Origin of the sequence: Pseudomonas gingeri (assembly GCF_013385635.1) — a bacterium.
Taxonomy (GTDB): domain Bacteria; phylum Pseudomonadota; class Gammaproteobacteria; order Pseudomonadales; family Pseudomonadaceae; genus Aquipseudomonas; species Aquipseudomonas gingeri_A.
Map to the genome: position 1 here is coordinate 1 of NZ_JACAPR010000027.1, position 57,671 is coordinate 57,671.

General features: G+C 64.7%; 49 protein-coding genes (1 of these 49 running past the window's edge). 21 read left to right on the forward strand and 28 right to left on the reverse strand.

Annotated features, from left to right (window positions below; translation table 11 throughout):
* Positions 1-87: 87 nt before the first annotated feature.
* The 3 genes from HX851_RS28090 to phoB form a co-directional block, all read right to left on the reverse strand.
* Positions 88-1,431: a hemolysin family protein gene (locus tag HX851_RS28090; protein WP_177058417.1), complete on the reverse strand. Its 1,344-nt coding sequence runs from the start codon at positions 1,429-1,431 to the stop codon at positions 88-90.
* A 123-nt stretch (positions 1,432-1,554) separates the two neighbouring features.
* On the reverse strand, positions 1,555-2,877 hold the full coding sequence (gene phoR / locus HX851_RS28095; RefSeq protein ID WP_177058415.1) for a phosphate regulon sensor histidine kinase PhoR: 1,323 nt from the start codon (positions 2,875-2,877) through the stop codon (positions 1,555-1,557).
* A 43-nt stretch (positions 2,878-2,920) separates the two neighbouring features.
* Positions 2,921-3,610, reverse strand: a complete 690-nt coding sequence (phoB, locus tag HX851_RS28100; RefSeq protein ID WP_003176964.1) for a phosphate regulon transcriptional regulator PhoB — start codon at positions 3,608-3,610, stop codon at positions 2,921-2,923.
* 153 nt (positions 3,611-3,763) lie between these two features.
* Here phoB and HX851_RS28105 point away from each other — a divergent pair, with 153 nt between their 5' ends.
* Positions 3,764-4,141: a COG4315 family predicted lipoprotein gene (locus HX851_RS28105; protein WP_177058413.1), complete on the forward strand. Its 378-nt coding sequence runs from the start codon at positions 3,764-3,766 to the stop codon at positions 4,139-4,141.
* A gap of 98 nt (positions 4,142-4,239) precedes the next feature.
* Here HX851_RS28105 and ubiA read toward each other — a convergent pair whose 3' ends face one another.
* Complete coding sequence (ubiA, locus tag HX851_RS28110) at positions 4,240-5,130, reverse strand: 4-hydroxybenzoate octaprenyltransferase (RefSeq protein WP_177066313.1); 891 nt, start codon at positions 5,128-5,130, stop codon at positions 4,240-4,242.
* Positions 5,130-5,693, reverse strand: coding sequence for a chorismate--pyruvate lyase family protein (locus HX851_RS28115; RefSeq protein ID WP_177058409.1), 564 nt, complete (start codon positions 5,691-5,693; stop codon positions 5,130-5,132). Before HX851_RS28115 ends, ubiA begins: the two co-directional genes overlap by 1 nt.
* A 203-nt stretch (positions 5,694-5,896) precedes the next feature.
* Between HX851_RS28115 and HX851_RS28120 the strand changes: the two genes are divergently transcribed.
* From HX851_RS28120 to HX851_RS28145, 6 genes are all read left to right on the forward strand, one after another.
* Positions 5,897-6,064, forward strand: coding sequence for a rubredoxin (locus tag HX851_RS28120; protein WP_027616797.1), 168 nt, complete (start codon positions 5,897-5,899; stop codon positions 6,062-6,064).
* A 43-nt stretch (positions 6,065-6,107) separates the two neighbouring features.
* Positions 6,108-7,256, forward strand: a complete 1,149-nt coding sequence (locus HX851_RS28125; protein ID WP_177058407.1) for an NAD(P)/FAD-dependent oxidoreductase — start codon at positions 6,108-6,110, stop codon at positions 7,254-7,256.
* A 188-nt stretch (positions 7,257-7,444) separates the two neighbouring features.
* Complete coding sequence (locus HX851_RS28130) at positions 7,445-7,720, forward strand: HU family DNA-binding protein (RefSeq protein WP_003213368.1); 276 nt, start codon at positions 7,445-7,447, stop codon at positions 7,718-7,720.
* 226 nt (positions 7,721-7,946) lie between these two features.
* Positions 7,947-8,381: a DcrB-related protein gene (locus tag HX851_RS28135; protein WP_177066314.1), complete on the forward strand. Its 435-nt coding sequence runs from the start codon at positions 7,947-7,949 to the stop codon at positions 8,379-8,381.
* A gap of 27 nt (positions 8,382-8,408) precedes the next feature.
* On the forward strand, positions 8,409-9,704 hold the full coding sequence (locus HX851_RS28140; RefSeq protein WP_177058403.1) for a PAAR domain-containing protein: 1,296 nt from the start codon (positions 8,409-8,411) through the stop codon (positions 9,702-9,704).
* Positions 9,701-10,234 carry a hypothetical protein gene (locus HX851_RS28145; RefSeq protein ID WP_177058401.1) on the forward strand — a complete coding sequence of 178 codons (534 nt, stop codon included), beginning with the start codon at positions 9,701-9,703 and terminating at the stop codon, positions 10,232-10,234. Before HX851_RS28140 ends, HX851_RS28145 begins: the two co-directional genes overlap by 4 nt.
* 7 nt (positions 10,235-10,241) lie before the next feature.
* On the opposite strand, the gene HX851_RS28150 is transcribed toward HX851_RS28145, so the two are convergent.
* The 14 genes from HX851_RS28150 to tssA all read right to left on the reverse strand — a co-directional run bounded on the left by HX851_RS28150 (position 10,242) and on the right by tssA (position 28,545).
* On the reverse strand, positions 10,242-10,562 hold the full coding sequence (locus HX851_RS28150) for a hypothetical protein (RefSeq protein ID WP_256262432.1): 321 nt from the start codon (positions 10,560-10,562) through the stop codon (positions 10,242-10,244).
* Between the two features lie 122 nt (positions 10,563-10,684).
* Entirely contained in the window at positions 10,685-10,969 is a 285-nt protein-coding gene (locus HX851_RS28155; protein ID WP_438362365.1) for a hypothetical protein, read from the reverse strand.
* 82 nt (positions 10,970-11,051) lie between these two features.
* Positions 11,052-11,456, reverse strand: coding sequence for an immunity 22 family protein (locus HX851_RS28160; protein WP_177066315.1), 405 nt, complete (start codon positions 11,454-11,456; stop codon positions 11,052-11,054).
* Positions 11,457-15,905: an RHS repeat-associated core domain-containing protein gene (locus HX851_RS28165; RefSeq protein WP_256262830.1), complete on the reverse strand. Its 4,449-nt coding sequence runs from the start codon at positions 15,903-15,905 to the stop codon at positions 11,457-11,459.
* A 3-nt stretch (positions 15,906-15,908) separates the two neighbouring features.
* Complete coding sequence (locus tag HX851_RS28170) at positions 15,909-16,334, reverse strand: DcrB-related protein (protein ID WP_177058397.1); 426 nt, start codon at positions 16,332-16,334, stop codon at positions 15,909-15,911.
* A 15-nt stretch (positions 16,335-16,349) separates the two neighbouring features.
* Positions 16,350-18,281: a type VI secretion system Vgr family protein gene (locus HX851_RS28175; protein ID WP_177066316.1), complete on the reverse strand. Its 1,932-nt coding sequence runs from the start codon at positions 18,279-18,281 to the stop codon at positions 16,350-16,352.
* Between the two features lie 199 nt (positions 18,282-18,480).
* Positions 18,481-21,162 carry a type VI secretion system ATPase TssH gene (tssH, locus tag HX851_RS28180; RefSeq protein WP_177066318.1) on the reverse strand — a complete coding sequence of 894 codons (2,682 nt, stop codon included), beginning with the start codon at positions 21,160-21,162 and terminating at the stop codon, positions 18,481-18,483.
* On the reverse strand, positions 21,155-22,207 hold the full coding sequence (gene tssG, locus HX851_RS28185; protein WP_177058391.1) for a type VI secretion system baseplate subunit TssG: 1,053 nt from the start codon (positions 22,205-22,207) through the stop codon (positions 21,155-21,157). The genes tssH and tssG overlap by 8 nt, the downstream gene beginning before the upstream one ends.
* A complete protein-coding gene (gene tssF / locus HX851_RS28190; protein ID WP_177066320.1) occupies positions 22,171-24,030 on the reverse strand; it encodes a type VI secretion system baseplate subunit TssF in 1,860 nt (619 codons plus the stop codon). The genes tssG and tssF overlap by 37 nt, the downstream gene beginning before the upstream one ends.
* A complete protein-coding gene (gene tssE / locus HX851_RS28195) occupies positions 24,027-24,551 on the reverse strand; it encodes a type VI secretion system baseplate subunit TssE (RefSeq protein ID WP_439899239.1) in 525 nt (174 codons plus the stop codon). Before tssE ends, tssF begins: the two co-directional genes overlap by 4 nt.
* A 159-nt stretch (positions 24,552-24,710) precedes the next feature.
* A complete protein-coding gene (locus HX851_RS28200) occupies positions 24,711-25,199 on the reverse strand; it encodes an Hcp family type VI secretion system effector (RefSeq protein WP_017125578.1) in 489 nt (162 codons plus the stop codon).
* A gap of 211 nt (positions 25,200-25,410) precedes the next feature.
* Positions 25,411-26,904 carry a type VI secretion system contractile sheath large subunit gene (gene tssC / locus HX851_RS28205; RefSeq protein WP_177058372.1) on the reverse strand — a complete coding sequence of 498 codons (1,494 nt, stop codon included), beginning with the start codon at positions 26,902-26,904 and terminating at the stop codon, positions 25,411-25,413.
* 15 nt (positions 26,905-26,919) lie between these two features.
* Positions 26,920-27,435, reverse strand: coding sequence for a type VI secretion system contractile sheath small subunit (gene tssB, locus HX851_RS28210; protein WP_177058371.1), 516 nt, complete (start codon positions 27,433-27,435; stop codon positions 26,920-26,922).
* Positions 27,436-27,516: 81 nt separating this feature from the next.
* Complete coding sequence (gene tssA / locus HX851_RS28215) at positions 27,517-28,545, reverse strand: type VI secretion system protein TssA (RefSeq protein ID WP_177066341.1); 1,029 nt, start codon at positions 28,543-28,545, stop codon at positions 27,517-27,519.
* A 392-nt stretch (positions 28,546-28,937) separates the two neighbouring features.
* Between tssA and tagH the strand changes: the two genes are divergently transcribed.
* The 13 genes from tagH (at position 28,938) to HX851_RS28280 (ending at position 47,007) form a co-directional block, all read left to right on the forward strand.
* Positions 28,938-30,332 carry a type VI secretion system-associated FHA domain protein TagH gene (gene tagH, locus HX851_RS28220; protein WP_177058370.1) on the forward strand — a complete coding sequence of 465 codons (1,395 nt, stop codon included), beginning with the start codon at positions 28,938-28,940 and terminating at the stop codon, positions 30,330-30,332.
* Between the two features lie 258 nt (positions 30,333-30,590).
* Complete coding sequence (gene tssJ / locus HX851_RS28225; protein WP_177058369.1) at positions 30,591-31,088, forward strand: type VI secretion system lipoprotein TssJ; 498 nt, start codon at positions 30,591-30,593, stop codon at positions 31,086-31,088.
* 15 nt (positions 31,089-31,103) lie between these two features.
* Entirely contained in the window at positions 31,104-32,438 is a 1,335-nt protein-coding gene (tssK, locus tag HX851_RS28230) for a type VI secretion system baseplate subunit TssK (protein WP_177058368.1), read from the forward strand.
* Positions 32,439-32,444: 6 nt separating this feature from the next.
* On the forward strand, positions 32,445-33,770 hold the full coding sequence (locus HX851_RS28235) for a DotU family type VI secretion system protein (RefSeq protein ID WP_177066322.1): 1,326 nt from the start codon (positions 32,445-32,447) through the stop codon (positions 33,768-33,770).
* Positions 33,767-37,270, forward strand: a complete 3,504-nt coding sequence (gene tssM, locus HX851_RS28240; RefSeq protein WP_177066324.1) for a type VI secretion system membrane subunit TssM — start codon at positions 33,767-33,769, stop codon at positions 37,268-37,270. The genes HX851_RS28235 and tssM overlap by 4 nt, the downstream gene beginning before the upstream one ends.
* Positions 37,267-37,920 (forward strand): type VI secretion system-associated protein TagF, encoded by a 654-nt coding sequence (tagF, locus tag HX851_RS28245; protein ID WP_177066326.1) that lies wholly within the window; start codon positions 37,267-37,269, stop codon positions 37,918-37,920. The genes tssM and tagF overlap by 4 nt, the downstream gene beginning before the upstream one ends.
* Positions 37,921-38,649, forward strand: a complete 729-nt coding sequence (locus tag HX851_RS28250; RefSeq protein WP_177066328.1) for a PP2C family protein-serine/threonine phosphatase — start codon at positions 37,921-37,923, stop codon at positions 38,647-38,649. It begins immediately after the preceding gene.
* Positions 38,650-38,663: 14 nt separating this feature from the next.
* Positions 38,664-41,822, forward strand: coding sequence for a serine/threonine-protein kinase (locus tag HX851_RS28255; protein WP_177066330.1), 3,159 nt, complete (start codon positions 38,664-38,666; stop codon positions 41,820-41,822).
* A complete protein-coding gene (locus HX851_RS28260) occupies positions 41,822-42,538 on the forward strand; it encodes an ABC transporter ATP-binding protein (RefSeq protein WP_177058517.1) in 717 nt (238 codons plus the stop codon). Before HX851_RS28255 ends, HX851_RS28260 begins: the two co-directional genes overlap by 1 nt.
* Entirely contained in the window at positions 42,538-43,740 is a 1,203-nt protein-coding gene (locus HX851_RS28265) for an FtsX-like permease family protein (protein ID WP_177066331.1), read from the forward strand. Before HX851_RS28260 ends, HX851_RS28265 begins: the two co-directional genes overlap by 1 nt.
* On the forward strand, positions 43,733-45,460 hold the full coding sequence (locus HX851_RS28270) for a formylglycine-generating enzyme family protein (protein WP_177066332.1): 1,728 nt from the start codon (positions 43,733-43,735) through the stop codon (positions 45,458-45,460). Before HX851_RS28265 ends, HX851_RS28270 begins: the two co-directional genes overlap by 8 nt.
* 85 nt (positions 45,461-45,545) lie before the next feature.
* A complete protein-coding gene (gene tagQ / locus HX851_RS28275) occupies positions 45,546-46,490 on the forward strand; it encodes a type VI secretion system-associated lipoprotein TagQ (RefSeq protein WP_177058506.1) in 945 nt (314 codons plus the stop codon).
* A 139-nt stretch (positions 46,491-46,629) separates the two neighbouring features.
* Positions 46,630-47,007, forward strand: coding sequence for an SCP2 sterol-binding domain-containing protein (locus HX851_RS28280; protein WP_177058361.1), 378 nt, complete (start codon positions 46,630-46,632; stop codon positions 47,005-47,007).
* Positions 47,008-47,184: 177 nt separating this feature from the next.
* Here HX851_RS28280 and HX851_RS28285 read toward each other — a convergent pair whose 3' ends face one another.
* The 6 genes from HX851_RS28285 to exbB form a co-directional block, all read right to left on the reverse strand.
* Complete coding sequence (locus tag HX851_RS28285; protein ID WP_177058360.1) at positions 47,185-48,585, reverse strand: aminoacyl-tRNA deacylase and HDOD domain-containing protein; 1,401 nt, start codon at positions 48,583-48,585, stop codon at positions 47,185-47,187.
* Between the two features lie 78 nt (positions 48,586-48,663).
* Positions 48,664-50,739 carry an ATP-dependent DNA helicase RecG gene (gene recG, locus HX851_RS28290; protein ID WP_177066333.1) on the reverse strand — a complete coding sequence of 692 codons (2,076 nt, stop codon included), beginning with the start codon at positions 50,737-50,739 and terminating at the stop codon, positions 48,664-48,666.
* Positions 50,740-50,744: 5 nt separating this feature from the next.
* On the reverse strand, positions 50,745-51,665 hold the full coding sequence (locus HX851_RS28295) for a hydrogen peroxide-inducible genes activator (RefSeq protein ID WP_017125560.1): 921 nt from the start codon (positions 51,663-51,665) through the stop codon (positions 50,745-50,747).
* 345 nt (positions 51,666-52,010) lie between these two features.
* A complete protein-coding gene (locus tag HX851_RS28300) occupies positions 52,011-52,760 on the reverse strand; it encodes an energy transducer TonB family protein (protein ID WP_103032604.1) in 750 nt (249 codons plus the stop codon).
* Entirely contained in the window at positions 52,757-53,185 is a 429-nt protein-coding gene (exbD, locus tag HX851_RS28305; RefSeq protein WP_017125558.1) for a TonB system transport protein ExbD, read from the reverse strand. Before exbD ends, HX851_RS28300 begins: the two co-directional genes overlap by 4 nt.
* Positions 53,186-53,191: 6 nt before the next feature.
* Positions 53,192-54,172, reverse strand: coding sequence for a tonB-system energizer ExbB (gene exbB / locus HX851_RS28310; protein WP_177058358.1), 981 nt, complete (start codon positions 54,170-54,172; stop codon positions 53,192-53,194).
* 190 nt (positions 54,173-54,362) lie between these two features.
* On the opposite strand from exbB, the gene HX851_RS28315 reads away from it, so the two are divergent.
* A complete protein-coding gene (locus HX851_RS28315) occupies positions 54,363-55,220 on the forward strand; it encodes an SDR family oxidoreductase (protein WP_177066334.1) in 858 nt (285 codons plus the stop codon).
* Positions 55,221-55,405: 185 nt separating this feature from the next.
* Here the strand turns inward: HX851_RS28315 and HX851_RS28320 are convergent, their stop codons facing one another.
* The 3 genes from HX851_RS28320 to spoT form a co-directional block, all read right to left on the reverse strand.
* Positions 55,406-56,143, reverse strand: a complete 738-nt coding sequence (locus HX851_RS28320; protein ID WP_177058356.1) for a hypothetical protein — start codon at positions 56,141-56,143, stop codon at positions 55,406-55,408.
* 87 nt (positions 56,144-56,230) lie between these two features.
* The gene (ridA, locus tag HX851_RS28325) at positions 56,231-56,611 is read right to left on the reverse strand and encodes a RidA family protein (protein ID WP_177058355.1); all 381 of its coding nucleotides are present in this window, start codon (positions 56,609-56,611) and stop codon (positions 56,231-56,233) included.
* Between the two features lie 27 nt (positions 56,612-56,638).
* On the reverse strand, positions 56,639-57,671 hold the 3' portion of the coding sequence (spoT, locus tag HX851_RS28330) for a bifunctional GTP diphosphokinase/guanosine-3',5'-bis pyrophosphate 3'-pyrophosphohydrolase (RefSeq protein ID WP_177058354.1). 1,073 nt of this gene lie beyond the right edge of the window; 1,033 of the gene's 2,106 nt are visible here — the last part of the coding sequence; its start codon lies beyond the right edge, outside the window; it ends in the stop codon at positions 56,639-56,641.

The following is a 57,671-nucleotide window of genomic DNA, read 5'->3' on the forward strand; positions in this document are numbered from 1 at the left end:
GAGTCCATCCAATTACAAGGGGATGATCGTTCCCACGCGCAGCAAAGGAATGCCGCCCTGGACGCTCCGCGTCCGCTCTGGTGGGGCTCAGTCGAGCTTGAGCACCTTGGCCAGGATGATCTTCGGACCCTTCATCTTCTTGATGATGATGCGCAGGCCCTCGACCTCCATGACCTCTTCCTCTTCCGGCACCCGTTTCAGGGTCTCGTAGATCAGCCCGGCGAGGGTTTCGGCTTCGATATGGTCCAGGTCGATGCCCAGCAGGCGCTCGACCTTGAACAGCGGTGTGTCACCCCGCACCAGCAGTTTGCCCGGCTGGTAGGCGAGGATGCCGCGTTCGGCCTTGCGGTGTTCGTCCTGGATATCGCCCACCAGCACTTCCAGCACGTCTTCCATGGTCAGGTAGCCGATCACCTTGCTGTCGGCTTCCTCCACCAGGGCAAAGTGCGAACCGCCCTGACGGAACTGTTCCAGCAGGCGCGACAGTGGCATGTGCTTGGACACGCGTTCCAGCGGGCGGGTCAGTTCGGCCAGGTTGAACGACTCGGGGATATGGTCCAGGGCCGCCAGTTCCAGCAGCAGGTCCTTGATGTGCAACAGGCCGACGAACACGTTGCGTTCGGCGTCGTAAACCGGATAACGGCTGAACTTGTGGCGACGGAACAGGGCGAGGATCTCCTTGAGCGGCGCATTGCAGTCCAGGGTCACCAGGTCTTCCCGGGAGTTGGCCCAGTCGACCACTTCCAGTTCGCCCATTTCCACGGCCGAGGCGAGTACGCGCATGCCCTGGTCGCTCGGGTCCTGGCCACGGCTGGAGTGCAGGATCAGCTTCAGTTCTTCGCGGCTGTAGTGGTGTTCATGGTGGGGGCCGGGCTCACCCTGGCCGGCTATCCGCAGGATGGCGTTGGCGCTGGCGTTGAGCAGGTAGATGGCCGGGTACATCGCCCAGTAGAACAGGTACAGCGGTACCGCGGTCCACAGCGAGAGCAGTTCCGGCTTGCGGATCGCCCAGGATTTGGGGGCCAGTTCGCCGACCACGATGTGCAGATAGGAAATGATGAAGAACGCGGTGAAGAACGAGACGCCCTTGACCACTTCGGCGGAGTTCACGCCGACGGCGCTGAGCACCGGTTCCAGCAGGTGGGCGAAGGCCGGTTCACCGACCCAGCCGAGGCCCAGGGAGGCAAGGGTGATACCCAGTTGGCAGGCGGACAGGTAGGCGTCCAGCTGGCTGTGCACGGTGCGCAGGATCTGCCCGCGCCAGCCGTTCTTGTGGGCGATGGCCTCGACCCGGGTCGAGCGCAGCTTGACCATGGCGAATTCGGCCGCAACGAAGAATCCGTTGAGCAGAACCAGGATCAGAGCAAAGAGAATCATGCCGAAATCGGCGAATATCGTGGCGAGGGTCAAGCTACTAGGGGAAGGGTCCATGATGGAGTTTTACGGGTTCCGTATTTCAATTTGAGGTGTGTTTCGGCGCCTGAAGGGCAGGCACAAGTCATCCAATGTAGCGGCACATGGGCCCGTTGCCTAGTGGCCTGGCACCATCGGTGCTCAGGCGGACAGGTTGTTTTTGTGCGCGCGTGTTACCTGGACGGGCACGAAATGGCAGGTGAAGGTGCTGCCGTGGCCCAGTACGCTGCTGATTTCCAGGCGGGCGCGATGGCGCAGCAGCACATGCTTGACGATGGCCAGGCCGAGCCCGGTGCCGCCGGTGTTGGAGTTGCGGCTCGAATCGACGCGGTAGAAACGTTCGGTCAGGCGCGGCAGATGCTTGTTGTCGATGCCGATGCCCGAGTCCTGCACGCTGAGGTGCGCACCGTGCTCGTCGCCCCACCAGCGGATGCGGATATTGCCTTCGGCCGGGGTGTATTTGACGGCATTGAACACCAGGTTGGAGAACGCACTGCGCAATTCCGCCTCGCTGCCCTTGAGCCGGACGCTGTCATCGGCCTCCAGGGTGATGGTCTGGTTGCGCTGCCCGGACAGGGCCAGGGCGTCGTTGCGGATCGACTGCAGCAGGGTGTCGATGCGCACCGGCTGGTTGTCCGACGGGTAGTCGGTGGCCTCCAGCTTCGCCAGCAACAACAGATCGTTGAGCAGGGTCTGCATGCGTCCGCCTTGCTGCTGCATCTGCTGCAGGGCGCGGACCCAGCGCGGATTCACTTCCTCGACGTTATCCAGCAAGGTTTCCAGGTAACCGCAGATCACCGTCAGCGGGGTGCGCAGCTCGTGGGAAACATTGGCAATGAAGTCCTTGCGCATCTGTTCCAACTGGTGAATACGCGTGACGTCGCGCACCAGCATCAGGTGTTCGTTATTGCCGTAGCGGGTGATGTACAGCTGGATACGCAGGCGGTCGTTGGTCGGCGAAGGGATTTCCAGCGGTTCGGCGTAGCTGTCCTGCTCGAAATACTCCTTGAAGCGCGGGTGGCGCACCAGATTGGTCACCGGCTGGCCGCTGTCCTGCGGGGTCTTGAGGCCGAGCAGGGTTTCCGCGGCACGGTTCCACCATTCCAGGTTGCCGTCGCTGTCGAGCATGATCACCGCGTCCTTGAGGGCGGCGGTGGACTCCTGGACCCGGTCGATCACCGCTTGCAGACGCCCGCGCACGCGCTGGTCGCGGCGTTGCAGGTGATAGATGCTGTCGAACACATCGCCCCACAGGCCATAGCCGTCCGGCGGTGCTTCGTCGGGTTTGTGCTGGCGCAGCCATTCGTGCAGGCGCAGCAACTGCTTGAGGGTCCAGCCCAGGTAAATCCCCAGGCCGACAGCCAGGGCCCAGCCGTAATAGCCGCTGATCAGGCCGACCAGCAGACAGGCGGTGACCAGCAACAACAGATGGCGGATCAGGGTGCCATGCCAGTTTTGATTCACTTCAACATGCGTCCTTGTCAGCAATCATTGCGCGAAAATCGGTTCAGCCTTTGGTGGAAAACCGATAGCCGGTGCCGCGCACCGTTTGTACCAGATTCTCGTAGGCATCGCCGAGGGCTTTGCGCAGGCGGCGGATATGCACATCGACGGTACGCTCTTCGACATAGACGTTGCCGCCCCAGACCTGGTCCAGCAACTGCCCGCGGGTGTAGGCACGTTCCTGGTGGGTCATGAAGAACTGCAGCAGGCGGTATTCGGTGGGACCCATTTCCGCGGGCTTGCCGTCGATGGTCACGCGATGGCTGATGGGGTCGAGCAGCAGGCCACCGACTTCGATCGGCGCTTCGCCGTCGGTCGGACCGGCGCGGCGCAGCACGGCCTTCAGACGGGCGACCAGCTCGCGTGGGGAAAAAGGCTTGGTGATGTAGTCATCGGCGCCGACTTCAAGACCCTGGATCTTGTTGTCTTCCTCACCCTTGGCGGTGAGCATGATGATCGGGATATCGCCGGTCAGTTCGTCGCGCTTGAGGCGCCGGGCCAGCTCGATACCCGAGGTGCCGGGCAGCATCCAGTCGAGCAGGATCAGGTCAGGTTTGCGATCGACGATGATCGCATGGGCCTGCTGGGAGTTTTCGGCTTCCAGGCAGTCATAGCCGGCCATTTCCAGGGCGACAGCGATCATCTCCCGAATCGGGGCTTCGTCGTCGACGATCAGAATGCTCCTGCCAACCATATCCCTTAATCCTCTTGTCATTTAACTGTCTTGCGCCGCATTAGATAACGAAATTATTGCAGTCATGTGACAGCTTTTCCGCGAGACCGACGATTGTCATTTCCATGGGCTACGCTGGGAGTTCGAATCTACAACCACAAAAGGAAGGTTCTGATGACTCATTCTTCGTTTTCTTTGAAAACCCTGATGGTAACGGTGGCATTGACGCTGCCGACCCTGGGGTTCGCGGCCGAGCCGGCCATGATGAAAGACGGCAAGATGGTCGATGGCAAGGGCATGACCCTGTACACATTTGACAAGGATGCCGGTGGCAAATCCATGTGCAATGGCGATTGCGCCAAGAACTGGCCGCCGATGATGGCCCCGGCGGATGCCAAGGCCGAAGGCAAGTGGACGGTGATCAAGCGCGATGACGGCATGATGCAGTGGGCGTATGGCGGCAAGCCGATGTACACCTTCACTCAAGACAAGGCTCCGGGCGACACGAAAGGTGAAGGCTTTAAAGACCTGTGGCATATGCCAAAACACTGAGCCAACGCAGCCCCTTGTAGGAACCGGCTTGTCGGCGATGGCGTCAGGGCTCAAGGCCCTCATCGCCGGCAAGCCGGCTCCCACAGGTTTCGGGGGGATCAGCGCACCGCGTAATCCAGCACCACGCCGATAAAGATCGCCAGCCCCGCCCAGTGGTTGTGCAGGAACATCTGGAAGCAGCGCAGCGGATCGCGGTCGCGGGTGACCCAGAACTCCCAGGCGAAGCAGGCCGCTGCCACCAGCAGTCCGGCATGGAACCAGCCCCCCAGTTCGAACCGCGCCCCGGCCAGCAGCAGGCAGCCGAGCATCAGGCCCTGCAGGGTCAGGATAATCACCCGGTCGGCGTCGCCGAAGAGGATGGCGGTGGATTTCACCCCGATCTTCAGGTCGTCCTCGCGGTCGGTCATCGCGTAATAGGTGTCGAAGGCCACCGTCCACATCAGGTTGGCGATGTACAGCAGCCAGGCCGCCACGGGCAGGTTGCCGTCCTGGGCGGTGAACGCCATCGGGATACCCCAGGAGTACGCCGCCCCCAGTACCACCTGCGGGTAATAGGTGTAGCGCTTCATGAACGGATAGCAGGCCGCCAGGGCCAGAGCGCCGAAGGACAACCAGACCGTGGTCGCGTTGGTGCACAGCACCAGCAGGAAACTGATGCCCATCAGCAGCCCGAATACCGCCAGCGCCTCCTTGCCACGGATCCTGCCCGCCGCCAGCGGTCGCTGCTCGGTGCGCTTGACGTGGCCGTCGATCTTGCGGTCGGCGTAATCGTTGATTGCGCAACCGCCCGCCCGGGTCAGCACCACGCCGAAGGTGAAGATCAGCAGGTGGCTCAGCGACGGCACGCCCTTGGCGGCAATCCACAGCGCGGTCAGGGTCGGCCACAGCAGCAGGTAGATGCCGATGGGCTTGTCCATCCGTGTCAGTTGCAGGAAGTCCCAGGCACGCGGGTGCAGGCGATTCATGGACTTGAGCAGGTTCAGGTACATCAGCAAGGCTCCCGGTCGGCATTCACGGCTTGCCACAGGCCTGGCAGGAAGATTTCCGCCACCAGCAGGCTCAAGGGACCGCGATTGAAGCGTGAGCGGCGGCCCCAGAGGTCATCCACGCGGTATTCCGTTGGCAACCACCGTGCCGGGTAACGACAGACCTCGATGGCCTGGCGTTCGAACGCCTGGTCGCAGAACAGCAATTCACCCAGGGAACGGCTGCCCAGCTCATCCATGTTCAATCCGCCTTGCTGCAAGGCGCTTTGCGCCGCCACGCTGCGGGCGAATACCCAGGGCAGGCCATGGCCGCGCAGATACACCTCGCGCACCCAGCCGAGGCTGGCGGGCTGCAGGTCCAGGGCAGCGCACTCGTCGTCGCGCAGCGGTTGCCAGCCTTCGAACAGCGGCGTGACACTGAAGGCGTTGTCGGAAAGTCCGGTCAGACGGCGGGTCAGAGAGCCCTCGTCGAACAGCCAGTCGAGGGTTTGGGCGTCGGGCGGAGTCGCCAGCCGGCGCTGTGCGAGCCAGGTGGGAGACGCCGGGAATGGGGCTTTGTGCGGCACGATGGGCAGTTGATTGGCAGCCAGTGAGGCGGCGAGCTTATCACAGGGTGTCCGGCCAATTAGAGCGCTTGGGCGGCCACCGCTAGCGATCGTGCTTGCATCTGCCGGCTTCGATCAGTACAAAACGCCCTGAGCCGGACGGCAACGCTGCACCCATCGATCGTCCGCGCCGTAAAACGCCTGGGAACCGAGGAAGTAACGAAATGAAGAAGTGGCAATGTGTGGTCTGCGGCCTGATCTACAACGAGGCCGACGGTTGGCCGGATGACGGCATCGCACCCGGTACTCTCTGGCAGGATGTTCCGGAAGACTGGCTGTGCCCGGACTGTGGCGTCGGCAAGATGGATTTCGAGATGATCGAAATCGCCTGATTGATCAATTTTCAAACACCTCTCAATGGACCTGGAGAAAGGAATGAGTGCACCTGTCGTGATCGTCGGCACCGGACTGGCCGGCTATAACCTGGCCCGGGAGTTTCGCAAGCTCGACGGCGAAACCCCGCTGTTGCTGATCACCGCCGATGACGGGCGTTCCTACTCCAAGCCCATGCTGTCCACCGGCTTCGGCAAGAACAAGGAAGCCGACGGCCTGAGCATGGCCGAACCTGGCGCCATGGCCGAGCAGCTCAAGGCCGAGATCCGTACCCACACGCGTATCAGCGGCATCGATCCGGGCCACAAACGCCTGTGGATCGGCGAAGAAGCCGTGAACTACCGCGACCTGATCCTGGCCTGGGGCGCGGAAACCGTGCGCGTACCGGTGGAAGGCGATGCCCCCGAGGCGATCTTCCCGATCAACGACCTGGAAGACTATGCCCGTTTCCGTGCCGCGGCGGCCGGGAAAAAGCGCGTGCTGCTGCTGGGTGCCGGGCTGATCGGCTGTGAATTCGCCAATGACCTGATCCTCGGCGGCTACGAAGTCGACCTGGTCGCCCCGTGCGAACAGGTCATGCCGACCCTGCTGCATCCGGCGGCCGCCGCGGCGGTACAGGCCGGCCTGGAAGGCCTGGGTGCGCGTTTCCATCTCGGTCCGGTGCTGACCCGCCTGCAACGCGCCGGCGATCACCTCGAAGCGCACCTGTCCGACGGCGAAACCCTGGCGTGCGACGTGGTGGTCTCGGCCATCGGCCTGCGCCCGCGTATCGACCTGGCCGCGGCGGCGGGGTTGCAGGTCAACCGTGGGGTGGTGGTGGACCGTCAGCTGAAAACCTCCCACGCCAATATCTACGCCCTGGGCGACTGCGCCGAGGTCGACGGCCTGAACCTGCTGTACGTCATGCCGCTGATGAGCTGCGCCCGCGCCCTGGCCCAGACCCTGGCCGGCAACGCCACCGCGGTGACCTATGGCGCCATGCCCGTCACGGTGAAGACGCCGGTCTGCCCGCTGGTCGTTTCGCCACCGCCACGGGGAATGGAGGGTGTGTGGACGGTCGAAGGGCAGGGCGCGGACATCAAGGCACTCTGCCGCGATGCCAGTGGTCGCCTGCTCGGCTACGCCCTGACCGGCGGTGCGGTCATGGAAAAACTGGCCCTCAACAAAGAACTCCCACCGCTGCTGGCGTAAATAGCGGGCGTTCTGTCGCAAACACCCTGGTTTTGCCCCGCTAAAGGTCGCTGGCAGACTGGCGCGGGGCCCGACGCCGTGCCATCCTCACTCCCGTCTGCCGCAGAGTAGAGCCTGCGGCGCCTTGGGCGCTGTTCCGGAAGAACAGCACGGACATAACAACAAAAAACCGTCAAAGAGGCTTCACTATGCGTAAACCAGAACTCGCCGCTGCAATCGCTGAAAAAGCGGATCTCACCAAAGAACAGGCCAACCGCGTTCTCAACGCCGTTCTCGAAGAAATCACCGGCGCGCTGCACCGCAAAGACAGCGTCACCCTGGTGGGTTTCGGCACTTTCCTGCAGCGTCATCGCGGTGCCCGCACCGGCAAGAACCCGCAAACCGGCGAGCCGGTGAAAATCAAGGCCAGCAATACCGTCGCCTTCAAGCCGGGCAAGTCGCTCAAAGATAGCGTCAACCCGTAAGCACCAGGCTGGACTCCCGGAGCAAGGGGAGCGCTACAGGAAAATGGGCACACCGATGGGATCGGGTGCCCATTTTTATTGCCCGCGTGTTCGACCTGGCGGAAAAAATGAGAGCGGCGTCATGACCCGGTAAACGCCTGTTCGGCGTGCCTTGATTGTTACCAGTTATTGCTTGAAGATTTGCGACCCATCGAGTCACTCATCTGCATGGAAAGCGCCCCGTACCATGACCGCATACCGTCTTCAGGAAGCCGATCTCGAGATCCCCGATACCTGGCAGGATCAGAGCATCAACATCTTCAAGCTGCCCGCCGTTGGCGGTGCCAGGGAAGCCAGTTTTGTCATCAGTCGTGATCCGAGCCGGGGCGCTGCGGTGTTCGCCGACTATGTCGCCGCCCAGCTGAAAAGCGCCGAGCAGCAGTTGCCGGGTTTCAACCTGATCAAGCGCTGGGACTTCGTACTGCATGAGCATGCCGCCGCGCTGCTCGATTACAGCTGGCAACGCGAAGGGCGCGAACTGATGCTGCGCCAGGTCTTTGTCGACCGCAAACCCGTAGTGTTGATCACCACCCTGACCACCACGCCGGACGACCTCGTGCACCACGAACCGGCATGGAAGGCGGCGATGCAGAGCCTCAAGCTGCAGCCACAGACCGCCTGACCAGCCTTCCGGGACGACGATAACGCCATGGATGTATTGGCCGCTGCCCGCCTCGGTGACGAGATAGCCCACGGTTTCGGCGTGGCCGCGATGGTCGCGGGCGCGGTGGCCGGCGCCTTGATCGGTGCCGCGGTGGTGGCCGCCACCGTGGCCACCGGCGGTGCGGCTCTGGCGATCATGGCCGGCTCTATCGCGGCGGGCGGCCTGTCGATGTTCCAGATCATCAAGGGCCTGAACACGATCTTCAATCTGCCCGAGCCGACGACCGGGGCGTTGATCATGGGCAGCCTGAACGTCTACATCAACACACGCAACGCCATGCGTGCCGGGATCGACGTCTGCGCCGCCTGCTCGGGGCTGCCGATGAACCATTCGACCTGGCCGTTTCCGGTGCTGATCGCCGAAGGCAGCGCCTCGGTCTATATCAACGGCAAACCGGCCGCGCGGTTGCAAAGCAAGATGGTCTGCGGCGCGCATATCAAGAGCGGCAGCCCGAACACCTTTATCGGCGGGCCGACGGTGGCCGTGGCATTTGTCCTCGATCTGGAAAGCTGGATGCACACCGGTCTCGAAGCCCTTGGCCTGGTGGCCCTCGGGGCGGCGGCGGTACTGGCGGCGATGGCCGGCGCGGCGGCCTTTGCCGGTTTCGTGGTGATCGGTGGCGCGATGATGGGCGGCATGGCCTTGCTGGGCGACCTCGGCGATCGCCTCGGGCCGGGTTATCGTGACCTGCTGCAGGGCGTCGCCGGCATGGCGCTGCTGGGCCTGGGGCCGAAGATGGCGCGGATCGGCAAGACCCCGGAGCCGCGCGTGGCCAGCTACAAACCGGGGATGACAGACGCCGATATCATGGCGATTCCCAAGGGCAGCCGGCCGCCGCCTGGCGACTACCTCGAAGGTCCGTACATCGATAAACATCTCAAGACCTTCGAGGACGAGGGCGGCAGCTTCCTGTTCACCGCCGATGATATTGCCAACCCCAAGTACACCTCGTTCAACCCGAACAAGTTCGTCATGGCACGATCCGACCTCGAAGGCGTGGTGGCACAGTACCAGAAGACCGGTGATGTCTCGGTGCTGGAGTCGGCCCTGGGTTACGATCCGGGTTCGCTGGCGGGCAAGGACATCTACATGATGAACCTGGACAACCCCAAGGTTCTGATGCCCACCGGCAACGAGGGCGGTGTCAACTCGCTGTGGCGTCCGGGCGGCCTGACCCATCCGGGCGGCATGCGCGAAGCGGTGCTGGACAATGTGCCCATCTCCCACGGTAATGATATCGACGCACTGATGGCGACCCGCGACGTAGTGAGAATCCAATGAACAATCCGCAAGACAACGTGCTGCTGCTGGCGCTGGCCAATGATGAACTGGACAAGTTCCTGGTGGGCGAGCCGTTCTATTTCCTCGAAGCCAAGGCCGACAACGACGAGCCGCAGAACGTGGTGGCGGCCTTCGACCAGTTGATCCTGCCGTACTGGCGCCAGAGCCATGATGCGAACTTTGCGACCCGCTTCGTGGCGGCCTTGCTGACGATCCTGGCGACCTATCCGGACCGCAACCGGGCGATCTATATCGCCCATGACTGGGTCTGGTACTACCGCTTCTGCCAGGACAAGCAGCGCAAGCAGCCCCAGGGGCCTTATGGCGATCTGTTCGATGTCGACCTGGGCAGCGTCGCCGTGGCGCTCAAGCGCCAACTGGAAAGCCGCAAGGCCGACCTGGTGGCCGACACCCGCTGGGCGGGCGCGGCGTGGAACAGTCCGGATGGCATGTGGACCCCGCTGATGCGCTCGGCGCTGATGGTACGGGACAAGCTGGGCGGGCCGGACTTCGTTCCGGCCAATGCCTGAGCCCGCGCTAGGCCGTCATGGCCGACGCAGGGTGGCCGGCATCCTTGAGCAGGGCGTCGACCTTCTTCAGGTGATTGAGCAGGGCGCCGACGTTGCTTGCATTGATCAGCGTGCCCTGGGCGAAGGCCTTGATCAACGGGGCCATGGCGCTGGACACCGCGTGGTTGGCCTCGGCTTCCCGCAGGTTTTCCTGAAGCTGGGCGAGCATGTCCCTGAGCAGGGGATCATCCAGGGACAGCGGGGCGCCCAGGTCATGCTTCTTCAGCGTGCTGACCAGCAACCCCAGCGCTACGCTGGCCCGCATCAACGCTCTTTCTCGTGCATCCATTCGCCCTCTCCCCTGTTGACGATCCTGGTGACGGTTCAAGGATAGACCACGGTTGTGCAGGCGTTGGTGTATCTGTCACGGCGCTGGTTTTTACAGCGACGATTGCGGCCAGCCTGCCCGATCTATCGACCCACGACCGGATAGTGCCTGATACGACACGCATACTCATTGCCATCGCCCTTGCAGATGCCATCCAGATAGCGGTAGTCGACACGTACCGACTGCCCTTTGCCGGGCCACCGTTTGCGCGGGAGCGTGGCTTGATAGTCGGTCGTTTCCGGGGTGAAGGTGATGCTCGTGCCTTGCTCCGGACATTCTGCCGTCGCCGATTTCGGGCTGACTGTCAGGACTCGGGCCTGTAGCTGCGGATACGGTTGTTTCACGACTTCGGTGATGCGCAGTTCCATACGGCAGATTTGCCATGTCGCCGCGTTTGCGGGTACGCACATCACACAGAGCGACAAAGCCAATAGTGCATGGCGCGCGGCCTCAATCACCCTGGAACAGGCCAATGTATTTCAGGCCGTTATAGCTGTCCTTGACGGGCTGCTTGAGGACCAGATCGGCATCCTGGTACCAGAAGATTGCATTGGCTTTCTTGATTCCCAAGGCATCGCAGCGAGCTTCTACCAGAGGCAGCTCGTCTTGATCGACGGCAGCTTCGACCAGGATTTCATCCAGCGAAACGTCGCTGTCACAGCGTGGGATGATGCCAATGAAGTCTTCGTCGTACCAACGGGTGCCGATGTCTTTGCAGAAACCGCAGAGCTTGTAGTTGGGATCGTCAAAGTCACCTTCAACTGAATAATCCAGCTTGAAGTACTCCAGGTACTCCGCTTCCGGCGAAAAGTTGCTGCCTATCCAGACATGGACATTGTTGTTTTCGTTTGACATTTATAAACACCTACTCAGCTTCATATGGTTTCTATGATTCCTGGCGATAATCACCTTGGCCTGTCGCTTGCTGGTGGCCGTTTCCAACTCGGCAATCAATTTGTTGTGGAAGTGCCTGCCCGCGCGGCTGCCGTGATGGCCACCATCCGGTACGGGTCTGCCTTTTGCGTCCGTAACATTAGTAAAGGTAATCCTGTCGGTGTCGACCACGTATTTTTTCAACTCCTGAGCGGTAAAGCCCAGTTCCTTGGCCTTGGCCGCAAGCGACACGGGGAACATTTCATGTTTTCCTCCGGACCCGCGCAAGGCCGCGCTTACCGACTCCTTGTTGCTGCTGATATCTTTGACCGAAGCGGTGTTGAACCACTCGTCGAACTTTCCGTTCGCCCAGGGAGCCCATCCCAGAGGGTCTGACCAGGTCAGTGGGTTCGGAGCATACTGGTAGAGATTGAAGCCGCCGATCAGGCCAATCGGATCCGGCGTGGTAAACCGTCCCACATCCGGATCGTAGAACCGGAACGTGTTGTAGTGCAGCCCGATCTCCCGGTCCAGGTACTGACCCTGGAATCGCAGGTTCTGTTCCTCGATATAGTACGGCTCGCGCACTTCCTCCAGAGTGTTGCCCCAGACCCTGTAGCGGGCCTGCCATACCGTGTGCCCGTCGCTCTCCGTCAGTTGTTCCGGCAACCCGTTGAGGTCGTTGTGGTAATAGCGGAGCTTTTGCTGAGGGCCCAGGCCGTCGACCCGCGCCAGCGGTTCATAGCCACCGTTGGCGTACAGGTACAGGCTGGTCAGGCTATTGCGATGCTCCTGTAACAAGCGCAGGCCATCCCAGGTAAAACGGGTTTCGCCCAGCGGATAGCCGTTGCTGTCGTGCTCGGTCTTGCCGATCCGCCGGCCCAGCGGGTCATACGTCATCCGCACCACGGTTGCGCGGACACCGTCCTGGTTGTGCACTTCGATCAGGCGGTGTTCGGCGTCATAGGCAAAGCGCTGCACCAACCGGCTGCCACTGCGCTTTTCGATCATCCGTCCGAAGGCATCGTAGCGATAGCGCTTGTCCTGATAGGTCAGCAACTTGTTGTGCACCACCAGCCCGGCGCTCGCGGCCGGGCCGTCGAGCAGGTTGGCCGCGGCATCGTAGGCGAAGGTCTCGCTCTGGCCCTGGACGTTGTCCTGGCTGGCGAGGATGCGGCTGGTGGCGTCGTAGTGCAGTAACTGGCGATGGTCGCCACGGGGTTGCTGGTCGAGGCGGCCGATCAGGTTGTTGGCGGGGTCGTAGTCGAAATGCTTCTGTGCCGGCGCCGGCATTGACGTGGGCGGGCCAGCGAGGCGGCGCATTCGGGAGCGCAGGCGACCGCTGCGGTCGTAGTCGCTGCGAGTCGTGAGCTGGCCCTGGGTGCGCAGGACTTCGCGGTGCAGGCGATCGCGCTCGAAGTCGCTGATCACCTGGCCATCGAGGTTGAGCTGGTGCAGGTGGCCGCTGCCGTAATACAGGCGATTGAGCCAGCGGCCATCCGGTAGCTGCGTCTGGATCAGGTTGCCCAGTTCGTCATAGTGATGCTGCAGGCTGCCCGCCGTGCTCCGTTCTTCCAGCAACTGGCCGAGGGCGTCGTAGGCGAAACCGAGCTTGTGCTCGTTGCCATCCTTGTCGCTGAAGGCCACGGCAGTCAGTTGGTCGACGGGATCGTAGGTGTATGCGGTGTGTCCGTCATCGGTGATCTTGGCGACCAACCGTCCGACCGCGTCGCGCTCCAGTTGATGGACAATGGACGGCACGGGCTGCGCTGGAACCAGGGCCAACCCGTTGCCAAAGGGCGCCGGGACGTATTCGATACGGGTCGCGTTATCCAGCCCGTCATAGGCATAACGCCGGGCGCTGCCGTCGAGGTCCTGCTGCTCGATCAAGCGATCATTGGCATCCCAGAGAAAGCGATAGCTCTCACCGTTCTCGTTGGTCAGCGCCTGCAAGCGGCCATAGGCGTCATAGCCGAACTGCACCTGCCGACCCGATGCGTCGATGCGCTGGCGGACCTGTCCACGCCGGTCGTACTGATAGGTCGTGGTGTGCCCGGCCGGGTCGACATGGCCGGTCAGTTGCCCGCTGCTATCGCGCAGGTACTGTTCCACGCGACCGTCCGGCAATGTGCTCTGTAGCAAATAGCCTTGCGCATCGTGCTGGTAGGTCACCCGCTCGCCGAGGGCATCGGTGACCACCTGCAGGTAGCCACGGCGGTCGTAGCCGAAGCGTGTCGGGTAACCCGAGCAGTCGACATGCTCGGTCAGTTGCCCGAGGTCATTCCACTGCAAGGTCTTGCTCCTGCCGCTGGCGTCGACGATCTCCACCGTCTGGCCGCGGGAGTCGTAGCGATAGCGCGTGAGCTGCCCCAGCGGGTCGGTTTCGTGGGTGCAGTTGCCGCGCGGGTCGTACTGGTACTGCCAGCTGTTGCCGGCGCTGTCGGTTTCCACCAGCGGTAATGCCCAGTGCTCCAGCCACAGGGTCGACTCGCTGCGCCCCAGCGGATCGACGGTACCGCTGAGGTTGCCTGCCTCGTCGTAGCTGTACTGGTACTGCCCGCCCTGGGGATCGGTGGCGCCGAGCAACTGGCGTTCGTCGTTCCACTGGAATTGCCAGGTCTGGCCGAGGTTGTCGGTGTAGCCGGTGATCTGGTGCTGCGGGTTCCAGTGGCGGGTACTGACGCGACGCAAGCCATCGGTGACACGGGTGATGCCGCCCGCGAGGTCATACTCGAACAGGTACTCGTCACCGTCATCGGTCCAATGGCGGATCACCCGCCATTCAAGATCGTCGACCAGCGCCCATTGATAAAAACAGCGCAATCCGGTGGGCAACCGGTGCTCGACCATGCGCCGGTTTTCGTCATAGGCGAAGCGTCGTTGCACTTGCCCGAGCGCATCGCGTACCTCGGCCAGGTCGCCGCCGTTGTCGTACTCGTAACTGACCAGCACCTCACGTTGATGGTCTGGATAGAGGCGTTCGATCTGGCTGACACGTCGCGGCCACCGGGCGCTGTAGATCAGTTCCACCCGGACCTGATCGAAAGTGTCACGCAAGCGGATCAGCGTGCCCGACTCGCTGTAGTCGAGATAGATCCGGTTGTCGTTGCGGTCACCCAACTGACTCAGGCGCAGCAGCGAAGGATCAGCGAGGGTCGGTTCGAACAGTCGATACAGCCCGTTATCGCTCTCGATCAGCAACTGTCCGTTGCCGTTACGGCGCACGGCCAGGCCTTCGCCCGCACTGAATACCGCGCCGCCCAGGGGGATCGAGCCCATGTCGATGCGGCGGGCCTGTTCGTCGGTATAGACCAGGCGTTCGCCGCCTTCGGGGTGCGGCTCGATCCGTACGCTGATTTCATAGGGCACGCTCCAGCCCGCGCCGAGCAGGCTGTCGCGGCGTTCATCGCGACTGTTGTAGAAACGTTGCCAATCGATGGGCAGGATGCCGGGCAGGACAAAGTCCAGTTCCTCCTCGCCGCCGAGCACCTTGGCGCCGGTGGCGGCGTGGACCGGGTTGGGCGAGCCGGCGATAGCCTGGGTCAGTGCGCCCGTGGCCTGGCCGACGACAAACGAATTGACCCCCGCCAGCAGCATGCAGGGAAGGTTGGCACGGAAATTCCCCTTGCCACCCTTGAGCATCATCAGCACCGTGATCGCCAGGCCGATGCCCGGCGTCTTGCCGCTGCGGATCTCGCGTACCACCACCGAACCGCCGCCGATGGTCACGTTCGAGGAGACCATGCCGGAAGACACCACCTTGGCGTCGCAGGTGCTGCGGTCGCCGCTGCGGATGGCCGGCTGACCGTTGATGCTGACCTTCTGCGAACCTTCGGCGAGAAACTGCGGCGGCATCGGCGGATGCTTCATGCAGGTGACCAGGTCCAGCGGCTTGGGCACTGTGCCGGGGCCCGGATTGGCGACGGTGGGGCGCCACATCTGCGAGAAGAAACCCTTGGCCATATCGAGGAAGCCGGGGCCTTCCCCGGTCGCCGCTTCTTCCTCCGCAGGTGCCGCGCTTTCGCTGTGGGGCGCACCGCCTGCCGGTGCCGGAGGCGGTGCCGTGCCGGCTGCCCGCGCGGCCGGAATGGAGTTGGTCAGGGTGTTGGTCGAGCCGGTCAGGATCGTTGCCTGCACCGTGGGCGGGAACAGCGCATTGCCGATGCCCTCGCACATGCTGCTCAGGCCCTTGTCGGCGCCGGTCTTGCTCATGACCACGCCGACGATCACCCCGACCACCGCCCCCAGCAGGCAGGCACCCAGGCCGCCGGTGGCCACCGTGATACCGGTCGCCGCGACCACCGCCGCCGTCGCCAGGGCGCCGATGGCGACGTTGGCCGCCACCTCCAGCACGCCGCCGAGGATATCGGCCATTACCGAAGTGTGTTCCAGCCCGTCTCCCAGTCGGGCCGCCCAGAGCGCGTCAGACATCCGTCAGGTCAGCGTCAGGCTGTGCTTGAGCGTCGCCCAGTGCGCGGCTTCGGCATCGCCCATGGGTTGGGCCTTGACGTAGCTGAGGGCGATCATCTTGCGGCTGCCCGGTGGCACGAACGCCAGCTGGAACTGGAAGACTTTCTCCGTGCCCTTGCTGAACTGGCTGCGCAATTCGATGGCGTCGATGGACTGGTCCGCCCCCAGCCGCACATCCTGGCGCGGCTGGTAGCGCAGTTCCTGGACCTGTTGTTCCAGGCGCTTGAGTTGGCTGTCGAAATTGCTGCGCAGGTCCTCGCCCTCGGCCAGCACACTGCGGCTGACGATCAGGGATGTGCCCAGTTCCGGGAACTTGAGGATATTGATCGAGGCGTCCAGCAATTCGCTTTCGGGCAACTGGAACTGCAGTTCGTTGAGTCGGTAGGTCATGACAGGCCAGGCTCGTTATTTGGGGGGAGGGAAAGCGGACGACACCTTGGCGTCGATCGTGCCTTTCATGCCGTCGCCTTCGGGCGCGGCGTCGGGGCCCTTGCCATTGTTGAGGTGCAGGACGCCGCCGGTGTTGAACTGCGCGTCGCCGCTGGCATGGAAGCTGATCTGCACGCCGCAGAGGTTGATCTGGCCACTGGCATTGAGCTCCAGCACGCTGGCACCGCAGACCAGGCGCAGGTTTTCGCCGACCTCGATCAGGTAGCTCTGGCTGATGCTGTCGGTCTTGCTCTGGCCCACCGCCAACACGTCCTGCTGCTTGACGATGCGCACCCGGTTGTTGCCGATCAGCACGGTTTCGTTGTGGCCGATGCTCTTGTTGCGGTCATGGCCCACCGAATGGCTTTCATCGACCTCGACCACGATGTCCTGGTTGCGCTCGGCATGGATATACAACTGCTCGGCGCCTTTCTTGTCCTCCATGCGGATTTCGTTGAAGTTCGCCGGCGTGCCGCCCTTGCTCGAACGGCTTTTCATGCCGCTCTGGGTCGCGGCGGCGGGCAGGTCGTAGGGCACCGTCTGTTCGGCGTTGTAGACCCGGCCGGTGATGATCGGCCGGTCCGGATCGCCCTCGAGGAAGCTGACGATGACTTCCTGGCCGATCCGCGGAATCTGCATCGAGCCCCAGTTCTTGCCGGCCCAGGCCTGCGACACGCGGATCCAGCAGGAGCTGTTTTCGTTGGACTGGTCGTGACGGTCCCAGTGGAAGTGCACCTTGACCCGACCGAACTGGTCGGTCCAGATTTCTTCGCCGGCGGGTCCGACCACCACGGCGGTCTGCGGGCCCTTGACGATGGGCCGCGTGGTGTGCGCCAGCGGACGGAAGCTCTGTTGCGCGTCGATGCAGCTCAGGCTGCTTTCGAACTGTGCGCCGGCCGCGGTGGCGCCGGACTCCAGGTTCTCCTGGGCGATGTAGTAGCGGGCGCCGACGATCAGGTATTCGCGGTTCTGGTCCTGGCGGCCGAAGCCGGTCAGGCTGAACAGGTGCCCGGCACCGACGCCACGGGCATTGCCGTTGAGTTCGACGCGCTCATGCAGGCTCTGGATGGCTTCGATGCGGGTGCGCGCGTAATGCTCGCCGTCCTGGCTCTGCACATAGGTGCCGGGGTAATCGTAGAGCGGATAGTCGCCGGCGCTGTGCGGGCGCGGCATGGCCGAGCGCACGTCGATCCGCGCGCTGGGGCGCTGGAAGTCATAGTCGTTGAGTTCCAGCGAACCGGGCTGGACTTCCTGGGCCAGGTGCCAGCCGTTGAGGTGGTCGCGCTCGCGGTGCTGGCCATCCGGCGGATAGTAGGGCAGCGACTCGTAGCCCGGCGCCGGGTGGTGCGCGCCATAGGCGTCGGCCAGGACCAGTACGTGGCGGTCCTTTTCGTGGCGGAAGTAGTAGTAGATGCCCTCCTGTTCCATCAGCCGACTGACGAAATCGAAGCTGCTCTCGCGGTACTGCACGCAGTATTCCCACTCGCGGTAGGGCTGGCTGAGAACGTCTTCGAAGTCGGAGAAACCGAGGTCGCGGAACACTTGCTTGATGATCTGCGGGATGCTCTGGTGCTGGAAGATCCGGCAGTCGGAGGTGCGGGTCAGCAACCAGAGCCAGGGCCGCAGGGTCACCGAGTAGCTGGCGAACTGGCCCTGACTGACGTTCTGGCTGCACCGCGCGACGATGCCGTGGAAGTGCCGCTGGCCGCCCTGGACCTGCAGCGACAGGCTCATGGGTTTGCCCAGCAACTGGTTCAGGTCGATGGCGCCGTCGTTGGAAGTCAGGTGCAATTCGTAGTCGAACAGCCGCCCCAGCTCCTCGCCGCCGCCGAAGTCCTTGAGTAACAGGACATCCGGCCCGAGCGGGCTGTTGATCTGGGCCAGGCGGGTGGCTTGGGTGAATTGCATGGGCTATCTCTGGATTCTGTGTGGTTCGGTCTGGCCTCTGTGGCGAGCGGGCTTGCCCGTGCTCGACTGCGAAGCAGTCGCAAAATCGGTTATCTCGGTCTACCTGATACACCGCAATCGCCGGTTTCAGGGGCGCTCTGCACCCCAGCGCGGGCAAGCCCGCTCGCCACAGGTTTATTCACCAACATTTGCTCTCGGTTCAGACAACTGCGTCGCTGAACTGGTAATGCAGTTCGTTATCCCGCTCGCTGATCCGCACGCCCGCCAGCGGCTTGCCTTCGAGCATGCGCGTGAGGAATTCGCGGCTCATGTCCGGCAGCAGGCTGTTGGTCAGGATGGTATCGATCATCCGCCCGCCGCTTTCGGTCTCGGTGCAACGCGAGACGATCAGGTCGATCACCGCGTCGTCGAAGTCGAAGGCGACCTTGTGGGTGCTCTCCACGCGCTTCTTGATGCGGCCCAGTTGCAAGCGGGTGATCGCCTTGAGCATGCTGTCGCTGAGCGGGTAGTACGGAATGGTCACCAGGCGCCCGAGCAGCGCTGGCGGGAAGATCTCCAGCAACGGCTGGCGCAGCGCCTTGGCGATCTCTTCCGGGTCGGGCACGTTGCCGGCGTCCTTGCACAGGTGCGAGATCAGTTCGGTGCCGGCGTTGGTGGTGAGCAGGATCAGGGTGTTCTTGAAGTCGATCACCCGGCCTTCACCGTCTTCCATCACGCCCTTGTCGAAGACCTGGAAGAAGATCTCGTGCACGTCCGGGTGGGCTTTTTCCACCTCGTCCAGCAGCACCACGCTGTAGGGTTTGCGCCGCACCGCTTCGGTCAGCACGCCGCCTTCGCCATAGCCGATATAGCCGGGCGGGGCACCCTTCAGGGTCGAGACGGTGTGGGCTTCCTGGAACTCGCTCATGTTGATGGTGATGACGTTCTGCTCGCCGCCGTACATGGCTTCGGCCAGGGCCAGGGCGGTTTCGGTCTTGCCCACGCCGGAGGTGCCGGCGAGCATGAATACGCCGATCGGCTTGCTCGGGTTGTCGAGGCCGGCACGGGAGGTCTGGATACGCTTGGCGATCATCCGCAGGGCATGGTCCTGGCCGATGATGCGTTTTTGCAGGTGCTGGTCGAGGTTGAGCACGGTTTCCAGTTCGTTGCGGGCCATGCGGCCCACCGGAATGCCGGTCCAGTCGGCCACCACCGAGGCCACTGCCTGGTAGTCCACGGTCGGCAGGATCAGCGGGGTTTCGCCTTGCAGGGCGCTGAGGCGCTGTTGCAGGTCGATCAGTTTTTCCCGCAGCGCATGGGCCTGTTCGCTGCCGGCCTCGCTGTCGACCACGCCGACGCTTGCGCGCAGTTCGGCACGGGTGGCGAGCAGTTCGTCCACCAGGCCTTTCTCTTCGGCCCAGCGGCTTTCCAATGCGGCCAGGCGCTCGCGCTCGTTGCCCAGCAAGGTCTCGCTGTCGCTCTGGCGGGCCCCGGTATCGATGCCGATGGCATGTTCGCGGGCAATGATCTGCAACTCGGTTTCCAGCGCTTCGATGCGCCGCCGGCTGTCATCGACTTCCGCGGGTACCGCATGCAGGCTGATGGCGACGCGGGCGCAGGCGGTGTCCAGCAGGCTGACGGACTTGTCCGGCAACTGCCGCGCCGGGATGTAGCGATGGGACAGCTTGACCGACGCCTCCAGCGCTTCGTCGAGGATCTGCACCTGGTGGTGTTTTTCCATGGTCGAGGCGACGCCACGCATCATCAGCAGGGCCTTGTCCTCCGACGGCTCGGCGACCTGCACCACCTGGAAGCGGCGGGTCAGGGCCGGGTCTTTCTCGATGTGCTTCTTGTACTCGGCCCAGGTGGTGGCGGCCACGGTACGCAGGGTGCCGCGGGCCAGGGCGGGCTTGAGCAGGTTGGCCGCGTCGCCGGTGCCGGCGGCGCCACCGGCACCGACCAGGGTGTGGGCTTCGTCGATAAACAGGATGATCGGCTTGGGCGAGGCCTGGACGTCCTCGATGACCTGGCGCAGGCGCTGTTCGAACTCACCCTTCATGCTCGCGCCGGCCTGCAACAGGCCGACATCGAGGCTGCGCAGTTCGACATCCTTCAAGGCCGGTGGCACGTCGCCGGCGACGATGCGCAGGGCGAAGCCCTCGACCACGGCGGTCTTGCCGACCCCGGCCTCGCCCGTGAGGATCGGGTTGTTCTGGCGGCGGCGCATGAGGATGTCCACCAGTTGGCGGATCTCTTCGTCACGGCCGACGATCGGGTCGAGCTTGCCGCTGCGGGCCTGCTCGGTCAGGTCGACGGTGAAACGCTTGAGGGCTTCCTGCTTGCCCATGGCGCTCGGGGCCATGGCACCACTGGCTTCGCCCGGCACGGCGCCGGCATTGAAGCCGTCGCTGGCGGCCAGGTGGTTTTCCGGCGAGTCGCCGACGTATTCGTCGAAACGCTCGCTGAGGGCCTCGGCCTTGATCTTGTCGAACTCCGTCGACAATCCCAGCAGAGCATGGCGCAGGCTCGGGGTCTTGAGGATGCCGAGCACCAGATAGCCGGTACGCACCTGGCTCTCGCCGAACATCAGGCTGCCGTAGACCCAGCCGCGCTCCACGGCTTCCTCGACATGGGACGACAGGTCGGTGATCGACGTCGAGCCACGGGGCAGGCGGTCCAGCGCCTCGGTCAGGTCGCGTGCCAGGCGTGCCGGTTCGAGGTTGAACTGGCGCACCAGTCGGTGCAGGTCCGAGTCCTGCAATTGCAGCAACTGATGGAACCAGTGGGTGAGTTCCACATAGGGGTTGCCCCGCAGCTTGCAGAACACCGTGGCGGCCTCGATGGCTTTGTAGGCGACACTGTTGAGTTTGCCGAACAGCGCGGCGCGACTGATTTCACCCATGCTCTGTGCTCCTTGAGTGGTGGGCTGGTGTGGCGTGTTCGGCGTAATGCCGGGCCAGGATCAGGTCCCTGGCATCGTCTCGGGGTTGGCCGACCCAGGTGTTGAAGCCCAGGCGGAACCGGCCGTTGAGTTGCAGCCTGGGGACTTCGGGCTGTTCGAGGACCAGGTTCAGGTCCCAGTCCAGCTCGTGTCCCAGGTATTCGGCGACCCAGGCCACCAGATGGCGGAAGGGCTCGCCGTCGGGCAGCAGGCCCATGTATTCATCGAGCTTCAGCGGGCCGAAGCGGATCCGGAATTTGTGCTGGCGATCCCAGACGTGGCGCCCGAGGCAGAAGTCCACGCCCAGCTGGTGGGCACTGACACCGACCCGACTGCGTTCCGGCAGTTCCAGCCACTGGCCGACGTATTCCTCGATTTCCACCGGCAGGCCGAAATACTCGCCGAGGATCGCCTTCAGGCCGTCCGGGTAGCGGGTCTGCGCGGCCAGGTGGCCGCTGAAGTGCAGCTTGGCGGTGTCCGGGATCAAGCCCTGCTTGAGCAGGCTGGGCATGCCCCGGCCGCTCAGGGCGGCGAGGCGCGCGGACCAGTAGTCGTCGTCCGGGCGGTCATGGCTGACGGTCGGCCGCGCCTCGGCCCAGGCCCGGTAGAACAGGCTCAGCAGGCGGTGATGGAAGACATCGAGAAAGCGCTTGCTGGTGCTGTCGGCGTTATTGCGCTGGCGCTCGCGCATGTATTCGGTGAGGTGCAGCGGCAGCGGGCCGTTGGGACCGCCGAGGCCGAAGAAGAACTGCTCCAGGCGCGCCGGCGTGGTCTCGGTGGCTGGCGACATCGACGCCAGTGTTGCCGGGGCGAAGGCACAGTCGAGCTGCTGGCCGAGGCGCAACGGATCGTCCGCCAGGCGCAGCGAATGGCCGAAGCGCGGCAGGTGCGGCGATTCGCACTCGATACGCCGCAGCGCCTGGAAGAAATCGTATTCCCAGGGCTCGGATTGCATCGCCGTGAGCGTGCTCACAGGGTCGGACGGCGTCCGGGCTTGGCTTTCCATCGCATGATCTCGCCGCGTTCGGTGGTACGGATCACCGTCTCGGTAAAACTGTTGATCGACACGTAGCGTGCCAGGAAACGTTCGAACACCGCGCCGAGGAGAAACACCCCGGTGCCGCGAAACGCGTTCTCGTCAAATTCCAGGGTGATCTCCAGCCCGCGACCGAAGACGATCGGCCCGGGCATGGGCAGGCGCCGGGTGCAGGCCTTGCTGCTGACCTCGCGCAGGCCCTCGATCTGCAAGTGCAGGGCGGCGTCGTTGCTGTCGCCGTACAGGCGCAGCAGTTCGCGCAGGGCGGCGGCGCCCTGGCCCTGCTCGCTGAGCGACAGGTAGTTCAGCGACAGCTGGCTGATCAGGCGCCAGGCCTTGTTGTCATGGGCATGGCTGGCCCGCGGCCGGCTCGGCCCGGCCAGGCAGCGCACCGCCGACACCGGGGCGCTGTCGGCCAGGGTGAAGTCGCTCTTGCCGGAGCCGACGTTCATGAACAGCGGCAGGTCGCGGTTGGTGCACAGGGCGCTGACGCCCAGCTGGCGCAGGTCGTGGCGGTACGGTGCCTGCTGGCTGTCCACCAGGCTGAGGAAGGTCTCGCTACCGATATAGGTCGAGCGGGTGCCCTTGCGTCGTTGCTCGCTGGACAGCACCCGCGGTTCGCGGCGCAGGGTGTAGTAGGCCTGGTCGCGGCCGTAGCGAGACGGGTCGCGCACGGCATAGAACGGCAGGAACGGCTGGTCGGGCCCGGTGCCGTGGCCGGTGACGCCGGTCAGCGAGTGGATTTCGAAGTCCATCGGCCGGGTACGGTCGGCGATCACATGGTGCTCGTTGACCCGCTCGGACAGATGGATGCGATCCACGCGGCGCGGGAACAGGTTGATCGCCGGGGTACAGAAGGGCACGAATTGCGCGCTGCCGACGCTGCCTTCCAGGCTCTGGTCGAAGCGCTCGAACAGCACGATCAGTTCCAGTTCCTGGCCGGCGCAGCGTTTCACCGCGCGACCCAGCCCGGCGAACTCGACGAACAGGTAGCGCTGGGGCAGGGCGAAGTATTCCTGCAGCAACCGATAGCCCTGGAAGGCCTGGGCCACCACCGGCATCGCCGCTTCGCGGTCGTCGAAACCGCAGGCGCGCAGGGCGTCGGTTGGCAGGCGTTCGACCCAGTCGCCGCCGGGGGCACGGGCGAAGACCGCGCAGGCATTGCCCAGCAGTTGCTCGTAGAGCCGGAACGGCTGTTCATCGGCGCCATTGAGATACAGCGGCAGGCTGTCGAGGTCGAGCTGGTTGAACGGCAGCTCGGCGCCGGTGCGCAGGGTCAGGCGCAGGCCGGCCTTGGCTTTCGGTTCGCTGGCGGCCAGGCGCCCGAGCACTGCCGAGGGGTTGCCGAAGTACTCGGCCTGGCTGACCTGCAGCGGCCACAAGGTCACGGCGTGGGCGCTGCGGTATTCGCAGGAGGTCTGGGTGTCCTTGCCCAGGGTGGCGCGCAGCACGCTGTCGCGGGGCAGGGTGAAACCGCCGGCCAGCGAGCCTTCGTCGGGGTCGGCCTGCAGTTGCACCACGGTCATCGACGGGGTCGGCGCCAGGTAGTGCGGGTAGGCGATTTCCAGCAGGTTGTGGGTGAAGGTCGGGTACTCGGCGTCGAGCTTGAGCTGCACGCGTGCGGTGAGGTAGGCGAAACCCTCCAGCAGGCGCTCGACATAGGGGTCGGCGCAGTCGATCCCGGACAGCGTCAGGCGTCCGGCGATCTTCGGGTATTCCTTGGCGAACTCGGCGGCGCTTTCGCGCACGTGTTGCAGTTCCTGGTTGTAGAGGTCGAGCAGGCGCGGGTTCATGAACGTCTCCGTTGCTCGGCCGGGACCACGCGCACATGGCCGGACTCCAGGTCGAGGTCGGTGCGCAGCAACAGTGGCAGGGACGCCGGCAGCGCCCAGAGATCGCCCTCGATCTCGAAGCTGAGGGCGTTGTGGTTCATCTCGCCATAGGCGACCTGGGCGCGGACCCGCAAGGTGCTGGCGAGGATACGCGGCTCGAAGGTGACGATGGCCTTGTGGATCAGGCTTTCCAGCGCCGGGATATCGATACTCGAAGCGCTGTAGCCGGCCAGGGCCGGCAGGCCGTAGTTGATCACCGAGGTACCCGCCGGGGTATGCACGGTGGCATCGGCGTCGAGCAGCGAGGTGGTATTGAGCAGCCAGGTCAGGTCACGCAGCACCGAGGCCTTGAGCTGGCTCAGGGACAATACGCGTTTGTCCGTGCCTTCCTGCTGATGGCCGGGTTCGTCGTCGGTCAACCGGTCGAGCAGCGACGGTTGCAGGCGTTCGCGCAGGGCGAAGTCGCTGGGCAGGCTACTCATGGCGCAACGTCGCTCATCCCGTCATGGGGGCGGGCCGCTCCGGGATGGCAGCAGCGCGGATCGGGAAACGAAGGCTTGGCCATGCTCGGGCACCGGGAGTGAATCGAATTCGGAGGTAACGCCGGACGCCCCCGACGCCTGGCGTCGGGGGCGCGGGGATCAGCGCTTGGTGTTCGAACGGATGTTCCAGCCGAACTTGACCGGACCGCCCTGCTTGGAACCGTCGGCTTTCTGTTCCTGGTACTCGACCATCACCTGGGCGAAGTTCAGGGTGACGTTTTCGGTCAGGCGATCATCGCTGCCCGAACCGCCGGTGCTCAGGGAGGTGATCAGCACTTCTTCCAGGTCGATCTTCATGTACTCGACCTGGCTTTCGCCGCCGGCCTTGCGCACCACCAGGGTGACCTTGTCGACGTGCTTGCCGCTGGCGCAATGCATCATCAGGTTCGGCGACGATTTGTCGACGTACTTGGTGATCGACAGGTCCTGGATATTGACCTTGCCGGCACCGCCGCCACCGCCCATGTGCATGTTGCCGGACTGGGACATGCCCCAGCTCCAGTTCAGGACGTCGATCTCGTCCTTGTGGGCCTTGTCCTGGGACTCGCCCTTGATGTCGCCGATCTTGATGAAGATATCAACAGCCATGTTTTCTCCAGTGTGGTCTTCACCACGATGTTGTTAGCCAGGACCCGCTGGGGTGGTGGCGGGTTCGCTGTTGTTACGGATGACGCGGTCCCTTTGACTGACGCCATGCCCTTGTAGGAGCCGGCTTGCCGGCGATGAGGTCCTTGAGATTTGTGCCGATCTTGTGGGCGCCATCGCCGGCAAGCCAGCTCCTACAGGGTTGACGGCGTTCTCAGGCGCCTTTTGCCGACGGCAGTTTCGATACCAGGCGCAACGAAACCGTCAGGCCTTCCAGCTGGTAGTGCGGACGCAGGAAGAACTTCGAGGTGTAGTAACCCGGGTTGCCTTCGACGTCCTCGACCACCACTTCCGCCGCCGCCAGCGGGTGCTGGGCCTTGGTGGTTTCGGTGGAGTGGGCCGGGTCGCCGTCGACGTAGTTGAGGATCCAGTCCTGCAACCAGCGCTGCATTTCGTCCTTCTCCTTGAAGGAGCCGATCTTGTCGCGCACGATGCACTTGAGGTAGTGGGCGAAGCGGCAGGTGGCGAACAGATACGGCAGGCGCGCGGCCAGGTTGGCGTTGGCGGTGGCGTCCGGGTCGTCGTATTCGGCCGGTTTCTGCAGTGACTGGGCACCGATGAACGCCGCGAAATCAGTGTTCTTCTTGTGCAGCAGCGGCATGAAGCCGTTCTTCGCCAGTTCGGCTTCGCGGCGGTCGGAGATCGCGATTTCGGTCGGGCACTTCATGTCCACGCCACCGTCGTCGGTCGGGAAGGTGTGGGCCGGCAGGTCCTGGACCTCGCCGCCGGACTCGACGCCGCGAATCCGCGAGCACCAGCCGTAGTGCTTGAACGAGCGGTTGATGTTCACCGCCATGGCATAGGCCGCGTTGGCCCAGGTGTATTTGTTGCTGTCGGCGCCGTCGGTGTCTTCTTCGAAGGCGAAGGCTTCCACCGGATCGGTCTTGGCGCCGTACGGCAGGCGCGCGAGGAAACGCGGCATGGTCAGGCCGATGTAGCGCGAGTCTTCCGATTCGCGCAGGGAACGCCAGCCGGCGTATTCCGGGGTGGTGAAGATCTTGGTCAGGTCACGCGGGTTCGACAGTTCCTGCCACGAGCCCATGCCCATCACCGTCGGCGAGGCGGCGGCAATGAACGGCGCGTGCATCGCCGCACAGACCTTGGACAGTTCGCCGAGCAACTCGACATCCGGCGGCGACTGGTCGAAGTAGTAGTCGCCCACCAGGCAGCCGTAGGGCTCGCCACCGAACTGGCCGTATTCCTCTTCGTACATCTTCTTGAAGATCGGGCTCTGGTCCCAGGCCGTGCCCTTGAATTTCTTCAGGGTCTTGTGCAGCTCCGGCTTGGAGATGTTCAGCACGCGGATTTTCAGCTGCTCATCGCTTTCGGTGTTGTTGACCAGGTAGTGCAGGCCGCGCCAGGCGCTTTCCAGCTGCTGGAAGTCGGGGTGATGGATCACCTGGTTGACTTGCGCGGTGAGCTTGGCGTCGATGGCCGCGATGATCGACTCGATCGACTTGATGGCGTCGTTGGACACCAGGCTGGTCTGTGCCAGGGCCTGCTCGGCGAGGGTGCGCACGGCGCCTTCGACGGCTTCACGGGCACGCTCGGTCTTGGGTTTGAACTCCTGCATGAGCAGGCTGGCGAACTCGCTGGGTTCGGTGGTGCCGCTTTGCACAGGCTGATTGTCTTGCTGCAACTGGGTCATGATCGTTCGTCCTGATTAAGCGCTGGGCTCGGAGTCCTGGGGCTTTGGCGCACTCGCCAGGGCCTGGAGCAACGCCGGATCCTTGATGGCCTTCATGATGATTTCCTCGGCGCCGGTCTTGCCGTCCATGTAGGTCAGCAGGTTGGCCAGCTGGGTCCGCGCTTCGAGCAGCTTGTTCAGCGAGTCGACCTTGCGCGCCACGGCGGCGGGGCTGAAGTCGTCCAGGCTCTCGAAGGTGATGTCGAGGCTCAGGTTGCCAACGCCTGTCAGTTCGTTCGGCACGTTGAACGCAACCCGTGGCTGCATGGCCTTGAGGCGCGAGTCGAAGTTGTCGACGTCGATTTCCAGGAATTTGCGGTCGGCCACGGCGGCCAGGGGTTCGGCGGGCTTGCCGGCGAGATCGGCCATCACACCCATGACGAAGGGCAGCTGGACCTTTTTCTCGGCGCCGTAGAGTTCCACGTCGTACTCGATCTGGACCCGTGGCGCGCGGTTGCGCGCGATGAATTTCTGAGAACTTTGCTTCGCCACGTTGCTGCTCCTGGTCGCTGCTGCGACGGTGTAGGCGTCATCGGTGTTTGCCGTTAACGTAACTGCGCGTTCCGTGCGGGCTTATTCGCCCTCGGGGCCCCGCAGGTTTTCAAACTGGGACATGCCGTCGGGAATCAGGTTGCGCACGATTGCCGCAAAGTCGGCGTGGACCAGATTCTTCGCCCGGTTCAACAGCACCGGCAGCGGGCTCGAGGGCTCGTGGCGGGTGTAGTAGGCGAGGATCCGATCAAGGCTGCGCAACACCTCGTCGCGGTTGCCGATCTCGCCCGTGGCGCGTGGGGCCGCGACTGCAGGGGCGTCGACCGGGGGGTGTTCGGCGGTTTCGGCGGCACTCGCGGTGGTGTCCGCTTGCGACTCGCCGGCGCTGCCCGGGGCGTATTCGGCGAGCACCTGCAGGGCGAGCTTGAGCGGCTGGCGCAAGGCGCTCAGGTCGACGCCCTGGGCCGAGCCGACCTGCTCGGAGACGAAGCGCTCGATGGCGTCGAGGGCGCCGCGGGCCTCGGTCAAGATGCGGTGCATGGCTGCCAGTTGCTGCGGATCGCTGTCGCGCAGGGCGCCGCCCAGTTCGTCGGCGTTCAGGCTCTCGTCGGCGAAGCTCTGCAGGCCGCTGGCGTTCAGCGCCGCGCGCAGGGTGACGGTGCCGAAAGCCCTTGAGCGGGTCAGCACGCTTTCGCGCAGCAGGCGTACGTTGGTCTCGCAGGCCAGGCCCGAGAGCGCATTGACGCGCACCGTGGGGTCATTGTCGTCATCGGCATCGAGCAGCGGGTAGAGTTCGAGCCAGTACTGCTGGAGCAGTTGGTTGATCAGGTTCAGGGCATCGTTCAGGCCGGCGAAGCCTTCGAGAGCCAGGGCACTTTGGGTCAGGAAATGGGTGATGCGCAGGTCTTTGCTGCGTTGCAGCAGGGCCGTGCTCGACTGCTCGATGGCACGCCAGGCGGGGGGCTCGGCCGGTTGCACCGAATCGCCCATGCTACGCTCGGGTTTGCCTTGGGCGTCGCGCTCCAATTGCAAGAATTGCGCGTCATATTCCAGGTCCTCGCCGCAGGGCGAGTTCGCGCAAACAGCGGCGAGCAACAACGGCACGTCCAGCAAAATCGATCTCCTTATCTACTGGCAAAGTGCCAGTTATTTCCTGCGAAAGTTCCCGGAAGGAAGTCTCATAGTTCTCGTCGATATAGACTGCTTGATATCACGTGGCCATCATGTATAAACGAGAAGTTGTGCATTTTTGGTGTAGTAGTTGGGGCTTGTCAAGGTAAGCTATCTGCCCTTTGTTACCGTTGTGACGGACTCGGCAAGGCTGACGACTCATGGGTCAAGCCGTGTACGATTGTAAGAAAATTGTGGGTAGAATTCGGTAGTTTCGCCGAACTGGCTGAAATCAATAGGGTTTTCCCCAGGGTTTGCAAGGCCCGGACGGGGCTCGCCGCAAGGTCGTTGCGGCGGGCTGGCCGCGCGTGGAAGTACTGCAAGGAGGCGCAATGTCGCTGTGTTTGACTATCACTAGTTATCACAAGATCACCCCCGGCCAATGTCCCGAGAAATCCATGGACAAGGGAGTGATGGCAATTGGCCGTAGTTCTGAAAATGACTGGGTACTTCCCGATCCAGAGCGGCTGGTTTCTTCACGACATTGCGTTATTCAATATAAGGATGGTCGTTACTATCTGACCGATAACAGCACAAATGGAGTGGAACTGGTTAATGCCGGTATCCGTTTGCGTAGAGGTAACAGTGAGCCATTGCAAGATGGCGAAGTTATCCGTATCGGCGAGTACGAGATCCGCGCGCGTATCGATTTCAACCTGCAACTGGCCGATATCGCGCTTTCCGGCGTCGACGCTTCCAACAGTTTCGAAGCGCTGATGGGGCGTGCCGCGCCGGCACCGATACCGTCGCCGGTCAGTACGCCCGCGGTGCACTTCCAGGGCGGTTCGGCGATGGACACCTTGCCCGATCTGTTCGACTTCCTGACCCCCACGAGCGTGCCGCCAGCCACCCAGCCGGATCATGTCCCGGCGCAGCAGCATGATTTCCGCCCACCGACACCGCTGAGCCCGCCGGTTCCCGTGATTGCACCCGTGGCGGCTGCCGCGGCGGGGGTGATTCCGCAAGACTGGGACCTGCTCGGCGATACGCCGAAGGTGGCGGTCAATCCGCCGACACCGGCCCCGGTGGCGATACCCGCGATTGTCGAACCGGTTCCGGCGCCGCCCGCGGCAGTGATCGAGCCGCCGGTGGCCCCTGTGGTTCCGGTCGCCGATTCGCCGGCAGTGACCGGGTCGCGGGCGGCCCTGCTGCAGGCCTTCCTGCGGGGTGCCGGTCTCGACCAGTTGCGTATCGACGGCGCCCAGGTGGAAGCGCAGATGGAGGCCGTCGGTCGCAGCTATCGGCTGATGGTCGAAGGGTTGATCGACGTCCTGCGTGCCCGCAGCAGCCTCAAGGGCGAGTTCCGCATGCAGCAGACCATGATCCGTCCGGTGGAAAACAACCCGCTGAAGTTCGCCCCGAATGCCGACGAAGCGCTGCTGTTGCTGCTGCGCCATGGCAACCAGGCCTTCATGGCGCCGGACCAGGCGGTGCGCGACAGTTTCGATGATCTGCGGGCTCACCAACTGGCGGTCATGGCCGGCGTGGAGGCGGCGATCAAGCACCTGCTCAAGCGCTTCGAACCGGCCGAGCTGGAGGCCCGCATGAGCCGCCCCGGCGGCCTGTCGAACCTGTTCAGCGGTTCGCGCCAGGCGCAGTACTGGCAGCAGTTCACCGAGCTGTACACGAACATTTCCCGCGAGGCCGAAGAGGATTTCCAGGACCTGTTCGGGCGCGAGTTCAGCCGCGCCTACGAGGAACACAGTGCGCGGTTGCGCAAAGGATAAGGCCTTGAGAATGCGACGAAACCGGTAGGCGCCTGGCTTGCCAGCGATGGGGCCCGCAAGCCTTGCGGTGAACCTTCGGGCGCCATCGCCGGCAAGCCGGCTCCCACAATGGCCGGGTCTTACGCAGATTTTGTGTACGCCTCAAAACCTGTGGGAGCGGGCTTGCCCGCGAAGACGCCAGTAGCGGCGCCACAGCACCAACGATTTTTTGCAACACAGGATTTAACGGATAGTTCAGAACGTCATTGAGGACGCAGGATGATTCACCGAGTTTTACTCGCCGCAGCCGCGACACTGCTGCTGAGCGCATGTGCCAGGGATGCGGCCGCTCCGGCGCCCGTCGACGCCCCGATTGCCGACAGCGCCACCCTTGTCTTGAATTTCCATGCCATTGCCGGCCTCAACCCTGGCGCCAACGGCGCGCCGGCCCCGGTGCGCGTACGTATTTTCGAGCTGAAGAACACCGCCAACTTCAGCCGTGCCGATTATTTCGCCCTGGCCGAAAGGGCTCAGGCCACCCTCGGTGCCGACCTCATCGACCAGGACGAAGTGCTGGTCCAGCCCGGCGAGCAGTTGAGCGTCGAGCGCCCGCTCAACCCCGCGACCCGCCAGGTCGGGCTGGTGGTGGGTTATCGCGAAATCGACCAGGCGCTCTGGCGCAACGTGCTCAACGTCCCGCCCAGGCAAGTCACCGACTATCAGATCAGCCTCGATGTGCGTGCCGTGCGCAGCGCCGTCGAACGCACCGCCCCTTAGGCAAACGGAGAAGCCATGTCCTGGAACAATCGAGTGGTCTGGTCGGAAGGCATGTTCATCGGAACGCAGCACTTCCAGCAGCATGACCGTTATCTGGAAAACCTGATCGACGCCCGCAGCCGCCCGTTGGCCGTCGGCGCCTGGGGTTTTTCCGAGCTGTTGATCGACCAGGGCCTGCTGGCCCAGGGCAAGCTGGCCATCGTTTCCGCCCGGGGCCTGCTGCCGGACGGCACGCCGTTCAATATTCCCCATGACGACGTGGCGCCCAGCCCGCTGAGCATCGAGGACAGCCTGCGTGACGGCGTGATCTACCTCGCGCTGCCGCTCAAGCGTGCCGGTGCCCGCGACACCGTCGACGAAGGCGAGGAACTCGGCGGCGCGCGCTACCTCAGCCAGGTGCGCGAAGTGCGTGACGACAACGCCCCCTTCGAGAACCGCGCGCCGGTGGCCGTCGGCTCCCGTGCGTTGCGCCTGCTGACGGCCGGCGATGGCTTGAGTGACTACGCGGCCATCGGCCTGGTGCGGATCAAGGAAAAACGCGCTGATCGCGCCCTGGTGCCGGACGACAGCTATATTCCGCCGGTACTCGACGTGGCTGCCAGCAAGCCGTTGACGGCGTTTCGCAGTGAGCTGCTGGGCCTGCTGCACCAGCGCGGCGAAGCCCTGGCCGGGCGGGTGGTTGCCTCGGGCGCCGGCGGCGCCTCGGAAATCGCCGACTTCATGTTGCTGCAACTGGTCAATCGCGCCGAGCCGCTGGTCAATCACCTGAGCCAGTTGAGTCCGCTGCACCCCGAGCGTTTCTACAGCGAGCTGGTGAGCCTGGCTGGCGAGTTTTCCACCTTCTCCCAGAGCGGCCGGCGTCCTGCCGAATACCCGCAATACCAGCACGATGCCCTGGTGCTGAGCTTCGCCCCGGTCATGCAGGCGCTGCGCGAAGCCCTGTCGATGCTGATCGACAGCAAGGCCACGCCTATTCCGATTGTCGAGAAGGCCTATGGCATTCACGTGGCGATGCTCGCCGACAAGACCCTGATCGACAACGCCAGCTTCATCCTCGTGGTGCGTGCCGATATCCCCAGCGAAACCCTGCGCGGACGTTTTGCCCAGCAAAGCAAGATCGGCTCGGTGGAGCACATCCGCGACCTGGTCAACCTGCAGTTGCCGGGCATCGGCCTGCTGCCGTTGCCGGTGGCGCCCCGGCAGATCCCGTTCCATGCCGGCTCCACCTACTACGAGCTGGATCGCGGCAGCGAACACTGGAAGCAACTGATCCACTCCGGCGGCTTCGCGTTTCATGTCGCCGGCGAGTTCCCGGGGTTGAACCTGGCCTTCTGGGCCATTCGAGGATAAGCCGCGATGCACTCCAATGAAGATCCGCTGGGCCAGCCCGCGCCGGTCCCCAACGACCGTACCCAGTTCATGCCGCGCCCCGGTGGCCGCGAGCCGCAAGCCGCGGCCCGCGCCGAACCGGTGGCGCCCTTGTCGATGCCGGCCGCGCCGCTGCCGATCGGTCAATCCGAGGGCCTGAACCCGCTGGAAAGCGCTGCCGGCCCGCTGCTGGCGTTGCTGACGCGGCTGCGCAACACCATCGCCCACCCGGCGCCGGCAAGCCTGCGTGCGCAATTGCTGGCCTACCTGCGTCAGTTCGAAGAGCGCGCCGAAGCCGCCGGAGTGGCCCGCAACGAGGTGCTGCTGGCGCGCTATGCGCTGTGCACCGCCCTCGATGAAGCGGTGCTCAGCACGCCGTGGGGCAGCGCCAGCGAATGGGGCAAGCAGAGCCTGCTGATCACCGTGCACAACGAGGCCTGGGGCGGCGAGAAGGTGTTCCAGCTACTCGAACACTGCCTGCAGAGCCCGCGTGAACGCCTGTATCTGCTGGAGCTGCTGTACCTGTGCATCTGCCTGGGCTTCGAAGGTCGTTATCGGGTGATGAACGACGGTCGCAGCCAGCTCGATGCCCTGCGCGAACGCACCAGCGCGGCGATCCGCAGTGCCCGTGGCGAGTACGAGCGCGAGCTGTCGCCCCATTGGCGCGGCCTGAGCGTGGTACGCGACCGCCTGAGCCAGTTCATGCCGCCCTGGGTCGGTGTCGCCATCGGCCTGGCGTTGCTGCTGGCGCTGCTGTTCGGCCTGCGCCTGAAACTGGCCGCCGACGCCGAGCCGGTGTTCAGGAATATCCATGCCCTGGGCGAGATCCCGGTGCAGACCATCGACCGTCCGGTGGTGCAGCCCAAGCGGGTGGAGCGGCCGCGCCTGGCGGGGTTCCTCGCCGAGGAGATCAAGGCTGGCAAGGTCGCCGTCGAAGACAAGGTCGATCGCTCGGTGGTGACCATTCGCGGCGACGAACTCTTTGCTTCGGCCAGCTCCAGCATCGTCGATGACTTCCAGCCGCTGATGCTGCGCATCGCCGACGCCATCCACAAGGTCAAGGGCCAGGTGCGGGTCACCGGCCACAGCGACAACCGCCCGATCGCCACCCTGCGCTTCCCGTCGAACTGGGCCTTGTCCCAGGCGCGGGCCGAGCAGGTGCTGCAGATCCTCGCGGCGAAGACCGGCCAGCCGGAACGTTTCAGCGCCGAAGGGCGCAGCGATACCGAGCCATTGGCCTCGAACGCCACGGCCGAGGGCCGGGCGAAGAATCGTCGGGTGGAAATCACAGTCTTGGCGGAGGGAGTCGAGTGAAGGCGTTTTTCGGTTTTGTCATTCGCTGGGTGATCCCGTTGCTGGGGCTGATCGCCCTGAGCCTGATCATCTGGTTCGTCGGCCCGCTGCTGGAAGTGCTGGTGCCGGAAGGGCGGCGCTGGGCGCTGATCATCCTGATTTTCGCGGTGTGGATCGGCTATCGCCTGTTCCGCCTGATCCAGGCCCGTCGCCAGGCGGCGAAGGTCATGCAGAGCCTGGCCGCGGAAACCGCGCCGGACCCCGCCAGTGTGGCCACCGCCGAGGAGCTGGCGACCCTGCGCCAACGCATGGACGAAGCGCTGGTCCTGCTCAAGAAGGCCAAGCTCGGCGGTGACGAGCGACGCAACCTGTACGAGCTGCCGTGGTATGTGATCATCGGTCCGCCGGGCTCGGGCAAGACCACCGCGCTGGTCAACTCCGGGATGCACTTCCCCCTGGCCGCGCAACTCGGCGCCGGGGCGATCCGCGGTGTCGGCGGTACGCGCAACTGCGACTGGTGGTTCACCGACGAGGCAGTGCTGCTGGACACCGCCGGGCGCTACACTACCCAGGACAGTCATGCCCAGGTGGACAAGGCGGCCTGGCTGGGTTTTCTCGACCTGCTCAAGACCCAGCGTGCGCGCCGGCCCATCGACGGCGCCTTTATCGCCATCAGCCTGTCCGACCTGCTGCTGAGCACCGACGCCGAGCGTGCGGCCCATGCCACCGCGATCCGCGCGCGGATCCAGGAGTTGTACACCCAACTCGGGGTGCGTTTCCCGATCTACCTGATGCTGACCAAGCTGGATCTGGTGCCGGGGTTCATGGAGTTCTTCGATGCCCTGAGCAAGGAAGAACGGGCGCAGGTCTGGGGCATGACCTTTGCCCTCGACGAAGGCAAGAACGCCGAAGGTCCGTTGCCGTACTTCAAGAGCGAATTCGCCGCGCTGGAACAGCGCCTCAATGCGCGCCTGGTGGAGCGCCTGCAGCAGGAGCGCGACCCGGCCCGGCGCGACCTGATCTACGGTTTCCCGCAGCAGTTCGGCGCGCTGAAGGAATGCCTGCAAAGCTTCCTCGACGGCGTGTTCAAACCCAACGCCTATGAAGACCGGGCGCTGTTGCGCGGCGTGTACTTCACCAGCGGCACCCAGGAAGGCAGCCCGATCGATCGCCTGATCGGCGCGATGGCCCAGAGCATGAGCCTGGACCGCCAGCAACTGGCCCGCCAGAGTGGCACCGGGCGCAGCTATTTCATCGAGAAACTGTTCACCGCCGTGGCCTTCGCCGAACGCGGGCTGGTCGGGGTCGATCCCAAGGTCGAGCGGCGACGCAAATGGCTGGCCCGTGGCGTGCTGGCGGCGACGGTCGCGGTGGTGCTGCTGGTCGGCACGCTGTGGCTGGTGAGCTACCGCGCCAACCAGGCCTATATCGCCCAGGTCGACCAGAAGGTCGCACCGCTGGGCCAGAGCGTGCAGAACCTCAGCCCGGCGCAACGCGACGTACTGGCGGTGCTGCCGCTGCTCAATGCGGTCAAGCACCTGGCCGGCGATGCGCCAGGCTGGTCCGAGGGCCTGGGGCTGTATCAGGGCGATATGCTTGAGGCCGAGTCCGCCAGCGTCTATCGCAAGCTGCTGATCGCGGTGTTCGCGCCGCGCCTGCTGACCCGGATCGAAGAGCAGTTGCACAGCGGCGGCAACTCGGACTTCCTCTATGAGGGGTTGAAGGCCTACCTGATGCTGGCTGACAACGAACATTACGATCCGGAGTTCATCAAGGCCTGGATCGCCCTCGACTGGGACCGCAGCCTGCCGCGCGACCTGCCGCCGGAACAGCGGCTGGCCCTGGGCGAACATCTCAAGGCGTTGTTCGAGCGCCGTCCGCCGAATGCCCGGCTGGATGAGCGGCTGATCGACGACCTGCGTCGGCAGTTGCAGCAACTGCCGGTGGCGCAACGGGTCTACGACCGGGTCAAGCGCCAGAAGCTGCCGGAAGGGGTGGCGGACTTTCGCCTGAACGAAGCCGCCGGCCGTGATGCCGCGCTGGTGTTCAGCCGCAAGAGCGGCAAGCCGCTGGGCGATCCCCTGAGCGGCTTCTTCACCGCCAAGGGCTACCGCGAGGCGTTCCTGCTGAGCAGCCTGAGCCAGGCCGGGACGTTGGCCGAAGAGCAGTGGGTACTGGGTCGCGACCAGGCCGAACAGCAGAATGTCGCCAGCCTGGCGGCGGATGTACGACGCCTGTATTTCCAGGACTATCTGCGCCAGTGGGATGCCCTGTTGGCGGATATCGACTTTGTGCCGATCACCAGCGTGGCCCAGGCGGCCGATGTCCTGCGGGTGATTTCCGGACCGACCTCGCCGCTGAAAAAGCTGCTGGTGGCGGTGGCCAGGGAAACCGACCTGCAACAGGAAGAACGCCTTCTGGCGGCCCAGGGCAAGAAGGTCGACAGCGGTGTCGACCAGATCAAGCAGCGCCTGGGCTCGATGCTCGGCCAGGAACAGGCGGCCGGCACGGCGCCGGCGACGGTGAGCGAGGACCCGGTCAGCGCGCACTTCGCCGAACTCAATGCCCTGGTCAACAAGGGCGAGGGTGAGCCGGCGGCCATCGATGGCCTGCTGGCGGACATGAATGCACTGTACGTGCAGGTCAGCGCCATGGTCGGCGCCAGTGGCGATGCCCTGCTGGGTGAAGCGAAGAACCAGGCCACTGCCGCGGCCGCGCGGGTCAGCCTGACCGCCGAGCGCCAGCCGCCGTTGGTCCAGGGGCTGGTCAAGTCGGTGGTCAGCGCCACCACCAACAGCATGATGGGCGGGGTGCGCAACCAGTTGAACGCGGCCTGGACCAGCGAAGTGGTGAACATCTACCGGCAATCCCTCAGCGGCCGTTATCCGCTGGCCTCTGGCAGTGCCCGGGACGCGACCCTGGATGACTTCGGCCAGTTCTTCGGGGTGGGCGGAGTGATGGACAACTACTTCCGCAAATACCTGCAACCCTATGTCGACACCTCGGCGGCGACCTGGCGCTGGCAGCCGGGTGCGGCGCAGAAGCTGGGGATCGCCCCGGGCGTGCTGCAGACTTTCCAGCGCGCGGCGTCGATTCGCGATGCGTTCTTCCGTTCCGGTGGCACCCAGCCGATCGTGCGCTTCGAGTTGAAGCCGGTGGCGATGGACGCCTCGATCACCCAGTTCCTGCTCGACCTCGATGGCCAGCAGATCAGCTACGACCACGGCCCGAGCCGGCCGGTGGCGATGCAGTGGCCCAATCCCGGTAGCATCGGCGTGGTTCGTCTGTCGATTTCGCCGCCGTCGGCGACCGGGCGCTCCGGCATCACCCTGGACGGTCCGTGGGCCTGGTTCCGCCTGCTGGAGCAGTCGGACCTGGATGCCGGCAATTCCCCGGATCGCTTCAACCTGCGCTTGCGCGTGGACGGTGCGAGCATCTCCTACGAGTTGCGTGCCAACAGCGCGTTCAACCCGTTCAAGAGTCGTGTACTCAGTGGCTTCAGCCTGCCGGAGCGCCTATGACGACAGCAGGTTTCTACGGCAAGCTGGCCAGCCGCGGCGACTTTGTCAGTCGCGGTCTGCCCCCGGGCTTCGTGCAGCCATGGGACGCCTGGCTGGCGTCCGGCCTGCTCGCCAGCCAGCAGCAACTGGGTAGCGACTGGTTGAATGTGTACCTGGTCAGTCCGCTCTGGCGCTTTGCGCTGGCGCCGGGGGTCTGCGGGCCCGAGGCGATTGCCGGCGTGCTGATGCCGAGCATCGACCGGGTCGGCCGCTATTTTCCGCTGACCATCGCCCAGCCGCTGGATGCCGGGCATGCCCTGGCGATGGTGGTGGGCGGCGCCGATGACTGGTTCGAACAGGCCGAGGCGCTGTTACTGGCGACCCTGGAAGAAGAGGCGGGCTTCGAGGCCTTCGACCAGGGCGTGCAGAACCTCGGCGGTCTGCTGTTTGCCAACAAGACCCCGACCTGCGATTTCGCCGGCCTGCAGCGCTTTGCCGCGCTCGATGCGCAGAGCCGCGGCCAGGCCCTGGCCGAGCAGGCCTGTGTCGGCGCGAGCTTGTGGTGGGGCCGTGGTTCGCAGCGGATCGCCGCCGGCCTGATGCGCTGTACGGGGCTGCCGGCGACTGCCGATTTCGGCAGTTTCCTGTTGGGCAACGGAGTGTCGAACTAGATGCCCAGCACGCCTGCAATCACTTACCAGTCCGCCAGCTACAGCCATGTCGGCATGGTGCGCCAGATCAACGAAGACGCCTGCCTGGAACTGCCCGACGCCGGCCTGTGGGCCGTCGCTGACGGCATGGGCGGGCACGCGGCGGGCGATTACGTCGCCAGCCTGATCGTCGACACCTTGCGCCGCATTCCGCCATCGGACTCCCTGGCGATCTACAGCAACGCCCTGCGCACGCGCCTGGCCGAGGTCAACGCGGCGGTTCGCGAGGAAACCGTCAACCGTGGCGTGTCGATGATGGGCAGCACCGTGGTCCTGCTGGCGGTACGCGGTGATACCGCGGTCTGCCTGTGGGCCGGTGACAGCCGCCTGTATCGCCTGCGCGACGGCCAGCTGGAGAGCATTTCCCGCGATCACAGCTATGTCCAGGACCTGCAGGACAGCGGCCTGCTCAGCGAGGCCGAGGCGCGGGTGCATCCACGGGCCAATATCGTCACCCGGGCGATTGGCGTCGAGGCGCAACTGGAACTGTCGACGAGCAACTTCCAGGTGCTCTCCGGCGACAGCTATCTGCTGTGCAGCGACGGTCTGAACAAGACCGCCGAGGATGCGGAGATCCGCGACGTGCTCGGCCACCCGGATCCCTATGAGGTGGTGCGCAGCCTGGTGCACCTGGGCCTGACCCGGGGCGCCCCCGACAACATTACGGCGATCGTCGTCAAAGCCACCTGAAGACACCCCAACCCATGGACATACTGATTCCCGGATTCGACATCGACGGTGAGATTGGCGAAGGCGCCATGGCCACCGTCTACCTGGCGACCCAACGGTCGCTGGAGCGCAAGGTGGCGCTGAAAGTCATGGCGGCCGCGCTGGCCGCCGACCCGAGCTTCTGCGAGCGCTTCCTGCGCGAAGGCCGGACCCTGGCGCGGCTGTCGCACCCGCATACCGTGACCATCCACGATATCGGCAATGTCGGCGAGCTGTACTACATGGCCATGGAGTACCTGCCCAACGGTACGCTCAAGGAACGCATCGCCGCCGGCCTGAGCCCGGAGCAGGGCCTGGGCTATATCCGCCAGATTGCTTCGGCGCTGGGGTATGCCCATGCCCAGGGCCTGGTGCACCGCGATGTGAAACCGGCCAACATCCTGTTCCGCGCCGACGGTACCGCGGTGCTCTCGGACTTCGGCATCGCCAAGTCGCTGGACGACCGTACCCAGTTCACCCAGGCCGGATTCGCGGTCGGCACGCCGAGCTACATGAGCCCGGAGCAGGCGCGGGGCCAGGATATCGATGGTCGCGCCGACCTCTACGCGCTGGGCGTGGTGCTCTACGAGATCCTCGTCGGCAAGCTGCCGTATACCGGCACCGATGCGCTGTCCACGGCGCTGGCGCACCTCACCGAGCCGTTGCCGGAGCTGCCGATCCAGCACGGTCGTTACCAGGACATCCTGCGTCGGCTGCTGGCCAAGGACCCGGTGGAGCGTTTCCCCGATGCGGCGGCCTTGCTGGCGGCGCTGGACAACCTGCCGCCCGAGACGCTGGAGTCGACCCTGATCCAGCCCCTGGCGGTGCCGACGCCGGTTGCGCAGCCGATGCGGTCCCCGGGAACCGACCTGGGTGGGCTGACGCCGGTCTCGATCGAGATTCCCACCAGCGCGCCGGCACAACCCGCGCCCGCGCCGCGCCCGGCTGCGCAACCGGTGCTCGATCCGGCTTCCGGCTCGCAGCAACGCCGTGGTCCGGTGCTCGCATTGCTGGCGGTAGCCGTGGCGGCTGCGTTGGGTATCGGCGCTGCCGGCTACTGGTGGTTGAGCGCGGATACGCCGGTGAAAACCCCAGCAGGTGGCCAGTCGGCAGCCAACGCCACGGCGTCCTCGTCAACGACGCCGGCAGCGACCACGACTGTTTCGTCGACGGTCACGTCAGCAACGAAGCCATCGGCGGCGTCGGATAAACCGAGCACGCCGGCCAGTACCTCGTCGAGCACGACATCGACCGTTTCTGCGCCCCTGGGCGAAGCGGCCCCCGGCGAAGCGGACGGCGGCAACCGGCCCTTGCTGATGGCGGGCAAGAAGACCCTGTTCCAGCGTGTGCTGAGCCAGCCCGGCGCGCAGCTCTACAGCTCGCCGGGCGGGCAGCAGGACAAGGTCCTGCCGGCGTTCTCGGTGTTGTATGTCTATCAGCGCAAGAGTGTCGACGGCGCCGACTGGTTGCGCGTCGGCGCGGCCAGCGATGGACGCAGCGCGGGCTGGTTGCCGGGCGCGAAGGTCAGTGAATGGAAACAGAGCCTGGTGCTGAAGTTCACCGAGCGCTCCGGGCGGGCGCCGGTGATGTTCCTGCGCCAGTCCAGTGACCTCGACCGCCTGCTGGCCGATCCGTCGGCGGCGAAGAACCTGCTGCTCAATGCGCAGAAGAATCCGGCGGACGACCAGCGGGTGCTGGCCCTTGAGCCGGCGGCCAGCGCCGTGCCGCAGAACCAGTTCTACCTGCTGCCGATCTTCGGTTCGCGGGAAAGCTTCGATGAAAACGGCCAGCCGGTGCAGTTGCTCAATGTCGCGTCGATCGATCCCGGCAGCGGCGGGCGAAGCACCGGCAACGGTAGCGCGCCGGTCGCGGCGGCGACCGACAGCTTCCGTACCGCCATCGTGCTGGTGGTGGATACCACGGTGTCGATGCAGCCCTATATCGACCAGATCCGCGACGTGGTCCACGAGCTGCAAAGCCAGATCGCCCAGCGCGGCGAGCTGGACAGCGTGAGTTTCGGCCTGGTGGGCTTTCGCAACAATATCCAGAAGACCCCGGGCCTGGAGTACCTGGCCAAGACCCTGGTGACCCTCGACCAGGGACGCGATCCCGAGCGTTTCCTCGAGCTGGCGCGGCAGGTCAAGGCGTCAACGGTGTCGAGCCATTCGTTCAACGAGGATTCCTTCGCCGGGGTCATGCAGGCGGTCAACGGCATGGACTGGTCGGGCTACGGCGGCCGTTTGATCCTGCTGGTCAGCGATGCCGGCTCGCTGCGCAAGAACGACCCCTACAGCAGTACCCAGATGAACGAAGCGGAGATCCGCCAGGCGGCGCTGGGCAAGCAGATCAAGATCTACGCGCTGCATTTGCGCAGCGACGCCGGGAAGAAAAACCACGCCTTCGCCGAGCAGCAATACCGGACCTTGACCGCCGACGCCAACCCGAAGATCGGCGATCTGTATATCCCGGTCCAGGGCGGCGATGTGCGCAAGCTCGGCGAACGGGTCGGCGAGATCGGCTCGGTGTTCGCCAACCTGGTGCACCAGGTCCGCAGCAACCAGACGCAGGCCGTGCCGCTGCTGGCGGCGGCGCCGAGCCTGGCGGACAAGTCGGCGGCCATCGGCTATGCGATGCATATGGATTTCCTCGGGCACAAGGGCGCCAGCCAGGCTCCGCAACTGGTCAGTGCCTGGACCGCCGACCGCGACCTGACCAACCCGGCCCTGCCGGCGTTCCAGGTCTGCGTGATGCTGACCAAGCTGCAGCTCAACGACCTGCAGCAGTCGTTGAAGCTGATTGTCGATGCCGCGCGCAAGACCCAGACCTCGCCGAAGGATTTCTTCCAGGAAATCGCCAGCGCCAGCGCCTACATGAGCCGCGATCCGGCAGCCCTGCGCAAGGGCGGCAATCTCGCCGATGGCGGCGTGCTCGGCGAGTACCTGGAAGGCCTGCCGTATCGCAGCAAGTCGCTGAGCATGACCCAGGACCTGTGGCTGTCCCTGAGCGTCGCCGAGCAGGAGGATTTCATCGACGAACTGGATTCGAAGATCCGTCTCTACGAGACCTTCCACAACGATGTAGCCAACTGGGTCCGGTTCGGCGATGCCGAGCCGGGTGACGCGCTGTACCGCGTGCCGCTGTCGACGCTGCCGTGATGATCAGCCTGCGCGAGGTGCGCAAGACGCGAGGCGAGGGCGCCCAGCGCTACAGCCTGGTGATTCCGCGCCTGACCCTGGCGCCCGGCCAGCAATGGGCGGTGGTCGGCCCCAGCGGCTGCGGCAAAAGCACGCTGCTCGACCTGCTGGCACTGGTCTCGGCGCCGGACCGTGCCGGGTTGTTCGCCTTCGATGACCACACTGGCGCGCTGGATATCGCCGCGCTCTGGCGCCAGGGCCGCCACGCGCGGCTGGCGCAGTTGCGCAGCCGCTACCTCGGCTATGTGTTGCAGACCGGCGGCCTGCTGGGGTTTCTCGATGTGCGCGGGAATATCGGGCTGTCGCGCAAGCTGCTGGGGCTGGACGATGACGGCACGGTGCAGCGGCTTGCCGAGCAGTTGGAAATCGTCGACCAATTGGATAAGCCGCCTCGCGATCTGTCGGTGGGGCAGCGCCAGCGCGTCGGTTGTGCCCGGGCCCTGGCCCATGGGCCGCGACTGTTGCTGGCCGATGAGCCGACCGCGGCGCTCGATCCGCTGAATGCCGCGCGGGTCATGCAGTTGCTGCTGAACCAGGCACGGGAACAGGGTGCCTGTTGTGTGATCGCCAGCCATGACGAAGCCCTGGTGCGCGAGCTGGGGATGGCGGTGCTGCGGATCAGTTGCCGGCGCGATGCCGATGGCGGTGTCACGGCGACCCTGGGAGCGGCCTTGTGATGCGCGCGTCGCTGGTGGCGGCCCTGGCCTGGCAGGATTATCGCGCCGATGCGCGCCTGTCGGCCTGCGCGGTGCTGGCGCTGGTGGCGGTGATCGCGCCGTTGCTGGTGCTGTTCGGCCTCAAGTTCGGACTGGTCAGCAGCCTGACCGAGCGCCTGGAGCAGGACCCGACGGTACGCGAGATCATTCCTCTGGGTGGCGGCCGTTTCAACGCGGCCTATATCGCTGAACTGGGGCGTCGTGAAGAGGTGGCGTTCGCCTTGCCGCGTACCCGGCAGATCGCCGCGACCGCTGATCTGTCCCTCGGCAGACAGGACCCGGCGCTGAACGTCGAGATGCTGCCGACCGCCGAGGGCGATCCGTTGCTGGGCGGCTTGCCGGCGCCGATCGGGTTGGCGGCGCTGCTGTTGAGCCAGACCGCCGCGGAAAAGCTCGGGGCAAAGGCGGGTGACTGGCTGGAGGTGTCCTTCAGTCGGCAGGTGGCGGGGCGGGTGGAAAGCCAGCACACGCAGATCCGCGTGCAGGCGGTGCTGCCGCTGGGAGCCTTCGGTCGCGATGCGCTGTTTGCGCCGCTGGGCCTGCTGGAGGCCGCCGAGGATTATCGCGACGGTCGTGGCGTGCCGTTGCTGGGCTGGAGCGGCGAGCCCGCGGGCTCCGCCGCGCAGCGGGTGTATCCGGCCTTCCGCCTGTATGCCCGCGAGCTGGGCGATGTCGAGCCGCTGCGCCGCTATTTCGCCGAGCGCGGCCTGCTGGTCTCGACCCAGGCCCAGACCATTGCCCAGGTGCAGTCCCTGAGCCGCAACCTGTCCATCGTGTTCTGGATCATCGCCGCGCTGGCCCTGGCCGGTGCCTTCGCGGCGATTTGCGCCGGGGCGCTGGCGGCGGTCGAGCGCAAGCGGCGCGAGCTGTCGGTCCTGCGCCTGCTCGGCCTGGGAACCGGTGCCCTGCTCCTGTTCGTGGTGCTGCAGGCGCTCTACAGCGGGCTGTTCGCCGCGGCGTTGAGCGTGGCGCTGTACGCCGTGGCGGAGCAGGGCCTGAATCATCTGTTTGTGCAGGTGGCCGGCGAATACGCCAGTCAGTTGCTGTGGCGCCACTATGTGCTGGCACTTTTCTCGGTGTTGGTGGTCTGTGCTCTGGCTGCAGCCCTCGGTGGCTGGCGCGTGGCACGGATAGAAGCTTCGGAAGGAATCAGAGATGTTTAAGCTGCGCAGCGCGGCCCTGGCGGTTCTTGTCGGTTCCCTGATCGCGGGGGGCATGGCCCTGGCCGACGACGACGGCAACAAGCTGGACAACCCCAAGCCCTTGAGTGGCGATATCAGCCTGCCGCTGCCGTGCGACGGCGAGATGGTGTTCCGCTACGTCTATATCCTCGCCCAGGGCACCCTGGATGACCGCGAGATCAGCCTGGGTTATCCCTTCAGCGAAGACGAACCCGGCTACAAGCAGTCGTTCATTTCCGGCTACCGGCGCGATTTCATCAACGGCCAGTTCACCCTCAAGGATCTGCCGGCCGATTGGCAGAAAGCCATTTCCCCGGCCCTGCCGAAAACCGACAGCGGCTCGCCGTTGAAGCCGATGTTCTATTTCATGGGCAAATACCCGGTGACGGCGCGCCAGTACGCGCTGGTCATGGCCCAGGCGCAGTCGCTGGCCAGCGGCGAGCCGGCCCCGGCCTGCGAGGCACCGGAGGGCATTGCCGGGCGCCTGCCCAAGGTCAAGGTCTCGCGGTTTGATGCCGAGCGTTTTTCCGCGGTCTACAGCGCCTGGCTAATGAAGTATCACCGTGATCGCTTGCCGGTCAGTGGGCGTGGTTCATCGGCCGACGACGGCGGCCTGGGGTTCGTGCGCCTGCCCACTGAAGTCGAGTGGGAGTTCGCGGCCCGCGGTGGCCAGGCGGTCAGTCGCCAGGACCTGGAAGGCCGGCTGTTTCCCCGGCGTCAGCCAGGCAGCGACAGCGACGGCCCGCTGGCCGATTACGCGGTGTTCAACCAGGTTGCCGGCGGCACCGGCCAGGCCGCGCGGCTGATGCCGGTGGGCACCAAGCTGCCCAATCCCATCGGCCTGTTCGATGTGATCGGCAATGCCGCGCAGATGGTCCAGGAATCCTTCCAGCTGGTGCACGCCGGGCGGCGCCAGGGCGCCTATGGCGGCTTCGTGGTCAAGGGCGGCAACTACCTCGAAGGCGAAGGCACGCTGTTTACCGGCATGCGCCGCGAGTATCCGCTGTTCGCCGCCGACGGCACCGAGCAGAGCAATGAGACCACCGGCTTCCGGGTGGCCATCGGCGCGTTGTCGGCGCCGCGCTCGCGCTACAAGGAGCTGTTCAGCCAATGGGAGAAGGAGGGCCGCCTGGCCGCCCTGACCGATGCCATCGACGATGCCCAGGACCCGACCAAGCGCCTGGACGGGATCATTTCCGCCAGCACCGACCCGCGCCTGCAGGCCGAACTGGGACTGGTCAACGAAGAGCTCAAGCGCAACGTCTCGCTGATCGCCCGCCAGCGCGAGGAAGCCGCCGGCAACCTGATCCAGTCGGCGGCCCTGGTGGCCGAAACCGTCAACAACTACAACATCCGCCTGACCAACCTGAAGAAGAGCCGCCAGCAGGCCCTCGATGCCAAGGACGAAGCCAGCGCCGCGCTGTTCGCCACCGCCATCGATAACGGCAGCAGCGCCCTGGACGGCGCCGTGGCGATCTATATCGACAACCTGGCAACGGCCACGCGCTACACCGATGCGGTGATCCAGGCGCAGTTCCAGCGGGTCAGGGAAGAACTCAATCGCAAGCCCGTGCTCGGCAACAGCCTGGTGGCGCGGGCGACCTTGTTCGTTCGTCATGTCGGGGACTACCGCAAGCAACAGCGGGCCGATCCGGCGGCGATCTTGAAAGCGTTACTCGCATCGACCGCGCAGAAGCCTTGAGCGGCCGTGATCCGGCGAGTGTAGAGGGGACCTGTACGGCGGGGTGTCGTACAGGACAAGTCAAACCAAGAGAGGGAACATGAACATGATTTTCACCAGCAAACCCCTTGCCTTAACCTCCACGTGCCGCGCCGCGCTGTGGGTTGCCGCCGGATTCAGCACCGTGCTGATGGGCGGTTGCGCCACGTCCGCGACGTCCAAGGTCGGCGCGACCACCAAGGTCGAGTACTACCCGACCTGCTACGAGCCGGTGCAGCACCTGCGTGCGACTGACTCGGACATGACCAAGTCCGTTGCCACTGGCGCGGTCCTCGGTGCCTTGGGCGGCGCGGCCCTCGGCGCGCTGACCGGCGACTCCGACAACCGTGGTCGCAACGCTGCCATCGGTGCCGCCGGCGGTGCCCTCGCGGGCGGCGCGGCGGGTTATTACACCGAGAAGCAGAAGCAGATCACCGACGACAACCAGCGTATCGGTTCCTATGCCACCGATATCAACAAGAGCGCCGCCGATATCGATCGCAGCACTGCCTATGCCCGGGCGTCCCAGAGCTGCTACCAGCGTGAGTTCACCAGCCTGGTCAATGCGCGCAAGGCCAAGACCATCAACGACACCGAAGGCCGCAAGCGCCTGGCGGAAATCGTTGCCGGCCTGAAAGAGTCCAATGACCTGATCGTCGCCGTGAACGGCAAGGCCAGCGAAGACCTGAGCAATTACACCCAGGCCTACGAAAAAGACCTGCAGACCGTCGGTGTCCAGCGTACTGACGTGGTCACCGTGGCGACCGCCGATACCGCACCAGTGGTTGCGCCGACCTCCGGCAAGGGCAAGAAACAGGTCAAGGCCGTGAAGAAGCCACCGCTGCCTACCGTACCGAAAGAAGCGGTCGCGACCGAGAAGACCATCCAGGACGCCAACGCCAAGAAAGCCGCCAGCCAGGAAGTGGCGACCACCGGGCAGTCCCAGGTCAACAGCATGTGCAAGAACCCGGACCTGGGCGACTGGGCACCGGTGCCTTGCCCGAATGCCTGAGTGACCGGTTGGTCACTAACTTGCTGAGATAAGCAGCAAACGCCCACCGATCTTCTTGCAACGAAGCAGATCGGTGGCGTTCCCCGAACAAACCGCTACACTGCGCCGGCTATTCAATTTTTCTGCCGAGGCGCTGTGCATGAAATTCCGTTTTCTTCTCTGGGCAATGGGCCTGTTGATGGCCCGGGCCAGTCGCAATAATCCTGCGTTCCAGCAGCAACTGGCTGACAAGTCCCTGGTATTCCAGTTGCAGACCCTGGACGGCAAGGTGGCGCGTCATTTCACGGTCAAGGACCAGCGCATCACCAGCAAGTCCGGGACTTGTCCGGAGCCGGCGTTTGCCATTGCCTTCAAGGATGCCGAGTACGGCTTCGCCACGATGCAGGCGAAGAACAAGCAACTGGCGTTCATGACGGGGATTCAGGACAAGTCGATCCAGATCAAGGGTAACCCGGCGCTGGTGATCTGGTTCCAGGGCCTGACCAAGTACCTCAAGCCGAAGAAAAAGAAGGCCTGATCAAGATTGCAGATCGTTCCCACGCTCCGCGTGGGAATGCAGCCCGTGACGCTCCGCGTCACAGATCCAGAGCGTCCAGTGAGGCGTTCCCACGCAAAGCGTGGGAACGATCAGGTATCGCCGCGGCTCTTTGTAGGAGCCGGGCTTGCCAGCGATAGCGGTCTTCCTGGCGCCGTGTCAGCCCTGGCTGAACTGCGAAGCCAGTTCGCGCAGCAATACTTCCGCTTCCAGCACCTTGTTCACCACGTCCTCGGCCTTGTCGCGGCTCAGGCCCAGGCGGTCGAGCAGGGCGTCGGGTATCTCTTCATCCGGACCGGAACCGATATTGCGGCTGCGCAGCAGGCGCACGGCCAGGCACACCAGGTTCGGGTACTCGGCATAGTCACCGTCGTAGCTCGGGTCGTGCTGGAAGCGCAGCGCGGTGGCCAGCTCGTCCGGCATGTCCCAGTACCGCATCAGCCAGGAACCGATCTGCTCGCGGCTGATGCCCAGCAGGTGCTGTTCGACATAGCTGTGGCACAGGTGCGGGTTGACCTCCAGGTGGCGGCAGATCAGCGAGAAGTGCGGCGGGAATACATGGGCCAGCAGCAGGTAGCCGAAGTTGTGCAGCAGGCCCGCCAGGTAGGTCAGGCCGGCTTCCGGACGCTGTGCGCGAGGCATGGCGCGGGTCAGGCCTTCGATCACCGCGGCGGTGTAGATCGATTGCTGCCAGTATGGAGTGCTGTGCTGCGGGTGGTCCTTGGGCAGGCTCAGGGTCTTGCCCAGGGCCAGGCCGAGGGCCAGGTTGATCACCAGGTCGAAGCCCAGTACGCGCACGATGGCGTCTTCCACCGAGCGGATCTTGCCCGGCGAGGCGTAGTAGGGCGATGCCGCCCAGCTCACCACTTGCGCGGCCAGGGCCGGATCGGTCTCGACCACACCGGTGATGTCGTCGATGGTCGCGTCGGGATCGACTCGCAGCTTGATGATCTTTTGCGCGGTTTCCGCCAGGGGCGGGATCTCGATGGTCGCTTCCAGGCGTTGCTGGATGCGTCGGGCGGTAAAGGCCTGCACCGCCTGGGTGATTTCCTCGCGGTCATCGTCCGGGCGGTCGAGGTTCGGGCGGATGCTGCTCAGCGCTTCGCCGAAACTGGCGGCGCTGGCCTTGCTGAGCATGCTCTTGAAGTCGTCGCTGGAGATTTCCAGCAGCAGGCCGACCTCACCGGAGTTGATCAGCACGCTGGGCTCACGCAGCAGTTGTTCTTCGTACAGGCACGGCGAACTGGTCAGTGCCGGCAGGCCGGGCAGCAGGTGCAGGCTGTGCTTGCCGAGCATGCGCTCCAGGCGTTCGGTCGGCACGGCGGTCAAGCGCCGGCCGGTGAGTTCGGTCAGGCGGTTGAGGTCGAGCAGCTGGCTCTGCGGGAACAGGACCATGAGCGCGCCGACTGCGTCGTCGAGCAGCACCGCCTGTACCTTGCGAGCCGCCGGCAGACCAGGCAGGTCCACGACTTCGCGGTAGTTGATGGCTAGCTTGTCGAGCAGCAGCCGGACCACAGACGGGGTGTGCGGGGTTGCATCGATGAGGGCAACTTCTGTCATGGTCTGTATCCGGTTTCCTACAATTTCACCAGTATAACCAGCTTGTCCCGGTGATTGGTCCGTGAATTGTGAGGTCTATCACACTTGACCGTATTGTTGCCCATGGCGCAGCCAGCGTTCCAGCAGCGGGCTGACATGCTGCGGCCAGCGGGCGAGCAGGGCCTGGGCCGCATCGCGCACGGCGGGGAGCAGATCGGCGTCGCGCATCAGGTCGGCGACCTTGAATTGCAGCAGGCCGGTCTGGCGCGTGCCGAGCATTTCGCCGGGGCCGCGTAGCTCCAGGTCCTTCTCGGCAATGATAAAGCCGTCGTTGGTTTCGCGCATGATGCCCAGGCGCTGGCGCCCGATCTGCGACAGCGGCGGATGGTAGAGCAGCACGCAATGACTGGCGGCGCTGCCCCGGCCAACCCGGCCGCGCAGCTGGTGCAGCTGCGCCAGGCCCAGGCGCTCGGGGTTCTCGATGATCATCAGGCTGGCGTTGGGCACGTCGACGCCGACTTCGATCACGGTGGTGGCCACCAGCAGTTGCAGGTGGCCGGCCTTGAACTCGGCCATCACCGCGGCTTTTTCCGCCGGCTTCATGCGCCCGTGGATCAGCCCGACGCGCAGCTCACCGAGGGCGGCGGTCAATTCCTCGAAGGTGGTCTCGGCCGCCTGGCAGGTCAGTTCCTCGGACTCTTCGATCAGAGTACAGACCCAGTAGGCCTGGCGGCCTTCGGCGCAGGCGGCGCGGACCCGCTCGACCACTTCGAAGCGTCGGCTGTCGGCTACCAGCACGGTATTGACTGGCGTGCGGCCGGGCGGCAGCTCGTCGAGGATCGAGGTGTCGAGGTCGGCGTAGGCGCTCATCGCCAATGTGCGGGGGATCGGCGTGGCGGTCATGATCAACTGGTGCGGGCACATGCGCCCGCCGACGCCTTTCTGGCGCAGGGCCAGGCGCTGCTGGACGCCGAAACGGTGCTGTTCGTCGATGATCACCAGGGCCAGGTTCTTGAACTGCACTTCGTCCTGGAACAGCGCGTGGGTGCCGACCACCATCGGCGTGCCGCTGGCGATCTGTTCCAGGGCGGCGGCACGGGCCTTGCCCTTGAGCTTTCCGGCCAGCCAGGCGGTGTCGATGCCCAGCGGCGTCAGCCAGCGCTGGAAGTTGATGAAGTGCTGTTCGGCGAGGATCTCGGTCGGCGCCATCAGCGCCACCTGGTAGCCGGCCTCCAGGGCTTGCAGGGCGGCCAGGGCGGCGACGACGGTCTTGCCCGCGCCGACATCGCCCTGGATCAGCCGCAGCATCGGCTCGGGCTGGCTGAGGTCGTAGGCGACTTCGTTGCCGACCCGCTGCTGGGCACCGGTGGGCGGGAAGCCGAGGTTGGCGAGAAACTGCTCCGGCAGTTTGCGCGCCTTGGGCAAGGCCGGCGCGCGCAGTGCCCGCAGGCTTTCCCGCAGGCGTTGCTGGGACAGCTGGTGGGTGAGCAGTTCTTCGAAGGCCAGGCGGTGCTGGGCCCAGTGATGCCCGAGGGCGAGCTCCTCGACATCGGCATCGGCCGGTGGCTGGTGCAGGTAGCGGATCGCGTCGTCCAGCGGCGCCAGCTGGTAGTCGCGGGCCAGTTCCTGGGGCAACCAGTCCGGCAGGCTGCGCGGGCCGAGCATTGCCAGACTCTGCTGGCTCAGCAGGCGCAGGCGCTGTTGGGTCAGGCCTTCGGTCAACGGATAGATCGGGGTCAGGGTCTGGTCCACGGGCGGCGGTTCGTCACCGGTCAGGGCGCGGTATTCCGGGTGGTAGATCTCCAGGCCCGAGGCGCCGGGGCGGGCCTCGCCGTAGCAGCGCACATGGGTGCCGCGCTTGAGGCCTTCCTTCTGCGCATTGCTGAAGTGGTAGAAGCGCAGGCTCAAGCTGCCGGTGCCGTCGTTCAGGCGCACCAGCAGACTGCGGCGCTTGCCCATGACCACGTCGGCACCGCTGACCACGCCCTCGATCACCGCGTCCTGGCCGGGGCGCAGGGCGCCGATGGGCACGATACGGGTGCGGTCCTGGTAACGCAGGGGCAGGTGGAACAGGACGTCCTGGATATTCTCCAGGCCGACCTTGGCCAGTTTCTCGGCCATGGCTTCGCCGACACCCTTGAGTGCCGTGACCGATACCTGCGACAGCTCAGTCACGGCATTCAGCTCGCGACGGGCGGCTTGGCCACCGAGCACAGGCGGATCGAATCGGCGAGGATTTCAATCGCCTTGGGCCGCGGGAAGCTGGCACGCCAGGCGATGGCCACGGTGCGGAACGGTACGGGCGGCGTCAGCGGCCGGACCTCGATGACGCCGGGTGCGTAGTGATGGCTGTCCACCGCCGAGAGCGGCAGCACGGAAATGCCCAGGCCGGAGGCAACCATGTGGCGGATGGTTTCCAGGGAACTGGATTCGACCGTGGTGTGCTTGGCCGCTTCGCTGCCCTTGACCAGGGTCGGGCAGGCTTCGAGGACCTGGTCGCGGAAGCAGTGGCCTTCGCCCAGCAGCAGCAGGCTCTTGTCGTTGAGCAGGGCGCTGTCGATGGTTTCCTTCTGGGTCCAGGGGTGCGAGGCCGGCATCAGCACGTAGAACGGCTCGTCGTACAACGGCAGGGTCAGCACATCGGCTTCGTTGAACGGCAGGGCGATGATCACCGCGTCCAGTTCACCGTTGCGCAGCTTGTCGCGCAGGATGTGGGTGAAGTTTTCCTCGATATACAACGGCATCTGCGGGGCGACCCGGTGCAGTTGCGGGATCAGGTGCGGGAACAGATAGGGGCCGACCGTATAGATCGCGCCGACTTTCAGCGGTGCGGTCAGCTGGTTTTTCCCGGCCTGGGCCAGTTCGCGGATGCCCTGGGCCTGTTCCAGGACCTTTTGTGCCTGGGCAACGATGCCTTCGCCGACCGGCGTCAGGCGTACGGCGCTCTTGCTGCGCTCGAAAATCAGCACACCGAGTTCGTCTTCCAGCTTTTTCACGCCCACCGACAGGGTCGGCTGGCTGACATGGCAGCGCTCGGCCGCGTGGCCGAAGTGTTGCTCCTGGGCAAGGGTAACGATGTAGCGTAATTCTGTCAGAGTCATAGCGAGCGTCCATAAGGTTGCGGGCCAAGCATAACGGCTGCAATCGATAGACGCACGTTATCAGACGCAGGATAAGCGGCGATTGTCGTTAATTTAATGAAACGACGGGTTTGTGGGGCTTGAGTCTGGATTATAGGGAGATAAACCTGTGGGAGCGGGCTTGCCCGCGAAGAGGCCAGTGCGAGCGCCAAAAGCTTTGATCGTTCCCACGCTCCGCGTTTGATCGTTCCCACGCTCTGCGTGGGAATGCCTCCCCGGACGCTCAGCGTCCAGCGTCGGCGAGGTGACGCAGAGCGTCACTGGCTGCATTCCCACGCGGAGCGTGGGAACGATCGGTGTCGGTGATCAGCGGCCGCGCTTGTCGATGGAATAGACGAAGGGCGCGACGATTTCGATGCTGCCGTTGGTCAGCATGTCTGCCGGTGGCTTGGGCAGGGGCTGGGCACGGCGGATCATTTCCAGGGTGGCGCGATCCAGGTCGGCGTTGCCCGAACGGCCCACCAGCTCGTACGAAAGTACTTTGCCTTCGGCGTCGACGACGAAGCGCAGACGGTTCAGGCCTTCCTTGCCGCGGGATTGGGCGGCAGGCGGGTACTTCTTGTATTTGCCCAGGTGCGCCAGCAGGGTGCCTTCCCAGCTCGCCTTGGCGGCGACCTGCTGTGGCGAAGGGCCCGGTGCCGGCGCGGCGGATTTCTCCGGCGGACGGTTGGTCGGCGGCTCCTCGGAAGGTTTCTCTTCCTTGGGCTTTTCCTTTTCCGGTTCCTTCTTCACTTCCGGTTTCGGCGGCTGTGGCTTGGGTTTGGGCTTGACCGGCTTGGGCACCGAGATCGTCGGCTTCGGCGCTTCGGCGAGCTTGGGCAGCGGCAGTTCTTCCACCGGTGCCGGCGGCTGCGGTGGCGTCACCACCTTGGGCGGTGCGGGCGGTGGCGGTGCCGGCGGCAGGGGAGCGAGCTCGACCATCATGGCCTGCGGCGGCAGTTCGATCGGCTTGGACACCGACCAGTTCAGGGCAGCGAGAATCGCCACCGCGTGAACGCCCAGCACCAGGACCAGGCTACCGCCGTAACGCGTCAGCTTATGGCGCGTCGTGATCATTTCTTGGCTGCCGTCTCGAGTCCGACCAGACCGACCTTCAGGTAGCCGGCGGCGCGCAGGGAGTCCATGACGCGCATCAGGTCACCGTAATCCACGCCCTTGTCGGCCTGGAAGAAGATGGTGGTGTCTTTCTTGCCGTGGGTCTTGGCGTCCAGGGAAGCACCCAGGGACTCGGCCTTGACCTCGTCTTCGCCGAGGAACAGGCGTTGATCGGCCTTGACGCTGAGGAATACCGGTTTCTCCGGACGCGGTGCCGGCTTGGCCGTGGAGGCGGGCAGGTCGACCTTGATGTCCACGGTGGCCAGCGGCGCGGCGACCATGAAGATGATCAGCAGCACCAGCATCACGTCGATAAATGGCGTGACGTTGATTTCATGGTTCTCGGCGAGATCGTCGTCCGCGCCTTCTTTCAAATGCAAGCCCATGGCTGATTACCCTACTTTGACCATGTGCGGTTGAGTGGCGCGCTCTGGCGGCAGGTGATCGAGGTCACGGCTGACCAGCAACAGGACTTCGGCCGAGGCATCGGACACCTGGGCCTTGTAGCCGGCGATGGAGCGGGCGAAGACGTTGTAGATCACTACCGCCGGGATCGCGGCAACCAGGCCCAGGGCCGTGGCCAGCAGGGCTTCGGCGATGCCGGGGGCTACCACGGCGAGGTTGGTGGTCTGAGTCTTGGCGATGCCGATGAAGCTGTTCATGATGCCCCAGACGGTACCGAACAGGCCGACGAAGGGTGCGGTGGAACCGATGGTGGCGAGCACGCCGGTGCCGCTGCTCATGTTGCGACCGCAGGCGGCGACCAGGCGCTCCAGGCGGAAGCTGACGCGTTCCTTGATGCCTTCTTTCTCGCGGCTGTTGGCCGACAGGCGCATTTCTTCGAGCGCGTCGTGTACCAGCAGGTTGGCCAGGGTCCCTTCCTTGGCCGCGCTGGCGCTGGCTTCCTTGAGGGTGGTGGCTTTCTTCAGGTTGGCGATTTCACCGCGCAGGCGGCGCTTGGCGCCCAGCAGCTCGAAGCCCTTGGCGATCCAGATGGTCCAGGTGATGATCGAGGCGATGGCCAGGCCGATCATGACTATTTTCACGATGATATCGGCGTTCTTGTACATGCCCCATGGCGACAGGTCGTGGCCCAGGCCCAGGGTGGTGTCTTCGACTGGCAGTACGTCGGCTTCGGCCGGTGCGGCGTTTTCCACCTGGGCCGGGTCGGCGGCGACCGGTGTCACCGCTGTTGCGGCTGGCACGGCAGCGGCCGGCGCAGTGGCGGCGGGTGCGGTGTGGTTGGTCGGCTCGTCGGCAAATGCCGCGGTCGGGGCCAGCAGCAGGCTGAACAGCAACGCAGCAATCGAACGCCAGGCGCGTGAAGGACTAGGGGACTGGGTTGGCGAAGCGGAGGATTGATAGCGTGTCATGCTGGCCGGACCTGAGCGAAGTAGAATGGGGTCTTGTCCTTCCAGGCCTCGTGGGGCCGAGAACAAATGGTCGGGCATTATTGCAAGTAATTCTTGTTAACAGAAGTAATAGCGTCTCTTTTTTTCCTCCATTGCTATCCGTTCGTCCATTCCCGGCGCTAGTCTGTGGCTCTTTTTGTGGAGATTTCCGATGTCCGCTCCCTCTGTTCTGATCGCCGGTTGCGGTGATGTCGGTAGTCGCCTGGCGACTCGATTGCTGGCCCAGGGCTGGCAGGTGCATGGCCTGCGCCGCTCGATTTCGCGCCTGCCGGAAGGTGTTCTCGGTGTGGCGGGCGACCTGTTCGCCGAGCAGCGTCCGGCTGGCTGGCCGAGCGGCCCGCTGGATTACCTGGTGTATTGCGCGGCAGCCACCGATCACGATGAAGCCGGTTATCGCGCTGCCTATGTCGACGGTTTGCAACACGTCCTGGACTGGCTCAAGCAGTCGGGGCAGCAGCCCAGGCGTCTGTTGTTCGTCTCCAGCAGCAGTGTGTACGTGCAGCAACAGGGCGAATGGGTCGATGAAACTTCGCCAGCCGAGGCCGAGGGTTATTCCGGGCGCCTGATGCTCGAGGCCGAGCGACTGGCCCTCGACAGCGGTATCCCGGCAAGCCGGGTACGCCTGACGGGGATCTACGGGCCGGGCCGCGAGTGGCTGTTGACCCAGGTGCGCCGCGGTTATCGGGTGGCGGTCGAGCCGCCTTTATATGGCAACCGCATTCATGTCGATGACGCGGCCGGGTTGCTGGCGTTCCTGCTGGGGGCGGACCGGGCGGGCAAGGCGCTGGAGGATTGTTATATCGGCGTCGATGATGCGCCGGCGCCGCTGGCCGAGGTGGTGGGTTGGTTGCGCGAGTATCTGGGGGTCACCGAGTGGGACGCCGAGGCCAGTGTACGGCGCACCGGCAGCAAGCGCTGCAGCAATGCCCGGGCGCGGGCCCTGGGTTGGGTGCCCGAGTATGCAAGCTATCGCGAGGGGTATGCGGCGATTCTTGAGGGGCGTTGCTGAAACAGACGAGCGTAATTTCTGTAGGAGCTGGCTTGCCAGCGATGAGGCCGGTAAGACTTGCATTGATCTTGCGGGTGTCATCGCCGGCAAGCCGGCTCCCACAGGTTTGTGTGTCGCCGCGAAGTATCGTGTCAACCACGATCCATGTGGGAGCTGGCAAGCCGGCTCCCACAGGGTGGCGTAGGTTATTTCTCCAGCAACCACTGGCGGTTGCCCGGATAAAGCTGCGGCTGTTCGTCGGCCTGGGCCGAGTTCAGCGCCTGGAAGATTTCCAGTTGCTTGCCCTTGCGCACAAAGATCCAGGCACTGCCCTTGTCACCCTGTTGCAGCCAGATACTGTCGTTGTCGCCGCTCATGTTCGCGCAATCGCCCGCCAGGCAAAGGGCATAGCGGTCGCTGCCGGGTAGGCCTTCGAGACGTCCGTCCGGCAGGAACTTCACCTGGGTGCCTTCGCCGGGGCCGCTGACGATCTTCCAGTCGCCGCCCATGTAGGCCGCATACAGGGCCTGTTCGAAGCTGGCGCCTACCGGTGCTTCAGCCGGCAGTTCGTTCGGGGTACGAACGAAAGTCTGCTCGGGCTCGGAGTCGCTGGCGCCCTGGATCAGTTCCTTGCCGTCACGGACCAGTGGGGTGCCAGTGCTGCCATAGAAATCAACGTGCCACTTCTCCTTGCCGTCCGCCCGCACATGCCCTTCGGGGCGCTCGAAGCCGTTGCTGTACTTGGCCTGGCCATTGCGGGTATCGACATTCCATTCCAGGTTCGGCCCGTAGGTTTCCAGGGCTTCACGCAAGCTGCCCTTTTTCACGGCCGCATCGATGGCTGCCTGGTTGATCCAGGTGCCGCTGATGTCATATTTGGCGGGGTCGCTGGCGCAACCGCCGAGCAGGAGGGCTAACACCGGGATGGCAAGCGCTTTGCGCATGGTGGAATCCTTGCAGACGAGGCTGGCGCAGTGTTGAAGGCTGCGCCAGGCAGTGCGGGGTTGTTCTGGGGGACGTGATCGGAGTGGTTATTCGATGACCAGGATCGCGTCCATTTCGACCTGCGAGCCACGTGGCAGCGCTGCGACACCGATGGCGGCGCGAGCCGGGTACGGTTGTTCGAAGTACTTGCCCATGATCTCGTTGACCTTGGCGAAGTGGCTCAGGTCGGTCAGGAAGATGTTCAGCTTGACGATGTCCTTGAACGAACCGCCGGCCGCTTCGGCCACCGCTTTCAGGTTCTCGAAGACCTGGACGGTCTGGGCTTCGAAGCCGTCGACCAGTTCCATGGTTTTCGGGTCCAGGGGAATCTGGCCGGACATGTACACGGTGTTGCCCGCCTTGATCGCCTGGGAGTAGGTGCCGATGGCGGCCGGGGCCTTGTCGCTGCTGATAACGCTCTTGGTCATGAATGACTCCTTGTAATGTCTGGGCGGCTAGGCGCGCATGCGGGTGATGCGGATCACCCCGGTCAGGGCGCGCAGTTTCTTGATCACGCGGGCCAGGTGCACGCGGTCGTGCACGCTGACCACCAATTGGACGACGCTGATGCGACCATCGCGCTCGTCCATGCTGATTTTCTCGATATTGCCGTCGGCCGCGTTGACGCTGCTGGCCAGCAGGGCGATCAGGCCGCGCTGGTGTTCCAGCTCCACGCGCAGCTCGACGTTGAATTCGCCGGTGACATCCTTGGCCCAGGAGAGCTGGATGCATTTTTCCGGGTTGTGGCGGATTTCGCTGATATTGCGGCAGTTGTCCAGGTGCACGACCATGCCCTTGCCCGCGGACAGGTGGCCGACAATCGGGTCGCCGGGGATCGGCGTGCAGCACTTGGCGTAGCTGAGCACCAGGCCTTCGGTGCCGCGAATCGCCAGCGGACCTTCGGGGCTGGGCAGTTGTTCGCCTTCGCCGAGCAGCCGGCGGGCGACCACGTACGCCATGCGGTTGCCCAGGCCGATATCTTCCAGCAGGTCTTCGATCAGCTCCAGGCGGTACTCGTGGAGCATCAGCTGGATGCGCTCGGCCGGGATCTTGTCCAGGGCGCTGTCGAAACCGTTGAGGACCTTGTTCAGCAGGCGTTCGCCCAGGCTGATGGACTCGGAGCGACGCTGCAGCTTCAGGGCATGACGGATATGCGTGCGGGCCTTGCCGGTGACCACGAAGTTGAGCCATGCCGGATTCGGCCGGGCGCCGGGGGCGCTGACGATCTCGACCGTGGAGCCGCTTTGCAGCGGTTCGGACAGCGGGGCAAGACGGCGATTGATCCGGCAGGCAATGCAACTGTTGCCGACGTCGGTGTGCACCGCGTAGGCGAAGTCGACCGCCGTGGAGCCTTTCGGCAGCTCCATGATCCGGCCCTTGGGCGTGAAGACGTAGACCTCGTCCGGGAACAGGTCGATCTTCACGCTCTCGATGAACTCCAGGGAGTTGCCGGCGCGTTGCTGCATCTCCAGCACGCCCTTGACCCAC

Excerpts from the sequence above, each read along its gene's own strand:
- HX851_RS28090 (WP_177058417.1), bottom strand. The coding sequence starts at position 1,431 with ATGGACCCTTCCCCTAGTAGCTTGACCCTCGCCACGATATTCGCCGAT.
- phoB (WP_003176964.1), bottom strand. The coding sequence starts at position 3,610 with ATGGTTGGCAGGAGCATTCTGATCGTCGACGACGAAGCCCCGATTCGG.
- HX851_RS28105 (WP_177058413.1), top strand. The coding sequence starts at position 3,764 with ATGACTCATTCTTCGTTTTCTTTGAAAACCCTGATGGTAACGGTGGCA.
- ubiA (WP_177066313.1), bottom strand. The coding sequence starts at position 5,130 with ATGTACCTGAACCTGCTCAAGTCCATGAATCGCCTGCACCCGCGTGCC.
- HX851_RS28120 (WP_027616797.1), top strand. The coding sequence starts at position 5,897 with ATGAAGAAGTGGCAATGTGTGGTCTGCGGCCTGATCTACAACGAGGCC.
- HX851_RS28125 (WP_177058407.1), top strand. The coding sequence starts at position 6,108 with ATGAGTGCACCTGTCGTGATCGTCGGCACCGGACTGGCCGGCTATAAC.
- HX851_RS28130 (WP_003213368.1), top strand. The coding sequence starts at position 7,445 with ATGCGTAAACCAGAACTCGCCGCTGCAATCGCTGAAAAAGCGGATCTC.
- HX851_RS28135 (WP_177066314.1), top strand. The coding sequence starts at position 7,947 with ATGACCGCATACCGTCTTCAGGAAGCCGATCTCGAGATCCCCGATACC.
- HX851_RS28140 (WP_177058403.1), top strand. The coding sequence starts at position 8,409 with ATGGATGTATTGGCCGCTGCCCGCCTCGGTGACGAGATAGCCCACGGT.
- HX851_RS28145 (WP_177058401.1), top strand. The coding sequence starts at position 9,701 with ATGAACAATCCGCAAGACAACGTGCTGCTGCTGGCGCTGGCCAATGAT.
- HX851_RS28150 (WP_256262432.1), bottom strand. The coding sequence starts at position 10,562 with ATGGATGCACGAGAAAGAGCGTTGATGCGGGCCAGCGTAGCGCTGGGG.
- HX851_RS28155 (WP_438362365.1), bottom strand. The coding sequence starts at position 10,969 with ATGGAACTGCGCATCACCGAAGTCGTGAAACAACCGTATCCGCAGCTA.
- HX851_RS28160 (WP_177066315.1), bottom strand. The coding sequence starts at position 11,456 with ATGTCAAACGAAAACAACAATGTCCATGTCTGGATAGGCAGCAACTTT.
- HX851_RS28165 (WP_256262830.1), bottom strand. The coding sequence starts at position 15,905 with ATGTCTGACGCGCTCTGGGCGGCCCGACTGGGAGACGGGCTGGAACAC.
- HX851_RS28170 (WP_177058397.1), bottom strand. The coding sequence starts at position 16,334 with ATGACCTACCGACTCAACGAACTGCAGTTCCAGTTGCCCGAAAGCGAA.
- HX851_RS28175 (WP_177066316.1), bottom strand. The coding sequence starts at position 18,281 with ATGCAATTCACCCAAGCCACCCGCCTGGCCCAGATCAACAGCCCGCTC.
- tssH (WP_177066318.1), bottom strand. The coding sequence starts at position 21,162 with ATGGGTGAAATCAGTCGCGCCGCGCTGTTCGGCAAACTCAACAGTGTC.
- tssG (WP_177058391.1), bottom strand. The coding sequence starts at position 22,207 with ATGGAAAGCCAAGCCCGGACGCCGTCCGACCCTGTGAGCACGCTCACG.
- tssF (WP_177066320.1), bottom strand. The coding sequence starts at position 24,030 with ATGAACCCGCGCCTGCTCGACCTCTACAACCAGGAACTGCAACACGTG.
- tssE (WP_439899239.1), bottom strand. The coding sequence starts at position 24,551 with ATGAGTAGCCTGCCCAGCGACTTCGCCCTGCGCGAACGCCTGCAACCG.
- HX851_RS28200 (WP_017125578.1), bottom strand. The coding sequence starts at position 25,199 with ATGGCTGTTGATATCTTCATCAAGATCGGCGACATCAAGGGCGAGTCC.
- tssC (WP_177058372.1), bottom strand. The coding sequence starts at position 26,904 with ATGACCCAGTTGCAGCAAGACAATCAGCCTGTGCAAAGCGGCACCACC.
- tagH (WP_177058370.1), top strand. The coding sequence starts at position 28,938 with ATGTCGCTGTGTTTGACTATCACTAGTTATCACAAGATCACCCCCGGC.
- tssJ (WP_177058369.1), top strand. The coding sequence starts at position 30,591 with ATGATTCACCGAGTTTTACTCGCCGCAGCCGCGACACTGCTGCTGAGC.
- tssK (WP_177058368.1), top strand. The coding sequence starts at position 31,104 with ATGTCCTGGAACAATCGAGTGGTCTGGTCGGAAGGCATGTTCATCGGA.
- HX851_RS28235 (WP_177066322.1), top strand. The coding sequence starts at position 32,445 with ATGCACTCCAATGAAGATCCGCTGGGCCAGCCCGCGCCGGTCCCCAAC.
- tagF (WP_177066326.1), top strand. The coding sequence starts at position 37,267 with ATGACGACAGCAGGTTTCTACGGCAAGCTGGCCAGCCGCGGCGACTTT.
- HX851_RS28250 (WP_177066328.1), top strand. The coding sequence starts at position 37,921 with ATGCCCAGCACGCCTGCAATCACTTACCAGTCCGCCAGCTACAGCCAT.
- HX851_RS28255 (WP_177066330.1), top strand. The coding sequence starts at position 38,664 with ATGGACATACTGATTCCCGGATTCGACATCGACGGTGAGATTGGCGAA.
- HX851_RS28260 (WP_177058517.1), top strand. The coding sequence starts at position 41,822 with ATGATCAGCCTGCGCGAGGTGCGCAAGACGCGAGGCGAGGGCGCCCAG.
- HX851_RS28265 (WP_177066331.1), top strand. The coding sequence starts at position 42,538 with ATGCGCGCGTCGCTGGTGGCGGCCCTGGCCTGGCAGGATTATCGCGCC.
- HX851_RS28270 (WP_177066332.1), top strand. The coding sequence starts at position 43,733 with ATGTTTAAGCTGCGCAGCGCGGCCCTGGCGGTTCTTGTCGGTTCCCTG.
- tagQ (WP_177058506.1), top strand. The coding sequence starts at position 45,546 with ATGATTTTCACCAGCAAACCCCTTGCCTTAACCTCCACGTGCCGCGCC.
- HX851_RS28280 (WP_177058361.1), top strand. The coding sequence starts at position 46,630 with ATGAAATTCCGTTTTCTTCTCTGGGCAATGGGCCTGTTGATGGCCCGG.
- HX851_RS28285 (WP_177058360.1), bottom strand. The coding sequence starts at position 48,585 with ATGACAGAAGTTGCCCTCATCGATGCAACCCCGCACACCCCGTCTGTG.
- HX851_RS28295 (WP_017125560.1), bottom strand. The coding sequence starts at position 51,665 with ATGACTCTGACAGAATTACGCTACATCGTTACCCTTGCCCAGGAGCAA.
- HX851_RS28300 (WP_103032604.1), bottom strand. The coding sequence starts at position 52,760 with ATGATCACGACGCGCCATAAGCTGACGCGTTACGGCGGTAGCCTGGTC.
- exbD (WP_017125558.1), bottom strand. The coding sequence starts at position 53,185 with ATGGGCTTGCATTTGAAAGAAGGCGCGGACGACGATCTCGCCGAGAAC.
- exbB (WP_177058358.1), bottom strand. The coding sequence starts at position 54,172 with ATGACACGCTATCAATCCTCCGCTTCGCCAACCCAGTCCCCTAGTCCT.
- HX851_RS28315 (WP_177066334.1), top strand. The coding sequence starts at position 54,363 with ATGTCCGCTCCCTCTGTTCTGATCGCCGGTTGCGGTGATGTCGGTAGT.
- HX851_RS28320 (WP_177058356.1), bottom strand. The coding sequence starts at position 56,143 with ATGCGCAAAGCGCTTGCCATCCCGGTGTTAGCCCTCCTGCTCGGCGGT.
- ridA (WP_177058355.1), bottom strand. The coding sequence starts at position 56,611 with ATGACCAAGAGCGTTATCAGCAGCGACAAGGCCCCGGCCGCCATCGGC.